Source organism: Paenibacillus sp. TAB_01 (assembly GCF_043945595.1).
GTDB lineage: Bacteria > Bacillota > Bacilli > Paenibacillales > NBRC-103111 > Paenibacillus_S.
On record NZ_JBIFNP010000001.1, the window covers coordinates 1,475,001 to 1,532,671 of the forward strand.

General features: G+C 52.6%; 45 protein-coding genes, 2 rRNA genes and 6 pseudogenes (2 of these 53 cut by a window edge). 43 read left to right on the forward strand and 10 right to left on the reverse strand.

What is annotated here, in order from left to right; genetic code table 11:
• Window positions 1–2,075, forward strand: a 23S ribosomal RNA gene (locus tag ACHHV8_RS07090); it begins 877 nt to the left of the window's first position.
• Between the two features lie 177 nt (window positions 2,076–2,252).
• Window positions 2,253–2,369, forward strand: a 5S ribosomal RNA gene (gene rrf / locus ACHHV8_RS07095).
• A gap of 146 nt (window positions 2,370–2,515) precedes the next feature.
• On the opposite strand, the gene ACHHV8_RS07100 is transcribed toward rrf, so the two are convergent.
• Window positions 2,516–3,928 carry an MATE family efflux transporter gene (locus tag ACHHV8_RS07100; protein WP_395157653.1) on the reverse strand — a complete coding sequence of 471 codons (1,413 nt, stop codon included), beginning with the start codon at window positions 3,926–3,928 and terminating at the stop codon, window positions 2,516–2,518.
• Window positions 3,929–4,622: 694 nt separating this feature from the next.
• Between ACHHV8_RS07100 and ACHHV8_RS07105 the strand changes: the two genes are divergently transcribed.
• The 14 genes from ACHHV8_RS07105 to ACHHV8_RS07170 all read left to right on the forward strand — a co-directional run bounded on the left by ACHHV8_RS07105 (window position 4,623) and on the right by ACHHV8_RS07170 (window position 20,448).
• Window positions 4,623–5,669: a LacI family DNA-binding transcriptional regulator gene (locus ACHHV8_RS07105; RefSeq protein ID WP_395157654.1), complete on the forward strand. Its 1,047-nt coding sequence runs from the start codon at window positions 4,623–4,625 to the stop codon at window positions 5,667–5,669.
• Between the two features lie 88 nt (window positions 5,670–5,757).
• Window positions 5,758–6,516, forward strand: a complete 759-nt coding sequence (locus tag ACHHV8_RS07110) for a glucosamine-6-phosphate deaminase (protein WP_395157655.1) — start codon at window positions 5,758–5,760, stop codon at window positions 6,514–6,516.
• A 91-nt stretch (window positions 6,517–6,607) separates the two neighbouring features.
• Entirely contained in the window at window positions 6,608–7,306 is a 699-nt protein-coding gene (locus ACHHV8_RS07115; protein WP_395157656.1) for an N-acetylglucosamine-6-phosphate deacetylase, read from the forward strand.
• A gap of 43 nt (window positions 7,307–7,349) precedes the next feature.
• Window positions 7,350–7,769, forward strand: coding sequence for an amidohydrolase family protein (locus tag ACHHV8_RS07120; RefSeq protein ID WP_395157657.1), 420 nt, complete (start codon window positions 7,350–7,352; stop codon window positions 7,767–7,769).
• Window positions 7,770–7,839: 70 nt separating this feature from the next.
• Entirely contained in the window at window positions 7,840–9,087 is a 1,248-nt protein-coding gene (locus ACHHV8_RS07125; protein WP_395157658.1) for a Gfo/Idh/MocA family protein, read from the forward strand.
• A gap of 33 nt (window positions 9,088–9,120) precedes the next feature.
• Complete coding sequence (locus ACHHV8_RS07130) at window positions 9,121–10,458, forward strand: ABC transporter substrate-binding protein (protein ID WP_395157659.1); 1,338 nt, start codon at window positions 9,121–9,123, stop codon at window positions 10,456–10,458.
• Between the two features lie 97 nt (window positions 10,459–10,555).
• Entirely contained in the window at window positions 10,556–11,455 is a 900-nt protein-coding gene (locus ACHHV8_RS07135) for a carbohydrate ABC transporter permease (RefSeq protein ID WP_395157660.1), read from the forward strand.
• 1 nt (window position 11,456) lies between these two features.
• Window positions 11,457–12,296, forward strand: coding sequence for a carbohydrate ABC transporter permease (locus tag ACHHV8_RS07140; protein WP_395157661.1), 840 nt, complete (start codon window positions 11,457–11,459; stop codon window positions 12,294–12,296).
• An 11-nt stretch (window positions 12,297–12,307) separates the two neighbouring features.
• Window positions 12,308–13,309: a Gfo/Idh/MocA family protein gene (locus ACHHV8_RS07145; protein WP_395157662.1), complete on the forward strand. Its 1,002-nt coding sequence runs from the start codon at window positions 12,308–12,310 to the stop codon at window positions 13,307–13,309.
• A gap of 42 nt (window positions 13,310–13,351) precedes the next feature.
• Window positions 13,352–14,365, forward strand: a complete 1,014-nt coding sequence (locus ACHHV8_RS07150; RefSeq protein WP_395157663.1) for an alpha/beta hydrolase family protein — start codon at window positions 13,352–13,354, stop codon at window positions 14,363–14,365.
• Between the two features lie 25 nt (window positions 14,366–14,390).
• Window positions 14,391–16,004: a gamma-glutamyltransferase family protein gene (locus ACHHV8_RS07155; RefSeq protein WP_395157664.1), complete on the forward strand. Its 1,614-nt coding sequence runs from the start codon at window positions 14,391–14,393 to the stop codon at window positions 16,002–16,004.
• Window positions 16,005–16,275: 271 nt separating this feature from the next.
• Window positions 16,276–17,319, forward strand: coding sequence for a FecCD family ABC transporter permease (locus tag ACHHV8_RS07160; RefSeq protein WP_395157665.1), 1,044 nt, complete (start codon window positions 16,276–16,278; stop codon window positions 17,317–17,319).
• A gap of 4 nt (window positions 17,320–17,323) precedes the next feature.
• Complete coding sequence (locus tag ACHHV8_RS07165) at window positions 17,324–18,355, forward strand: FecCD family ABC transporter permease (protein WP_395157666.1); 1,032 nt, start codon at window positions 17,324–17,326, stop codon at window positions 18,353–18,355.
• Window positions 18,356–18,999: 644 nt separating this feature from the next.
• A complete protein-coding gene (locus ACHHV8_RS07170; RefSeq protein ID WP_395157667.1) occupies window positions 19,000–20,448 on the forward strand; it encodes an MDR family MFS transporter in 1,449 nt (482 codons plus the stop codon).
• Between the two features lie 67 nt (window positions 20,449–20,515).
• Here ACHHV8_RS07170 and ACHHV8_RS07175 read toward each other — a convergent pair.
• From ACHHV8_RS07175 to ACHHV8_RS07185, 3 genes and pseudogenes are all read right to left on the reverse strand, one after another.
• Window positions 20,516–21,260: pseudogene (locus ACHHV8_RS07175) on the reverse strand (hypothetical protein); the annotation flags it as partial.
• A gap of 197 nt (window positions 21,261–21,457) precedes the next feature.
• On the reverse strand, window positions 21,458–22,414 hold the full coding sequence (locus ACHHV8_RS07180) for a hypothetical protein (protein ID WP_395157668.1): 957 nt from the start codon (window positions 22,412–22,414) through the stop codon (window positions 21,458–21,460).
• Between the two features lie 153 nt (window positions 22,415–22,567).
• Window positions 22,568–22,816 (reverse strand): annotated as a pseudogene (locus ACHHV8_RS07185) (hypothetical protein); the annotation flags it as partial.
• Window positions 22,817–23,366: 550 nt separating this feature from the next.
• Here ACHHV8_RS07185 and ACHHV8_RS07190 point away from each other — a divergent pair.
• The 10 genes from ACHHV8_RS07190 (at window position 23,367) to ACHHV8_RS07235 (ending at window position 33,691) form a co-directional block, all read left to right on the forward strand.
• Window positions 23,367–24,401 carry a LacI family DNA-binding transcriptional regulator gene (locus ACHHV8_RS07190; RefSeq protein ID WP_395157669.1) on the forward strand — a complete coding sequence of 345 codons (1,035 nt, stop codon included), beginning with the start codon at window positions 23,367–23,369 and terminating at the stop codon, window positions 24,399–24,401.
• Between the two features lie 104 nt (window positions 24,402–24,505).
• The gene (locus ACHHV8_RS07195) at window positions 24,506–25,828 is read left to right on the forward strand and encodes an ABC transporter substrate-binding protein (protein WP_395157670.1); all 1,323 of its coding nucleotides are present in this window, start codon (window positions 24,506–24,508) and stop codon (window positions 25,826–25,828) included.
• A 3-nt stretch (window positions 25,829–25,831) separates the two neighbouring features.
• Window positions 25,832–26,707 (forward strand): carbohydrate ABC transporter permease, encoded by an 876-nt coding sequence (locus tag ACHHV8_RS07200; protein WP_395157671.1) that lies wholly within the window; start codon window positions 25,832–25,834, stop codon window positions 26,705–26,707.
• A 15-nt stretch (window positions 26,708–26,722) separates the two neighbouring features.
• Complete coding sequence (locus ACHHV8_RS07205) at window positions 26,723–27,550, forward strand: carbohydrate ABC transporter permease (RefSeq protein WP_395157672.1); 828 nt, start codon at window positions 26,723–26,725, stop codon at window positions 27,548–27,550.
• Between the two features lie 49 nt (window positions 27,551–27,599).
• Window positions 27,600–28,667: a Gfo/Idh/MocA family protein gene (locus tag ACHHV8_RS07210; RefSeq protein ID WP_395157673.1), complete on the forward strand. Its 1,068-nt coding sequence runs from the start codon at window positions 27,600–27,602 to the stop codon at window positions 28,665–28,667.
• 20 nt (window positions 28,668–28,687) lie between these two features.
• Entirely contained in the window at window positions 28,688–30,028 is a 1,341-nt protein-coding gene (locus tag ACHHV8_RS07215) for an ABC transporter substrate-binding protein (protein WP_395157674.1), read from the forward strand.
• A gap of 37 nt (window positions 30,029–30,065) precedes the next feature.
• Window positions 30,066–30,926, forward strand: coding sequence for a carbohydrate ABC transporter permease (locus ACHHV8_RS07220; protein ID WP_395157675.1), 861 nt, complete (start codon window positions 30,066–30,068; stop codon window positions 30,924–30,926).
• Window positions 30,927–30,942: 16 nt separating this feature from the next.
• Complete coding sequence (locus ACHHV8_RS07225) at window positions 30,943–31,785, forward strand: carbohydrate ABC transporter permease (RefSeq protein ID WP_395157676.1); 843 nt, start codon at window positions 30,943–30,945, stop codon at window positions 31,783–31,785.
• Window positions 31,786–31,806: 21 nt separating this feature from the next.
• Complete coding sequence (locus ACHHV8_RS07230; protein ID WP_395157677.1) at window positions 31,807–32,721, forward strand: nucleoside hydrolase; 915 nt, start codon at window positions 31,807–31,809, stop codon at window positions 32,719–32,721.
• A 13-nt stretch (window positions 32,722–32,734) separates the two neighbouring features.
• A complete protein-coding gene (locus tag ACHHV8_RS07235) occupies window positions 32,735–33,691 on the forward strand; it encodes an alcohol dehydrogenase catalytic domain-containing protein (protein ID WP_395157678.1) in 957 nt (318 codons plus the stop codon).
• Between the two features lie 490 nt (window positions 33,692–34,181).
• On the opposite strand, the gene ACHHV8_RS07240 is transcribed toward ACHHV8_RS07235, so the two are convergent.
• Both ACHHV8_RS07240 and ACHHV8_RS07245 read right to left on the reverse strand, forming a co-directional pair.
• Window positions 34,182–34,496, reverse strand: a complete 315-nt coding sequence (locus ACHHV8_RS07240; RefSeq protein ID WP_395157679.1) for a helix-turn-helix domain-containing protein — start codon at window positions 34,494–34,496, stop codon at window positions 34,182–34,184.
• Between the two features lie 148 nt (window positions 34,497–34,644).
• Window positions 34,645–35,043: a cupin domain-containing protein gene (locus ACHHV8_RS07245; protein WP_395157680.1), complete on the reverse strand. Its 399-nt coding sequence runs from the start codon at window positions 35,041–35,043 to the stop codon at window positions 34,645–34,647.
• A 169-nt stretch (window positions 35,044–35,212) separates the two neighbouring features.
• On the opposite strand from ACHHV8_RS07245, the gene ACHHV8_RS07250 reads away from it, so the two are divergent.
• The 7 genes and pseudogenes from ACHHV8_RS07250 to ACHHV8_RS07280 all read left to right on the forward strand — a co-directional run bounded on the left by ACHHV8_RS07250 (window position 35,213) and on the right by ACHHV8_RS07280 (window position 44,789).
• On the forward strand, window positions 35,213–36,127 hold the full coding sequence (locus ACHHV8_RS07250; protein WP_395157681.1) for a phytanoyl-CoA dioxygenase family protein: 915 nt from the start codon (window positions 35,213–35,215) through the stop codon (window positions 36,125–36,127).
• Between the two features lie 412 nt (window positions 36,128–36,539).
• Window positions 36,540–38,216, forward strand: coding sequence for a cache domain-containing sensor histidine kinase (locus tag ACHHV8_RS07255; protein ID WP_395157682.1), 1,677 nt, complete (start codon window positions 36,540–36,542; stop codon window positions 38,214–38,216).
• Window positions 38,194–39,780: a response regulator gene (locus tag ACHHV8_RS07260; RefSeq protein ID WP_395157683.1), complete on the forward strand. Its 1,587-nt coding sequence runs from the start codon at window positions 38,194–38,196 to the stop codon at window positions 39,778–39,780. The genes ACHHV8_RS07255 and ACHHV8_RS07260 overlap by 23 nt, the downstream gene beginning before the upstream one ends.
• A gap of 112 nt (window positions 39,781–39,892) precedes the next feature.
• Window positions 39,893–41,230: an ABC transporter substrate-binding protein gene (locus ACHHV8_RS07265; RefSeq protein WP_395157684.1), complete on the forward strand. Its 1,338-nt coding sequence runs from the start codon at window positions 39,893–39,895 to the stop codon at window positions 41,228–41,230.
• Between the two features lie 791 nt (window positions 41,231–42,021).
• Window positions 42,022–42,510, forward strand: a complete 489-nt coding sequence (locus tag ACHHV8_RS07270; RefSeq protein ID WP_395157685.1) for a carbohydrate ABC transporter permease — start codon at window positions 42,022–42,024, stop codon at window positions 42,508–42,510.
• Between the two features lie 18 nt (window positions 42,511–42,528).
• Complete coding sequence (locus ACHHV8_RS07275) at window positions 42,529–43,374, forward strand: carbohydrate ABC transporter permease (protein ID WP_395157686.1); 846 nt, start codon at window positions 42,529–42,531, stop codon at window positions 43,372–43,374.
• Between the two features lie 72 nt (window positions 43,375–43,446).
• A pseudogene (locus ACHHV8_RS07280) lies at window positions 43,447–44,789 on the forward strand (FAD-dependent oxidoreductase).
• 219 nt (window positions 44,790–45,008) lie between these two features.
• Here ACHHV8_RS07280 and ACHHV8_RS07285 read toward each other — a convergent pair.
• The 4 genes from ACHHV8_RS07285 to ACHHV8_RS07300 all read right to left on the reverse strand — a co-directional run bounded on the left by ACHHV8_RS07285 (window position 45,009) and on the right by ACHHV8_RS07300 (window position 48,148).
• Complete coding sequence (locus ACHHV8_RS07285; RefSeq protein WP_395163445.1) at window positions 45,009–45,833, reverse strand: hypothetical protein; 825 nt, start codon at window positions 45,831–45,833, stop codon at window positions 45,009–45,011.
• Between the two features lie 117 nt (window positions 45,834–45,950).
• Complete coding sequence (locus ACHHV8_RS07290) at window positions 45,951–46,526, reverse strand: helix-turn-helix domain-containing protein (RefSeq protein ID WP_395157687.1); 576 nt, start codon at window positions 46,524–46,526, stop codon at window positions 45,951–45,953.
• Window positions 46,527–46,988: 462 nt separating this feature from the next.
• Window positions 46,989–47,753, reverse strand: coding sequence for an SDR family oxidoreductase (locus ACHHV8_RS07295; protein ID WP_395157688.1), 765 nt, complete (start codon window positions 47,751–47,753; stop codon window positions 46,989–46,991).
• Between the two features lie 140 nt (window positions 47,754–47,893).
• Complete coding sequence (locus ACHHV8_RS07300; protein ID WP_395157689.1) at window positions 47,894–48,148, reverse strand: hypothetical protein; 255 nt, start codon at window positions 48,146–48,148, stop codon at window positions 47,894–47,896.
• Window positions 48,149–48,211: 63 nt separating this feature from the next.
• Here ACHHV8_RS07300 and ACHHV8_RS07305 point away from each other — a divergent pair.
• The 10 genes and pseudogenes from ACHHV8_RS07305 to ACHHV8_RS07350 all read left to right on the forward strand — a co-directional run.
• Window positions 48,212–48,796, forward strand: a pseudogene (locus tag ACHHV8_RS07305) (gamma-glutamyltransferase); the annotation flags it as partial.
• A gap of 111 nt (window positions 48,797–48,907) precedes the next feature.
• Window positions 48,908–50,360, forward strand: a pseudogene (locus tag ACHHV8_RS07310) (IS1182 family transposase).
• A 120-nt stretch (window positions 50,361–50,480) separates the two neighbouring features.
• Window positions 50,481–51,518 (forward strand): annotated as a pseudogene (locus ACHHV8_RS07315) (gamma-glutamyltransferase family protein); the annotation flags it as partial.
• Between the two features lie 359 nt (window positions 51,519–51,877).
• Window positions 51,878–53,197 carry an extracellular solute-binding protein gene (locus tag ACHHV8_RS07320; protein ID WP_395157690.1) on the forward strand — a complete coding sequence of 440 codons (1,320 nt, stop codon included), beginning with the start codon at window positions 51,878–51,880 and terminating at the stop codon, window positions 53,195–53,197.
• Between the two features lie 302 nt (window positions 53,198–53,499).
• A complete protein-coding gene (locus ACHHV8_RS07325) occupies window positions 53,500–54,072 on the forward strand; it encodes a sugar phosphate isomerase/epimerase family protein (protein ID WP_395157691.1) in 573 nt (190 codons plus the stop codon).
• A 1-nt stretch (window position 54,073) separates the two neighbouring features.
• The gene (locus ACHHV8_RS07330; protein WP_395157692.1) at window positions 54,074–55,201 is read left to right on the forward strand and encodes a Gfo/Idh/MocA family protein; all 1,128 of its coding nucleotides are present in this window, start codon (window positions 54,074–54,076) and stop codon (window positions 55,199–55,201) included.
• A 24-nt stretch (window positions 55,202–55,225) separates the two neighbouring features.
• Window positions 55,226–56,098, forward strand: coding sequence for a carbohydrate ABC transporter permease (locus tag ACHHV8_RS07335; protein WP_395157693.1), 873 nt, complete (start codon window positions 55,226–55,228; stop codon window positions 56,096–56,098).
• 18 nt (window positions 56,099–56,116) lie between these two features.
• Window positions 56,117–56,944, forward strand: coding sequence for a carbohydrate ABC transporter permease (locus ACHHV8_RS07340; protein ID WP_395157694.1), 828 nt, complete (start codon window positions 56,117–56,119; stop codon window positions 56,942–56,944).
• A gap of 110 nt (window positions 56,945–57,054) precedes the next feature.
• Entirely contained in the window at window positions 57,055–57,498 is a 444-nt protein-coding gene (locus ACHHV8_RS07345; RefSeq protein ID WP_395157695.1) for a hypothetical protein, read from the forward strand.
• Window positions 57,476–57,671, forward strand: partial view of a hypothetical protein gene (locus ACHHV8_RS07350; RefSeq protein WP_395157696.1) — the 5' portion only. It continues 182 nt past the right edge of the window; 196 of the gene's 378 nt are visible here — the first part of the coding sequence; the start codon lies at window positions 57,476–57,478; its stop codon lies off the right edge, out of view. The genes ACHHV8_RS07345 and ACHHV8_RS07350 overlap by 23 nt, the downstream gene beginning before the upstream one ends.

A 57,671-nucleotide genomic window follows, 5' to 3' on the forward strand; every position in this document is an offset into this window, starting at 1 on the left:
CCCCGAAATAGCTTTAGGGCTAGCCTCGGGAGATGAGTAGTGGAGGTAAAGCACTGATTGGGTGCGGGGCCCGCCAAGGGTTACCAAGTCCAGTCAAACTCTGAATGCCACATACTTTATCCCGGGAGTCAGACAGTGAGTGCTAAGATCCATTGTCAAGAGGGAAACAGCCCAGATCATCAGCTAAGGTCCCCAAGTGTGTGTTAAGTGGGAAAGGATGTGGAGTTGCAAAGACAACCAGGATGTTGGCTTAGAAGCAGCCACCATTGAAAGAGTGCGTAATAGCTCACTGGTCGAGTGACTCTGCGCCGAAAATGTAACGGGGCTAAACACACCACCGAAGCTATGGCTCGTGCAAACAAGATTTGCACTTGGGTAGGGGAGCGTTGTGTATAGGTTGAAGGTGTACCGTAAGGAGCGCTGGACAATACACAAGTGAGAATGCCGGTATGAGTAACGAAAAGATCAGTGAGAATCTGATCCGCCGAAAGCCTAAGGGTTCCTGAGGAAGGCTCGTCCGCTCAGGGTAAGTCGGGACCTAAGGCGAGGCCGAAAGGCGTAGTCGAAGGACAACAGGTTGAAATTCCTGTACCACCGTGAACCGTTATGAGCAATGGGGTGACGCAGAAGGATAGTGACGCGGACTGATGGATGTCCGTCCAAGCAGAGAGGCTGGTGTGTAGGCAAATCCGCACATCGTTAAGGCTGGTCTGTGATGGGGAGCGAAAATGATAGTAGCGAAGGTCATGAGTTCAGGCTGCCAAGAAAAGCCTCTAGCCAGGGAGAAGGTGCCCGTACCGCAAACCGACACAGGTAGGCGAGCAGAGCATGCTAAGGCGCGCGGAAGAACTCTCGTTAAGGAACTCGGCAAAATGACCCCGTAACTTCGGGAGAAGGGGTGCCTCGGTAGGGTGAATAGCCCGAGGGGGCCGCAGTGAAAAGGCCCAAGCGACTGTTTAGCAAAAACACAGGTCTGTGCGAAGCCGCAAGGCGAAGTATACGGGCTGACGCCTGCCCGGTGCTGGAAGGTTAAGGGGAGTGGTTAGGGGTTTACCCCGAAGCTATGAACCGAAGCCCCAGTAAACGGCGGCCGTAACTATAACGGTCCTAAGGTAGCGAAATTCCTTGTCAGGTAAATTCTGACCCGCACGAATGGCGTAACGACTTGGGCGCTGTCTCAACGAGAGATCCGGTGAAATTTTAATACCTGTGAAGATGCAGGTTACCCGCGACAAGACGGAAAGACCCCATGGAGCTTTACTGCAGCTTGATATTGGACTTTGGTACGATCTGTACAGGATAGGTGGGAGCCTGAGAAGCCTGAGCGCCAGCTTGGGTGGAGGCGACGTTGGGATACCACCCTGATCGTATCGGAGTTCTAACCTGGTACCGTAAGCCGGTATGGGGACAGTGTCAGGTGGGCAGTTTGACTGGGGCGGTCGCCTCCTAAAAAGTAACGGAGGCGCCCCAAGGTTCCCTCAGAATGGTTGGAAATCATTCGAAGAGTGCAAAGGCATAAGGGAGCTTGACTGCGAGACAAACAGGTCGAGCAGGGACGAAAGTCGGGCTTAGTGATCCGGTGGTACCGCATGGAAGGGCCATCGCTCAACGGATAAAAGCTACCCTGGGGATAACAGGCTTATCTCCCCCAAGAGTCCACATCGACGGGGAGGTTTGGCACCTCGATGTCGGCTCATCGCATCCTGGGGCTGAAGTAGGTCCCAAGGGTTGGGCTGTTCGCCCATTAAAGCGGTACGCGAGCTGGGTTCAGAACGTCGTGAGACAGTTCGGTCCCTATCTGTCGTGGGCGCAGGAAATTTGAGAGGAGCTGTCCTTAGTACGAGAGCGACCGGGATGGACGTACCGCTGGTGTACCAGTTGTTCCGCCAGGAGCACGGCTGGATAGCTACGTACGGACGGGATAAGCGCTGAAAGCATCTAAGCGTGAAGCCCCCCTCAAGATGAGATTTCCCAGTATGTAAGACCCCTTGAAGACGACGAGGTAGATAGGTTCGGGGTGGAAGTGCCGTAAGGTATGGAGCTGACGAATACTAATCGGTCGAGGGCTTATCCAAGAGAAAGCAAAGAAGAAGGATGTATGCTTGTTTCGTATCTAGTTTTCAAGGTGCAACCTTGAACAAATAGCTGCATGTCCCTTATAGGGATGGATATTTTCTTGCAGCGTTTTCGAAGAAGCAACGCTTCGAAAAATCCCAGGCTTACGTAGCCAGCTTTCTAACGAAAGCACATCGTTTGGTGATGATGGCGGAGGGGAGCCACGCGTTCCCATCTCGAACACGACCGTTAAGCCCTCCAGCGCCGATGGTACTTGAACCGAAGGGTTCCGGGAGAGTAGGACGTCGCCAAGCACAAGAAGATCCTGAGACCATACGGTTTCAGGATCTTTCTATTTTACCGATCGCCATACGGGAAACGAAGGCGCGAGTATTCATCTTATGACATAGAGAAAGCCAAAAAACACGGACCGTCGGGGTCCGTGCTTTTACTATCGCTTCTAATCCGCCGAAGCCGGTTCAATCAACCGGTGTTTATACCATTGCTCGCCCCTAAACCGCCATAAAAACACGAGGCTCCTGACGCCCCACTCGCAATTCATCGCTATCCACACCCCGATAATGCCAAAGTGAAAAACAATGCCGAGGATGTATCCGAGAACGACGCGGAACAGCCACATGGACAGCATGGAGGTGATCGACGTAAACTTGGAATCGCCCGCCGCCCGAAGCGCCGAAGGCAATAAGAAGCTGATCGGCCAGAGCAGGACTTGGGCTACCGCATTGATCACCATGATGATGAAGATATCGTCCACAATATCGGCCGGAGGGTGGAATAATCCGACCAGTGGCTGAAACATAGGCAGAATCAGCATAGCCATCAAAAAGAAGGACAACGACGACAGCCAAAGAAACGATTTGGTCAGCTTTCGGGCATCCGCGATGTTTCGCCGGCCCATGCATTGACCCACTACGGTTATTGCGGTCAGGGATAAAGCGCTGGAAGGAATCTGCAGCACGACAGCAATGGATGAGCAGATGGCATTGGTCGCCAAAGCGTAAGTACCCAGACTCACAACGAAGATCTGAGTTAAAATTTTCCCGCCATTAAAGAACATCTGTTCCGCCGCGAAAGGGATTCCGATAAAAAGAATCCTTTTGAGCATCGTCACTTCGACTTTGACCAGCTCCCTGAGTCGGAAATAGGAGTTGGTGTTTGTTACGATTTTTGCTAGGAAGAACAGGGAGCAGACGGCCGCCAAATATCTCGATATGTTGACGGATATGGCCATACCAAGCACACCCATATGCAAACCGTTAATAAGAATAATGTTTAGAATGACGTAGGACAGATTCATAATCAAAGATAAAATGAGCGAGGCTCTCGTTTTTCCGATGCCCCTCAGCGCGCCGCAAACGGCTTCCTGAACGGCTATTCCTACATAAGAGATGCTGCTTCCGACCAGATAGATCTGGGCGTTGCCAAGCACATCCGGCGAAGCGTTTCCGAACAGAACGTTCAGCAAGGGCATATGAAACACGCCCACAAGTGCGCTGATGCACAGCGCGAACAAGAACACGGCGGAAACGGTACTGGCCGTAGCTTTGGAAACCATCGGTTCGTTACCGCTTCCTTTATATTGGGCAACCACAACCGTTCCGCCTGTAGCCACGGCGATAAACGTACTGATCAGGAACATATTGATCGAATCGACCATATTGACCGCGCTGACCGCTTCAACACCGGACGAGCTGATCATGGCGGTATTCACCAGGCTTAGACCTACCAGAAAAGCTTGATCGATCAGAATGGGCGTAAACAGCGAGATGATTTGACGGTAATCGATAGACTCTCCGGAAAAATATTTCTCCAGGAAAGCTTGCTTCCGGCTTACAAAACTGGGCTGGCCCACGTTATCACATTCTTTTCTGTCAAATTCAAGGATCTGTACGAGATTGAATTGAAGCGTTTCATCCGGATCGACCCAAGTATGCAGACTCCTGATTTCCCGTGGAAGACTGGAGTTTGCATGTGCGTTTTCATTACTGCGGTCCGCCGGCCGCCTTATAATGTCTTTGAAGATACTATCACCGCGGGCAGTACCTGTCAATGCCTAATATCGTTGGAAGGGTCCGCCGCAGCTTGCCGATGTACGGGGATTCTTGTATCGTAAGAGGTTAAAAATGAACGATTTGGGGTAAATTATGCCTATGCATCTTAACGTCCGGAAGCTGTTCTTTAAGGAGGGAAATCCATAATGAGCTTATTTCACTTGAGCTATATCATTCTATTTAGTGTACTGCTGGCGATTGGCATTATTGGCTCGGCCTGGTTCGTCTATCATCGCAGGAGCAAAAATCGCGCGAAATGATATGGATAACCAATCAGAGCTTCGATCGTCACGCTGTTGAGCAACCATTGTTAAGTGATCAATGAGCACAAACCTTCCTATCTCAGCATAGGAAGGTTTTTTCTTTATTTAATCGGACATAGTGCGGCTTGTCAGCTCATACATAGAGATAGTAGGAAAGAGAAAGCTCCAGCAAGTCAGCAGCTATCACAGCCCTTATCGTCAATGCGAAGGGAATACATGATGAGGTGAGACGATGTCCGAAAAGCCCGTTACCATTTACGATATCGCACAGCTGGTCAACGCTTCCGCCGCAACCGTGTCCCGAGTGCTCAGCAACAGCGATTATCCGGTTAGCAGCGAAATGAGAGATAAAATAAAAAATGCCGCGAAGCAGCTCAACTATACGCCCAATATGCTGGGCAGGCAATTGAAGAAAAATGACAGTATGTCTATCGGAGTTATTATTCCGTCGATTAGCAATCCGTTTTATGCCGACGTGGTTCTGGGGATTGAAGAGATTGCGAGAAATGGCGGCTATCAAGTGCTCTTGTGCAATTCTCACCAAAACCCGAAGCTCGAGGCGGAATACTTGCAGACGCTTCAGGAGAAGCAGGTGAAAGGAATTATTTTATCGTCGATTTCACCCAAAAAAGGCTGGCTCAATGCTTATTTGGATAAAGGGGTGAAAATGATTTCCATCGACCAACGGATCAATAACCGCCAAGTCTATCAACTGGGGTTCGATTACCAGTATGGCGCGTATCTTGCATGCGAGTATTTGATCCAAAGCGGGCACCGCCGGATAGCTTTTCTATCTGCGGCGTTAAATCGTCCAAGCCGGCTCCAGCTGCATCAAGGCTACCAGGACGCGATGCGCAAAGCCGGAATCGTTCCGCTTCAGGAATGGGTCCAGATATCGGAGGACTGCGAGAATACGGCGTACAGCAGTACGTTTGAATTCAATAACGGCAAAGAGCTGACACGCAAGCTGCTAATGGCTGACGAACGGCCGACGGCTGTTTTATGCTGCAACGATCTGACCGCCGCCGGCGTGATTAACGAGCTGAAGGAGCAAAAGGTGGATGTGCCGGGTCAGCTGTCGGTGATCGGATTTGACAATATCGATCTGTCCCAAATGCTGACGCCTTCCTTATCTACCGTCAATTTGCCTAAATACCAGATGGGCGTACTGGCCTGCCGGATGCTGATGGACCTGATGAACGGCTCCGCTGCAGCGGAAAAAGAGATCATGCTGCAGCCTGAATTTATCCCGCGGGACTCGGTTGCCAAGTTGGAATAAATCGCGGATTGCCGCATAAAGATACAACATCTTCATTAATAGAAATCGATTTCTATTGATGCGGAGCATCGGATAAGGAGGAGTTAAGATGAACGTAACTATTCTGGAGAATGCAAGAGAGCTTGGACGTGAAGCGGCGAAGCTTTGCTCCCGGGAGCTGCAGCGCTGCATTGAGGAACAGGGAGGGGCGCGCTTGCTGCTGTCGACGGGAGCCTCGCAGTTTGAAACGCTGGCCTCGCTGATCACGAAGGATATCGATTGGAGCAAGGTGGAGATGTTTCACCTGGATGAATATGTGCATCTTTCGCAAGAGCACCCGGCAAGCTTCCGTAAATATTTAAAGGAACGGTTTGTGGATCTGCTGCCGGTTCCGCTCCATCGTGCCCACTTCGTAAATGGCGAGGGAGATCTTGGGCAGCAAATCGCCGCCTTAACCTCGGAAATCCGCAAGGCGCCTATCGATTTGGCGTTAATCGGCATTGGCGAGAACGCACACATCGCCTTCAACGACCCGCCGGCCGATTTTAATACCAGAGAGGCCTATATGATTGTAAATTTGGACGATCGTTGCAAACAACAGCAGGTAGGGGAAGGGTGGTTTGCTTCGCTCGAAGAGGTTCCAAGCCAGGCCATCACGATGACCGTGCACCAAATCCTGCAAAGCAAGATGATCGTATCCTGTGTTCCCCATAAGGTAAAAGCACGGGCGATAAAAGATATGTTCACCCATGGCGTCACGAACCAGGTTCCGGCCACGATTCTGAAAACCCACCCCAACTATACGTTATTCATCGATGAGCAGTCGGCTTCCGAGGCGGATCGCGCGCTCTTGGCAGCCACGGAATAGAAGCCGGTTTGTGAAGCCAGGAACAATCAAGGGCCTATTCATCGCGGTAAGTTAAGGCCTATTCGTTGTGTAATCAAAAGGAGCGAGCCGTATGAGAAAGTCATGGACAGGTAAACACTGGCTGACCGGACTTCCGGTTACCGTCAATGTGGAAGACGGCAGGGTCACAGCCGTAGAGCAGACGAATCAGCTTACGGCGGATCGCTGGATCGCGCCAGGGCTCATTGATGTGCAGCTGAACGGGATCGGCGGATTCGATTTGAACGGCACGGACGTCACTGTCGATACGGTGAGGCAAATCGTTAAAGTACTTCACCAGGGCGGCGTAACCCGCTTTTGCCCGACGATTGTCACGGGACCGAGGGAGCGTATGCTTCACTGCATCCGGACCTTGGCCGCAGCCTGCGAGACGGATCCCCAGGTCGCTCATGCCGTTATCGGCATTCATGTAGAAGGTCCGTTTATTTCTCCGGAAGACGGTCCGCGCGGAGCGCATAACCTGAAGTGGGTGAGAGATCCGGATTGGGATGAGTTTCTGGAATGGAACGAGGCAGCAGCTGGGCGTATAAGCAAGGTCACCTTGGCGCCGGAGCGGCCGGGTGCCATTGAGTTCATTAAGCGGCTGCGCCAGCTCGGCATTGTCGCATCTATCGGTCATACCGCCGCATCAGAGGCAGACATTCAGGCCGCCGTCGAGGCGGGCGTCACGATGAGCACGCACCTCGGCAACGGTGCGCATCCGTACATAAAGCGGCATCCCAATTACATTTGGGCGCAGCTTGCGGAGTGACCGGGCATGGGCAGGACTCATTGGAGACGGTTTTCACCTGCCGATGTCTACGCTGAAGGTGATGATTCGCACCAAAGGGAGGAAGGCGATTCTGACCAGCGATGCGGTAAACCTGGCCGGTATGCCGCCGGGCAGATACCACACGCATATCAATGATGACGTGATATTGGAAGAGAACGGCTTCCTGCACCTGGCAAGCACGCCGGATATATTAGCCGGATCGGCCACACCGCTGCACAAGGGAGTCCACAATGTGGCAGCTGCGGGAATCGCCTCGCTCGGCGAGGCCATCACGATGGCTTCCCTGCATCCGGCGGAGCTGTTCGGTCTGGATGGAGAAGGGATCGGCACGATTCAGCCCGGTTCTCCGGCGGATATGATTCTGTACGAAGTGAGACCGGAGGGCGGCTGGACGATTGTAGAGACGGTAGCCGCAGGCGAAACGGTCTATGAGCGCAGCTAAAGGGATTTTTCTGGAAATTATTGACAGAATATTCCGAATATTCAATCATAATCGAACAAGGGGTGAGCGTATGAAAACCTACGCGATTGTCGGAGCGGGAAGCCGATGTACATCGATGTTTGCACTTCCCATGGTGAAGCAATTCTCGGATGTCGCCAAAATCGTTGGCGTATACGACACCAACATCAAGCGCGCCGAGCTTCTTCAGCAAAAGTGCGGCGGAGGGTTTCCGGTATATGAAAGCTTCGAACAAATGGTTCATGATGCGAAGCCTGACATTGTTCTCGTCACCACCATCGATAAATACCATCATGAATACATTATTAAAGCGATGGAGATGGGCTGTGATGCGATTTCAGAAAAACCGTTGACGATAGATGAGGACAAGTGCAATGCCATTCTGGAGGCGGAGCAGAGGACAGGCCGCAAAGTAACGGTGACGTTTAACATGCGATACAGACCTTTTGCCGCACGGATCAAAGAGCTTCTGCAGCAGCGGACGATCGGCTCCATCCTGAGCGTCCACTTCGAATGGTTCCTCGATACCCGTCATGGCGCGGACTACTTCAGAAGGTGGCACCGCCGCAAGGAAAATTCAGGCGGGCTGCTTATTCATAAATCTACCCATCATTTTGATTTCATTAATTGGCTGCTGGAAGAAGAGCCCGTACAGGTTTCCTCATACGGCACGCTTCGGTTTTACGGGCCGACCCGGGAGCAGCGGGGGACGCGATGTCTTACCTGTAGTCATAAGCAGACCTGCGAGTTTTATTTTGATATCGAAGCCTTCTCTAACCGGGACCTCTATCTGGATTGCGAAGATGTGGATGCTTATTACCGCGATCAGTGCGTTTTTTCGGAAGAAATCGATATCGAAGATTCCGTCAGTCTGCACGTCAAATATGCCGGCGGCGCATTGATGAGCTATTCGTTGACGGCGCACTCCCCTTTGGAAGGGTTCCGATTGGCGATCAACGGGAGCGAAGGCCGGATGGAGGCCGAAACCTATCACGGCGAGGTAGGGCCCTATGCGGGAGAGGACATCAACCGATTGCGGGTATACAACCGCATGCAGGAGGAGATCACCTACAAAATCCCTGTTGCAACGGGGGCGCATGGAGGCGGTGACGAACGGCTGTTAAACATGCTGTTCCGCGGGAATCTGAATGATCCGCTGCATCAGCAGGCCAGCTCTTGGGACGGAGCGATGTCCAATGCGATCGGTTTTGCAGCCAACAAGTCGATGCGGGAAGGCAGCTCGATTCTCATCGGGGATTTGATCAGGAAGCCGAATGGAACAAGTGAAGGAACGAATTAAGGGAGCGAAATCAAATTCAAGGGAGGCTAATTTATGAGAAAGACGTTTGCGCTAACGTTATCGTTGTCCATGCTCCTGACAGGTACGATCGGCTGCAGCTCAAGCAATACCGCCCCTGCTGCAGGAAACGGCGAATCGCAGCCCTCGCAGGCTCAGACCGATACCGGCAAAGGCAAGGAACCGATCAAGCTGCGCGTCGCCTGGTGGGGAGGACAGTCACGGCACGATTATACGCTGAAAATGATTGAGATGTACGAGAAAAATAATCCGAATGTCAAGATTGAGGCGGAGTACGCTTCATTCGACGATTATTGGAAAAAGCTTGTTCCGCAGGCGGCAGCTAACGATCTGCCCGATGTCATTCAAATGAGCGTGGCTTACGTCAGCCAGTTTGGGGACAGAGGCCAATTGGAAGACCTTGCCCCCTATATGGCGAACGGCAAAATCGACAAAAGCTCGATTTCCGACAGTTATTTGAAAATTGGCCAGTATAACGGCAAGCAGTACCAGCTTACGCTTGGCGTCAACGCGCTGGCGGTTGTTTATGACCCGCAGATGATTAAAGACGCCGGCGCCAATCTGCCATCCAAAGACTGGACATGGGACGATCTTGAAGCGATCGGAGCCAAGCTGAAAGCAAAAGGAAAGCTGGCCGCCGCCAATATCGATGACCGGAACTTCCTGGCTTATTATCTCCGCTCCTATGGAGAAAACCTGTTTAAGGCGGACGGCACTGCGCTCGGCTACACGGACAATAAGCTGTTCACGGATTACTATACCCGACTTCAGCGGATGTACAATAACGGGTATTTGCTTCCCCTGGATAAACAATCGCAGAAGAAAGGCGTGCCGGAGGACGACGAGCTCGTGCTTGGCAATGCGGGAACTACGTTCACGTGGTCTAATCTGTTCGCAGCGGATGCGGCTATTGCCAAACGTCCTTTAGAGATTGCGCCGCCTCCGGGGCCGAATATTGACAAAGGCTTATACCTGCAGTCCAGCCAAGGTCTCTCCGTCGCCAAAAATTCGAAAAATAAAGAGGAAGCCATCAAGTTCGTTAACTTTATGATTAACGATATTGAAGCCAACAAAATTATGAAAGGGGAAAGAGGGGTTCCGATTTCCACGAAGGTGCAGGATGCGATCAAACCGCTGCTGAAGCCGGAGGAACAAAAAGTCGTGGAGTACGTGGCATGGGCCGGTCAAACAGCGGTCTCCGATAACCCGATCGATCCCGTTGGCGCCGTAGAGGTAACCAAATTACTGACGGATACGAGCCAGCAAATTTTGTATAACAAAATTGCGCCTGCCGACGCGGCCGCCAAGTTCAGTAAAGAGGCGAACGCCATTCTGGCGAAAAATAAAAAATAAAAAATAACCCGCACACCAATGTCAGAACAGCGCCGCACGCGCTGTTCTGGTTCCTTTTACCGCATTGTACCCTGTCTGCTGCCAAGGGAGGTAATCTATGAAGCTGCGTGAGAATGACCATGTGGTCGGCTATGTATTCATTGCGCCGTTTGTACTCGGATTTCTGATTTTTACGCTGTACCCGATCCTGTCTTCCTTCTATTATTCATTCACGGATTATAATTTGTTTGAATCGCCTCGGTGGATCGGCATCGACAACTACCGGAAAATGGTGCTCGACGATGAGAAATTCGTCAAATCGCTTCACGTGACGTTCACCTATGTGTTTGCGAGCGTACCGCTTCGCCTGATTTTCGCATTAATTGTTGCCATGCTGTTGAACAGCACCGCCCGGGGGATCGGGATTTATCGGTCCGCTTACTACTTGCCTTCGCTGATCGGGGGCAGTGTGGCCGTATCCATCATGTGGGTGCAGATTTTCGGGACCGAAGGCTTGTTCAACTCGGTGCTGGGGCTGATCGGGATTCATACGACGACTTCCTGGATCGGCAGTCCTTCGACGGCTTTATGGACATTAATCGCGCTTTCCGTATGGCAGTTCGGCTCCTCGATGCTTATCTTTCTGGCGGGTCTGAAAAATATTCCGGCAACCTATTATGAAGCCGCAAGCGTAGACGGAGCAAGCGGCTGGCGCCGGTTTTACAAAATCACGCTGCCTTTGCTGAGCCCGATTATCTTATTTAATCTGATCATGCAGATCATCTCGGCTTTCATGACGTTTACCCCCGCCTATGTCATATCCCGGGGAGAAGGAGGCCCGCTCGATAATACTTTGCTGTACTCGCTGTACTTGTACCGCCGAGCCTTCGCTTTCTTCGAAATGGGCTACGCTTCGGCCATGGCCTGGGTCATGTTAATTATTATTGCTGCGATTACCTTCGCCATCTTCAAAACGTCCTCGTATTGGGTGCATTATGAGTCGAAGGGAGAGAGGTAGCATGCGGACACGGAATAGGAAAGCCATTCTGTATCATGTGGTGATAAGCCTCCTGGCTCTGGTGATGATCTACCCGATCCTCTGGATGGCTGCCAGCTCCTTGAAGCCAAGCAGCGAAATATTTTCCACCGCCTACAGCCTGATTCCGAGCCGGCTGGAGTTCGGCAACTATGCGAGCGGCTGGAAGGGCTTCGGCTCGAACAGCTTCACCGTCTTTTTCAAAAACTCCTTCATTATTGTGATCTTCGCAACGATCGGAGCGGTTTTCTCTTCTGCATTAGTCGCTTACGGACTGGCCCGGATTCCGTTCTGGGGCAAGTCGTTCTGGTTCAGCTGCGTCATGATGACGATGATGCTGCCGCATGACGTGACCATCATTCCCCAATACGTGATGTTTTCGAAGCTGGGGTGGCTGTCCTCGTTTAAACCGGTGATCGCTCCGCATTTTTTCGGTACGCCTTTCTTTATCTTCTTGATTATGCAGTTCATTCGGACGATTCCTCCGGAAATGGATGAAGCGGCGAAGATGGACGGCTGCAGCAAATATTCGATATTTTTTCGGATCATTGTGCCTCTCATCGTGCCTGCGCTGGTGACGTCGACGATCTTTTCGTTTTACTGGCGATGGGACGATTTCATCACACCGCTGCTGTATTTGAACAAGCCGCAGCTTTACCCGGTCTCGCTCGCGCTGAAGCTGTTTCTCGATGCGGATTCGCTCAGCAATTGGGGCGGCATGTTCGCCATGTCGACTTTGTCGCTCTTACCTGTCGTAATCGTGTTCTTCTGCTTCCAGAAATATATCGTCGAGGGCATCAGTACCAGCGGATTGAAGGGTTAAGGAGGAAAAGTATGGAAAATCGCGAATTTAGTATCATAGGCTGCCGCCATGGCCATATCGAGATGTTCATTCGGGAGATGATAGGCTTCGGGTACGCGTGTGCGGGAATTTATGAGGCGGACGATCCGTCACTGGCGATAGCCCTGGCGAAAAAGTACGACATCCCGCTGTGCGATAGTCTGGAGCGTGTGCTTGCTCCCGAGGTGGCGATTGTAGGCAGCTCAGCCATCAATAATGAGAAGATAGGCCTTATTGAACTATGTGAAAAGCACGGAAAGCACATCATGCTGGATAAACCGGCCGTTACTTCAAGAGACGGACTGAACCGTCTTGAAGCCGTGTTGCAGCGGGATCAGATTCAGGTAGGCATGCTGCTGACATCCCGAGAGAGAAGCTGCCTTGTTACATTGAAGCAGCTGACGGAGGAGGGATATTTGGGCGACCTCATCAGTATCACGATGCGCAAGCCCCATAAGCTGACCCCGGCGTCACGGCCTGCGTGGCATTTCTCCAAGGAGCAAAACGGCGGCATCATCGTGAACCTGCTCATCCATGATTTCGATTTGCTCCGGTGGCTGACAGGCAGGGAGATCCGCCACGTTAGCAGCGTCATGATCAAAAATATTTTGCCGGAATATCCGGATTTTTACGATTGCGCTGCCGTTCAGGTTCGGATGGAGGGGAATGTAATGGCCCAGCTGTATACCGACTGGCATACTCCCGAGCAGTGCTGGGCATTCGGCGACTGCCGGGTTTTCGTAACGGGAACAAAGGGCAGCGTGGAGCTGCGGTTATTCGGCGATCCGTCGGTCGGTGGTGACGAACTGATGTTTGCCATGACGCATCAAGAGAAATTTCATCAGGTGAATCTGGTCCAGGCACCCGTATCGGTGACCGGGGATCTGCTGCAGCGGATAGCGGGGAAGCCGTACCGCATTTCGCATCAGGACCTGCTGCTCGCCAGCAAAGCCGCTATTGAAGCGGATGAACAAGCGGTATTATTGAGAGAATGAATGGTTATGGTTATGGAGGACGATTTATCGGAGGTGTCGATCATGTGGAATCCGGATGACTATTTAACGTTTTTGTACAACAGCACTTCATTAACGGATCGTTTCCAAGGCGGCTCGCAGACGGAGTGGCATGCCTGGAAGCAGAGTTTCAGGGAACGCTTCATTCAGCTGTTAGGCGGCTTCCCGCAGCAAGCGCCGCCGCTGTCGGTCACGCTTCTGGAATCGGTCGACTGCGGCACTTATCGAAGGGAAAGGATACAGATTCAAACCTTCGAGCAGCTGTACATGCCGATATATGTCCTGATTCCGAAGGATGCTGCCGAGGAGAAGCGGCGGGCTGTCATTGCTTGTCACGGGCATGGCTACGGGAGCAGGGACATTGTAGGGCTGAATCCCGACGGATCGGATAAAACGGGAGAAGCGGGCTACCAGAAAAATTTCGCCGTCGAGCTCGTGAACCGGGGATTTCTTGTCGTGGCGCCGGAGCTGCTCGGGTTCGGAGACCGGAAGCTCGTCGAGAATGCCAAGGACGGAAATTCCTGCAACCGGATTTCCAGCTTTTTGCTTGCGATGGGCAAAACGATGGCCGGATACAGAGTGTATGAAACGATGCGCTGCGTCGACTATTTGCTTGAAAGAAACGATGTCGATGCGAAGCGGATCGGCTGTATGGGCATCTCGGGCGGCGGATTGGTATGTTCATATACGACCGCTGTCGACGAACGGATTTCGGCGGCGGTTGTCAGCGGCTTCGCCAATACGTTTCAGGCGAGTCTTCTCTCCATCCATCATTGCATCGACAATTATGTTCCCGGTCTCTCGCTCGCTGCGGAGATGCCGGATGTGCTCAGCTTGATTGCCCCGCGTCCGCTGCTTCTCGAAGCCGGGACAAGGGATCGTATTTTCCCGGAGCAGGGCACGCTGGAAGCTTATGAGAAACTTGGGTCTGTATATTCCTTATTGGATGTCAAGGACAGGCTGGCGCTCGATCTGTTCGACGGGGAGCATGAAATCTCCGGCCGGGTGGCCTACGACTGGCTGGACGCTCAATTATAATCGGATAAAAAGGAGAGGGCAGAGCATGGCGACCTTTGATCCGCATCATTATCCTAACCCGTCCCGCCGCACATGCACTTACGCTTCCCGCGGCATGGTAGCCACCTCCCAGCCGCTGGCAGCGCAGGCGGGGCTGGACATGCTGAAGCGGGGCGGTAACGCAATCGATGCCGCGCTCGCGGCGGCGATCAGTCTGACGGTGCTGGAGCCGACGTCCAACGGGATCGGGGGCGACTTGTACGCGCTCGTATGGACGGAAGGCAAGCTGCATGGACTGAATGGCAGCGGGCCGGCGCCGCAGAGTCTGTCTATTGAAGCGTTGCGTTCGCGCGGGTACCAGACGATGCCGCAGTACGGCATCGTTCCTCTGACGGTACCGGGAGCGCCTGCTTCCTGGGCGGAGCTGTCGCGGCGGTTCGGCAAGCTTCCTTTTGCCGAGCTGTTCGAGCCGGCGATTCAATACGCCGAGCGGGGCTTCCCCGTGTCGGCTACGCTTGGCGCATTATTCGAATACGAATTCGCGAAGTTCAACCGGATGGAGAAAGGCCCGGAATTCGAGCCTTTGTACACAACTTTCGCCCCCGGCGGCAGGTATCCGGCGACGGGGGACTACGTCACGTATCCGCACCATGGGGAGACCTTGCGGTCTATCACGGAATCGAATGCGGAGTCGTTCTACCGCGGGGGGCTGGCGCAGAAGATCGACGCCTTCATCCAGACGCACGGCGGATATTTAACCGCGGACGATCTGGCAGCATACAAGCCGGAGTGGGTAGAGCCGATAAAGGTTCATTACCGCGGCTACGACGTATGGGAAATTCCGCCCAACGGCCAAGGCATCGTAGCGCTGATGGCGCTGAATGTGCTGAAGCGTCTTGCCGTCACGAGCAGGGATGACGTAGAGATGGTTCACAAGCAGATCGAAGCGGTCAAGCTGGCCTTCGCCGACGGCTTCGAGCATGTGACGGATTGTGCGAAGATGAAGGTAACGCCTGCGGAGCTGCTGTCGGATGCATACGCGGAGGAGCGTGCGGCCCTCATCGGAGATAAGGCACGCGAGCCGCTGGCAGGACAGCCTCCCCGCGGAGGCACCGTTTACATCGCCGCGGCGGATGAGCAGGGCCATATGGTTTCGCTCATTCAGAGCAATTACATGGGCTTCGGCTCCGGAGTGGTGATCCCGGATACCGGCATTGCAATACAAAACCGCGCCGCGGACTTTGCTCTTGACGCATCGAAGGCGAATGCGCTCGCGCCGGGGAAAAAATCGTTCCACACGATCATCCCCGGCTTTCTGACGAAGGATGGGGAGGCGGTAGGGCCTTTCGGCATTATGGGCGGATTCATGCAGCCGCAGGGGCATGTACAGCTGATGATGAACCTGCTCGACTTTCATATGAATCCGCAGGCTGCGCTGGATGCTCCGCGCTGGCAGTGGAAGCAGGGGATGACGGTCGAGCTGGAGCCGGGCTTCCCGGCGCATATCGCGCAGGCGCTTCAGCGCAAAGGGCATCACATCCTGTGCAGCCCGTCCTCTCTCAGCTTTGGCCGCGGGCAGATCATCCTCCGCAATCCGGCGGGAAGAGGGTTCGTCGGAGGCACGGAGCCGAGAACGGACGGACATATCGCCGTATGGTAAGCGGCAGAGGCGGATTGGCTGGATCGCTGGATCGCCCAGCCAATACACGCTTAATTTTCCAAAAGCAGCCCCGGTACCTTTTTTAAGGTGCCGGGGCTGTTCCTTTTGGGCCACCGAATGTCGAATTTTCAGGTATCCATTGCAATTTGGGACAAAACAATCTATCATTTACGATAATGAGAATCATTATCGAAGATGAGCTTGGGATACTCATGGCGCACGGCGGTTTCCCGTTGTTCCGCCTGGGGTATTATGAAAGGGGATTTATCACATGAGTTCAGTATCCGAAGCGCCTGCCGCTTCACGACCGAAGCTGCGTTCACGGCCTTTGGTCGCCACTTTGATTTTGGTTGGAGGTCTCGCGGCCTTATTGCTCGGCTTGATGGTTTCCGTATCCGTAGGAGCGGCCGATATTCGATTGGCCACCGTATGGGAAGCTGTTGTTCACTTTAACCCGGATTTGACGCAGCATCAGATTATTCAGGAGCTCCGGCTCCCGAGGGCTTTTGCGGGAGCGCTCGTCGGGATTGGCTTTGCGGTATCCGGCGCAATTATGCAGGGGATGACGCGCAATCCGCTCGCCGATCCCGGTTTGCTTGGAATCAATGCGGGAGCCGGCTTCGTGCTGGCGCTCTGCTTCGCTTTTTTTCCGGGTCTTCCGTTTCATTATTTGATTCTGTTTTCCTTCGCCGGTGCGGCTGTCGGTACAGGGCTCGTTTACGGCATAGGGTCTATCGCCAAAGGCGGGCTGACGCCCGTGCGGCTCGCCCTGGGGGGCGCCGCGGTAAGCGCGCTGCTGGTCGCTCTTAGCGAAGGCATCGCCCTTTATTTCCACATCTCGCAGGACTTGGCCTTCTGGTATGCGGGAGGGGTGGCGGGCACCAAGTGGCTGCAGATCAACATCGTCTGGCCATGGATTGTCGGCGGCACCGTCGCCGCGCTGCTGCTGGCGCGTTCCATTACCGTGCTGAGCCTCGGCGATGAGATCGCGTCGGGACTGGGGCAGCGGACAGGCTGGATCAAGCTGGCCGGCACGCTGATTTCGCTGGTGCTTGCCGGTGCAGCGGTATCCGCTGTCGGCTCGATCGGCTTCGTAGGGCTCGTGATTCCCCACATCGCCCGCGCGCTCGTCGGAGTCGATTACCGGTGGATCATTCCGTGCTCGGCCGTGCTGGGCGGGCTGCTGATGGTTATTGCCGATATTGGCGCAAGGATGGTAAACCCGCCTTTTGAGACGCCTATCGGTGCGCTCATCGCGTTGATTGGCGTTCCGTTCTTCCTCTATCTGGCACGCAAGGAAAGGAGGGAGCTCTAATCTGATGGAATCCGTTACCGAGAATGTTATTCGTAAGCGGGCCGTAAGAGCCTATACGATGATGGCGCTGCTGTTAGGCGCTATTGTCATTACATTCATCATTAGTATGAATACGGGGTTTATCCGGCTATCGCCGGGAGACGTCATTGGCACGCTGTTGGGGAACGGCACAGCCAAGCAGGAGCTTATCCTGTTTGAGTTTCGTCTGCCGCGCATCGTCATCTCCGTACTTGTGGGAGGAGGACTGGCTCTGTCCGGGGCCATTCTTCAAGGGCTTTCGCGCAATGCGCTGGCTGATCCCGGTATTCTGGGCATCAATGGCGGAGCCGGCTTGGCGGTCGTCCTATTCATCTCGTTCTATCCGGTAGAGAAGATGGGGTCCGTTTATTTGCTGCCGTTCTGTGCCTTGTTGGGTGCGGGAGCGGCTGCGACTCTGATCTATCTTCTGTCCTATAAAAAGGAAGTCGGTATATCCCCGACACGGCTTATTCTGGTCGGAATCGGGGTAGCGGCAGGCATCACCGCGCTGATGATCGTGCTGACCATCAGGCTGGACCCGCAAAATTATCAATTCGTCGCCGTCTGGCTGGCCGGCAGCATTTGGGGGACGAACTGGAAATTCGTGCTGTCCCTGCTGCCGTGGCTTGTCGTCTTCGTCCCTTACGTGATACTTAGAGCCAATGCGTTGAATGTGTTGAATTTAGGGGACCAGATGGCCACAGGCCTCGGGGCGCATGTCGAGCGGCAGCGGCTGGGTCTGCTTGTGGCCGCGGTTGCGCTCGCAGGCTCCTGCGTTGCCATCGGCGGCGCAATTGGCTTTATAGGGCTGATCGGGCCGCACCTGGCCAAGCAGCTGGTAGGACCGAAGCAGCAATATTTGCTGCCTGCGTCCATGCTGACCGGTGGTTTATTGTTGATCGTGGCGGATACGCTCGCCCGCTGGCTTTTGCAGCCGACGGAAATTCCGGCAGGCATTGTTGTGGCCATCATCGGCGCGCCCTATTTCCTGTATTTGCTGGCGAAGGCCAAGGCTTGATAACGCATGGAGCGGAAGAGGTTCAAGCCACGGCTTGGGCCCAAGCTGCGTCTGCGCAGACTGGGCTATATCCTTGCTGCAAACGAAAGATAACACAATAAAGGTAAAGTAAGCTATAATATCTTCGTACACATGAACCGATATAGTTTTAAGGAGGTTATGTACGTGGATATCCTTTTTAAAATGAAATCCTTTTGGCATAAAACGAGAAGGAACTATTACCAGCTGCTCTATGTGAGCTGTATAGATGAAGCTATGAAAGTCAAACTATGGAATAAAGCGATGTACCATCAAAGCAGAGTGTGATAATTTTCCAAGTCTAGCGAGCGATGCCACTCGTCTAGTATTCCATTAGCGTCAACTCAGCGCTTACAAGCTCGGGGCCAATAAAGAGAACTCTTAATTTTTGCGGTGTCACCTAAATTGATAAGCTTAATCGCGTGAAAAACCTGATTGTTGTCTTTTGGAAGGTTCATCTCCATCGGACAATGCTCAGGTTTCTTTTATTTTTCCTGCCCTTTTTGTTCATTTTTGAATTGACATTCTGTCATCTAGTTGTATAATACAAGTGCATAATTAAATGTATTATACAACTACATACAAATGAACATTTTTCTATTAAACGGAAGCGGGTGGAAGCACGATTGGAAACCAAGACGGCAAAAAGCACTTCATTCTGGCTTATTATTTTATCTATTTTTTTCGGGAACTTCATGTCCATCCTCAGCTCAACGACGATTAATGTGGCCTTTCCTATATTTATGAAGGACTTTCAGGCGGAGCTGGGCGTAGTTCAGTGGATGATTACGGGATTTTTGCTGGCGACAGGCGTCGTCGCTCCGGTGGTCGGTTACTTCGGAGACCGGTGGAGCTACAAAAGGCTGTACATTTTTTCGTTGTCCGGTTTTACGCTGTTCTCCGCTTTATGCACGGTGGCTTGGAACATCGAGGTGCTGGTGTTTTTTCGCATTATGCAAGGGGTTTGCAGCGGCCTGATCATACCGACGACGATGACGATGGTATACCAATTTATCGAGAAAGACAGACAGGCGTTCGCGCTGAGCTTGTGGAGCCTGTCCTCGATGCTGGCGCCGGCTTTCGGGCCGACATTGGGCGGCTGGCTGGCAGGGTATTTTGGCTGGAGATCCTTATTCCTTATTAATTTACCGATCGGATTGATCGCGATTGCGGTTGCCCTCAAGTGTCTGCCGTATTACCGTGCCAGCCAATCGAAAACATTCGATTTGCCCGGCTTTGTGACGGTTATTATTAGCAGCTCGTGTATCATTCTTGCATTCAGCGAGGGGAACGGCTGGGGCTGGACCTCCGGGAAGACGATTACCTTCCTGCTCATTGGCATCCTTACTCTGATCTATTTTATCCGCCGGGAGCTGGCTTTGAAGGAGCCGCTGTTGAATCTAAGCGTCTTCCGGACGAAACGGTTCACCTGCAGCGTGATTATCAACTGCGTCATAACCGCATCGTTATACTCGGGCACCTTTCTCATTCCTATTTTTCTCCAGGATATTCAACAGTCGACGGCGTTTAATACGGCCTTAGTGCTGCTGCCGGGCTCCTTGGTGATGGCGGTGTCGTCTCCGATCGTCGGTAAGCTGTATTCGAGAACGGGTCCTTTCTGGCTCATTCTCGGCGGCATCATCCTGCTGATTGTATCGACCTGGGAATTAAGCCATATTACCCTGGAAGCGACGCATATGTATGTGGCGTTCTGGATGACGATCCGTTATATCGGGATCGCGCTGGCGTTTATGCCGGTTATGAACGCGGGAATGTCGGCCATTGCCAAGGAGAAATCCGGCCACGCCTCATCGGTGACGAATTGGATGCGCCAAGCGACGGGGGCTTTATCCATTGGGATTTTCAGCTCCTTACTCACCGCCCGCTCGGTCTCTCATCAGAAAGAATTGACTGCGGGAGCAGGGGCAAGCGCCCAGTTTATTAAAGAGCAGGGGATGACCTTGGGGGTTCAGGACGTTTTCCTGACGGCCATGATCATTTGCATCGTTGCGGTGCCGCTGACTTTTCTTCTGAAGGAACGGCGTAAAGAAGCGGTCCGGCAAAGCGTAAGCTAGAATCTGGTCTATAAAAAAATCTCGTCTCTCAGGAGACGAGATTTTTTGCGTACAAGCCATGGGAAGCTTAAAATTTGCTGTCAGGCACGTAATAAATTTTCTGCGTATTCTTCTTATTTACGGGGTCTGTCACGATAGTAAAATAAACGTTGCTGTTTTTCGTCTGAACTCCTTCGATTTCATGGGTTCCTACGATAGTAATATTTACAAGGGTCTTGTATGTCCCTGTATTGGACATCATAGCAATCTGCGGAGTATCGCCTTCCGCCCCGCCTGATGTATAGATTTCCGTATTGCTGAGCATATCGGTTCCTTGGAAAGAACCGTTCGGTCTGACGATGTCGCTGCCCGACTGCGTGAAGCTGCCAACGCAGGCGCTTTTTGCCGCTGCGCTGTCCATGCGTACCTGTTCATTGCCGTCAAGAAGCTGGTTCAAGGCGACCGTGTCATAAATCGGACCAGGTTACCGTTCCTTCGGCCGTTTGCACGCGGAACACGGTGTGGGTACTGTTGCCGCCGGCATCCACTCGGTAGGTTTCGCCTAACCGGCTGCCGGTTTCGTTGGCGTAATTCATATAGGTGAAGCGATGAAGATCCGTATAATCATAGGTTGCGCCAGGCGAGTATTGAAGTCTTGCTACTTGAAGCGACCAGTTATACGTTGTTGAGGAGTCGCCCTTCGAGCTGAAATAAAAGTAATTTATATCATTATAGGTGTACATGTCCAGTGTTTGGCAGTGATCGGCATTGGTGACGGTCATTTCATCTACATACGTCGCATCGCTCCCGTTAATCAGCAATCTGGAGAGATAGCTGTCATAAGAAAATAAAGTACTAGACTGGATATCCTTATTCCACGCGACAATTCGAATCGTCAAACCGTCGGGCTCTGGAAAATAAGTGTTAGACTGACCATAGAAATTGAAAGAGCGACAGCCAAGGACGAGAAAATATAGTCCTAGACTGTCGCTCTTTCATTCAACTAACGTATCCGATAGTTAAATAATGTCTATTCCAAATAGCCAAACACCCTGAGTTGCTTGTAGCGATTAACGGCCAGAATGCCCTTCCAATTTTTCTTTGCAACTCGAAATTGTTCCGGAAAATCTGACCACCCCCACGAGATGTCCCAGATTCCTTCTTCAGACATTTGTTCAATAAAAAGATTGAGATTTTGTTCTACCAATGAACCGAATCTTTCACATAGAGGATGGTCGGGTCCGTCAATAAAATCAAGTGGAAGAGGTTTATAGCCTTCTGTCCATGTGGATGCATCCTTATCAACACATTGTTCCGCTAACCCCAAAATTTTTTCGGAAACGTCATTCAATGAATATTGAATTCTGACACTAAACATGGCTTCATGGGGCTTTATTATTTTAAGCAATTGCTGAAAATTGTTAATTTCATGCCTGTCCATTTCAGTTCTGCTCATTAGATGTGATACTGCCTTTTGGATGGAATTCCAACCTAATTCCGCAGCTTCACTTTTTTCGGGAGACCAATGAATAAGAAAAGCAGCAAGTTCTGCACTGGGATTAAACATCCATTTTTTCTGAACACCCAGATGCCAATGCCACCAAGGAGCATGTGGGTAATCGTTATTCTCAGGCAACACGGAGTCCCACATTCCTGTTTCAATGTCATTTGTGTTTGTCAAGTAACCAATCATCGGCCCAACTATTGGTTCATTAATGTCCGCGTCTATTTCCATAAGGATTTGTCCTGCAGCCCATGTGGCCATTGGCGATGAATGTGGTAACCAAAAATCAGGCTCTATGCCATGCCCAAATCCACCGTCCACGTTTTGAAATGTTCGAAGCTGAGCAATAACACTTTCCCTGCTCCCATTTTCAAATTCGAATTCGAACCGAGCGCGTTCTAATTCTCGCCCTTTTGACATTATGTATGTTTTTGCTTTTTCAAAGCGACTTTTAGAAATTCTGCTTGGAGTATTCAATTCCATTCGCCTCCTGCATTGACTGTCATAAAAATACTACTTGCATAATACCATATTTTGTATTTGAAATACTATTCAACTAAACTGCCCGTTAGCTTAATCAAGGGGCGCTAGTCTAATACTTTATTTTTCAGTTCATAACTTTATTTTCTTTAGACAATAGCACGTGCCTCCCGACCGCTGGGTGACGTAAACATACGTTGAAGCGATGTAAGCTTTCTGAACAGCCACGTTGTGGTTAAGTCCTTTGAGATTGTAAGCGAGTGTTGCCGAAGCGTTGACAGTATTCTGTGGAGTCGCCGCAAATGCGGGGAAAACAGACAACCCCGAAATAAGAAGGGAGAGAACAACCGATGCGAGTAGTTTGAACCGCCTTTTCATCAGGCTCCATGCTTGAACTTGAAGCATACCGCTACCTCCTTCGTTATGTGATTCTTTCCGTCTTGATTCAATACTTCATCCTGCTTGGCCGTAAACTGAGGGACCCACCTCCTTTATCCGGGAGGAGTCCGGTCAACAAAACAAAAACCCGAACGATCGGATAAGCTCGCAGGCGAGCGTATCCGATCGTTCGGGTTTTCTCTAATGGACTCCAACCGTCACAGTTATATTCATAAAACTGACAGTAAGCGCTCTCTAGGCGGTTACATGCTTATGCTAACAGTTTGCTACCGGAGAGTCAAGCAATATTTAGCTGCCATACAGCGGCCGCTTTGTCAGGCTGCGGATTAAAGCAACGGCTGCCTTTAAGCTCGTGTCCGCACTACATAGATTAATAGAGTTACACAGCGTTGGGAATCTCATTCCCCACTTCTTCCAATGGCTCAAACGCATAGGTTTAATTGCTCGCGTTTCCAGCCTAACGGTCATAAATTCCCCGCATGCCCAATATAAGTAGTATCAAGTAAACCGTAAAAACGTTTACAAACAAATACCAGCACAAAACGAGGTCCGATCCATGAAGATAACGATTAAAGAGGTTGCACAGCTGGCCGGCGTCTCCATCGCTACGGTCTCCCGCGTATTGAACGAAAAAAACAAAGTCAAGCCATCGACGCGCGACAGCGTACAGCAGGCGATTGAGCAGCTAAACTTTCAGCCGGATCAAAATGCGCGAACGATGATCAAAAAGTCGACCAAAACGATTGGCATGCTCGTCCCGGAACTGACCAATGAATTCTGGGTCTTCCTGCTGGATATTGTGCAGAAGGAGCTGTGGGAGCTGGGCTATACGCTGCTCATCGGTTCGACCGATCACCAGAGGGAGAAGGAAATTGCGTTCGCCAAGTCGTTTATCGAGAAGCGGGTGGACGGCATCATCTATGGCTCCTCCGTCATCGAGACGGCGAAAGAGATGTCGGATCTGATCGCGCTGACGAAGCGGTACGACATTCCCATTGTGACGCTGGATCCAAGAATCCCTCAAGCGAACTGCATCTTCGGCGACCATATTCAAGGGGCGACGGATGCGACGGATCATTTAATCCGGCAGGGGCACCGTCATATCGGGTATATTGGCGGTCCTTCCGTTTCCGCCAAGCGCGAGCTCGGATACCGGAATGCTTTTATGACGAACGATCTCATTGTTAACGAAGCTTTGATCCAGCGCATCGAAGGCCTGCCTACATTTGAGAACGGATACGAGGCGGCGCGCCGGCTGCTGGAATCCGGGGAGCGTTTCACAGCCCTCTTTTGCGGCAACGATGTGCTGGCTTTCGGCACGATCAAGGCGTTGGAGGAGCACGGATGGTCGGTTCCCCAGGATATTGCCGTCGTCGGCTACGACGATGTGCATTCGGCCCGGCTGTGGAAGCCGGCGCTGACGACTGTGCGGCAGCCCTTGCAGGATATCGGCAGGACGCTGGTCGAGATGATTATGGATTCCTTAGGCAAAGACATACATGAGCTGGTACCCAAAAAAATTATTTTTCAAATGCAGCTCGTCGTTCGGGACAGCTGCGGGGCGAGCCTCAGGAATGAAGAGCAGCAATAGAAGGGAGGGGTGTTTAAAGGGGAAGCTTCCAGGAAAATGAAAACGTTTTTACCCGGCTTATCCGCAGGGCAGGGGTTTACCACACTAAAGAGGAGTTGAGTGGGATGAAAAAAACGATGCTTGTGCTGCTTACAACGGTATTGGCCGCTTCCGCAGCGGGTTGCTCGGGGGATGCCGGACAGCAATCCCAGCCATCCGGTTCCGTTCAAGACGCCGCCAAATCGAATCCATCCGCCGGCAATGGCGCCAAGGTCGAGCTGCAGTTCTGGGACATGGTCTGGGGGCCGCCGGAATATATCGATACGGCCAAGGCGCTCGTCGACCAGTTCAACAGTGAGAACCCGAATATCAAGGTCAGCTACCAGTCTACACCGTGGAACAATTGGTACCAAACCTTCACTTCGGCGATCGCTGCGGGCACGGCTCCGGATATCAGTACCGGCGCAGGCTATCAGGCGTTTCAGTTCTCGCAGATGGGCGCCATTCTGCCGATTGACGACGTTGTCGACGATCTCAAGAAAAACGGGGATGATTTTCTGCCCAATACCGTGGATTTAATGAAGTACGATAACCATTATGTGGCTCTGCCGTGGGCCATAGATATCCGCGTTCCTTATTACCGCAAAGACCTGTTCCAGCAGGCCGGCGTTACACCGCCGAAAACGTGGGAGGAGCTTAGAGCGGCTGCCAAAAAATTAAGCGGGAACGGGAAGTACGGCATGGTCATGCCGGGCGATACCGGGGGGACGCACTACGTATTTTCGCTTATGCTGAACAACAATGGCGGACTGTTTAACAAAGACAAGAAAGTCGATTTCTTGAATTCACGCAATGTGGAAGCGGTTCAGCTGCTGGCCGATATGGTGAAGGACGGCTCGATTAACCCAGCCGGAGCAGGCTTTACCGGCGATGACGCTACCAAGTCGTTCGGGCAGGGCGACGCCGCCATTATTATCAAAAATCCCGGGTTTCCTGCCCAGCTGCCGGAGCTGAAGGATAAAATCGGGCTGATGGACCCGCTGACCGGGCCGCATGGCGAGAAAGGGACGATTTATTGGATCAATAACATCATGCTTTACAAGCAATCCAAGCACCCGCAGGAAGCGAAGCAGTTCATGAAATGGTGGTCGCAAAACAATAAGGCGCTGTGGACGAAGGGGCATGTCACCCAGCTGCCGGTTAAGAAATCGTTTACAGAGGATCCGTATTTCAAGGACGATCCGGAGCGGAAAGAAATTCTTGAGAAATGGATTCCGATCGGCAAGACGACCGCTTATCCGTACCCGGCCGTATTCCCTGAGCTGAATGAAATTGAAGGCGAAGGCGTCATGCAGACGCTGACCCAGGAAATTATGCTCGGCAAAGATCCGAAGGCGATCATGGATAAAGCGAATCAAACGATGAAATCGATTATGAAGGAAAAATAAACGATGGGGCCAACGACAAAACGAAGGTTCGAGCTGCTGCCGGTTTATTATCTGCTTCCGTCCCTGTTTCTCGTCCTGCTGATTAATTTCTACCCCTTTGTTTCCGGGCTGCTGTACAGCTTAAGCGACGGCTCGCTCATTCAGCAGGGGACGTTTGTGGGCATTGTCAATTACTTGCGCTTGTTTACGATGCCGGACTTTATCCATTCCTTATATTTCAGCGCTATCTTCGCTTTTTTTTCCGTCATTGGCAGCTATGTTATCGGCCTCGGGCTCGCCGTCCTGCTGAACAAGGATATCCCGGGGAGGGGCTTCTTCCGGGTTGCGCTGCTGGTGCCCTGGATTGTTCCCTCCATCGTATCGATTATCAGCTGGCGGTGGATGCTCGGGGCGCAGGAGGGCTTGGTGAACACCTTCCTCGTGTGGCTGGGATTCAAGCCGATCCTGTTTCTTGCCAATGAGCAATGGGCTATTTTTACCGTCTGCCTGATCAAAATATGGCGCAGCTTTCCCTTCATGATGATCTCCTGCCTTGCAGGCCTGCAGAGCATAGACCAGTCGCTGTATGAATCCGCCTCTATGGACGGCGCCGGCAGATGGCAGTCCTTCGTGCATATTACGCTGCCGCAGCTCAAGTCGATTACAGTGGTGTGCTGGATTCTGATGACCATCTGGTCGTTTAACGACTTCGATACGATCTGGCTGCTGACGCAGGGCGGGCCTGCCAACGCAACGGAAAACTTAATTATTCTCGCCTATAAGTATACGTTTACGAAAAACGATGTCGGCACCGGCTCGGCGATGGCCATCGTCGCTCTCATTATTCTGATGACGCTCGCCACCCTGTTCTTGCGAAATCAAAATAAAAGCCAAGACTAAAAGGAAGGGGATCGAATGAAACACAAGAAGCTGCGCAAATGGATGCTGTTTACTACCCTTCTGATCATTGTGATTCTGGTCAATTTGCCTATCATTATGGTGATTTTGAACTCCCTGAAGCCGACGTCCGAAATCTTGTCATCCAAAAGTTTGCTGCCCAAGCAGCCTTCGCTGGACAATTTCATTTATTTGAATTCCCGGGCGAAGTTCTGGATGTATTTCAAGAACAGTATAATCGTTGCGCTGATCGGAACGAGTGCAAGCATTATTCTCGCCGCTTTCGCAGGCTATGCGCTTTCGAGATACCGTTCGGTCTTTATCAAGCTGTACTCGAATTCCCTGCTCATGCTGCAAATGTTCCCGGTCATCCTGGTGCTCATTCCGCTTTTTATCATGTTCCGTAAATTGGATCTCATTAATACGTATTTTGCGGTTTGTATTCTGTACATTACAGCCAATCTGCCGTTTGCGATCTGGATGTACAAAGGTTTTTTCGATGCGATCCCGAAGGACCTGGAGGAAGCCGCCTGGATTGACGGCTGCACCAAGTCGCAAAGCTTTGTCCGGATCATCCTGCCGATCTCAGGCCCCGGGATTGCCGCCGTCGCCATCTTTTCGTTTCTGTTCTCCTGGAACGAATACTTAATTGCCAATGTATTCCTGCGTAAGAACGAGCTGATGACAATCCCCGTCGGGATTCAAATGTTTATGCAGCAGTACGCAACGGATTGGGGAAGCTTGAGCGCAGCCGCCACATTGGCTCTGCTGCCGACGTTCGTGATTTTCCTGTTCGTGCAAAAGTATATGATCCATGGGGCCGTGGCCGGTTCCGTGAAAGGCTAAGGCAGTATGCAACGAATCCAGCAAGCAGCGAAATTACGGGAGGGATACGATGAAAAGATTAAAGGTAGGCGTTGTTGGCTTGGGGGAAGTGGCGCAAATTATTCATTTGCCCATCCTGGAGACGCTCTCGGACCGGTATGAGATAGCCGCCTTATGCGATATTTCGCCGCAATTGCTGCAGGCTATGGGGGAACGGTACCGGGTCAGGAAGCTGTATGCGGATGCGCATACTATGGCGGCTCAGCCGGACCTTGATGCGGTATTCGTGCTGAACAGCGACGAATACCATGCCGAATGCGCGATAGCGGCCTTGCAGCAGAAGAAGCACGTGTTGATCGAGAAGCCGATGGCCCTAAACCAGGCGGATGCGGACGCCATCATTGCGGCAAGGGACGAAGCGGGTGTGCAGGTCATGGTAGGCTACATGCGCCGCTTCGCCCCGGCCTTCGTGCAGGCGGCGGAAAAAGTGAGGAGCATGGACCAAATACAATATGCGCGTGTGCGCGATATTATCGGGCAGAACCGTCTGATCATCGAGCAGTCCAGCAATGTGCTCCGGTTTCAGGATATATCCGAGGAAATGATGCGCGACAAGTCGGAGCGGGCGCAGCGGATGGTGCTGGACGCGATTGGCGAGGCGCCGCCGGAGCTGGTGTCCGCCTACCGGCTGCTATGCGGGCTCAGCAGCCACGATTTGTCGGCCATGCGCGAAATTATCGGGGTGCCGAAGCGGGTAAAAGCGGCTGCGCAGTGGAATGGCGGGAGATATATCAGCGCTCTTCTCGAATACGACGGGTTCTATACGACGTTTGAAACGGGGGTGGATAACCAAAGACGGTTCGATGCCCATATCGAGGTCTACTCTTCGGCCAAATCGTTGAAGGTACAGTACGACACGCCTTATATCCGTCACCTGCCTACACGGCTGATCGTATCGGAAACGATCGGCGACGCTTACTATGAATCCGTCGTCCGGCCCACGTTCAAGGATCCTTATACGCATGAGCTGGAATATTTTTACGATGTGGTCACGCAAGAACTTCAGCCTAAGACGACGCCGGAGGATTTTAAACAGGATTTGAGCCTCTTTCAAGGCATTATCGAGAGCTTGAGATGAAGAGAAGGGGAGGATTCCGCTTGAAGAAATCGTTATCCGCGCTCGTTGCTTCCATATTGGCATTGATGCTGGCCGCCGGGTGTACGTCTTCCAACAATGCGACTCCGGCTTCCACCGATACCGCTGCTCCGGGCACGGAGGCGCCAGGGAAGAAACCCGACGGCGGAACTGCGGAAATTACGATGATTACGCTCTCGGATTGGGATAAACACGGCTTGAACGATGTTATCGCCGGCTTCGAGAAGCAAAACCCGGGTATCAAAGTCAAGCTGGAAATGTACCCGTTCCGGCAGCTGTTCGAGACGATTGAAGTGAAGCTCGGCTCCAGATCGAAGGAATACGACGTCGTTACGATCGATGGGCCGCTGGTGTCGAATTATTCCGCCAAAGGCTATGTCGACCCGCTCGAGCCGCTGCTGTCGAGCCGGGATTGGCAGAGCAAATGGATCGAGTCTTCTATTCAAGCCGGTACGTATAACGGTAAGCTGATGGCTGCGCCGATGAATACTTCCTCGCAGGTGCTCTATTACAATAAGGATATTTTTGCGAAGAAGGGGATCGCTCCGCCTTCGTTCGAAATCGACAAACGATGGACGTGGGAGCAGGTCATCGACGCCGCCAAGCAGCTGACCTACGATACGAACGGCGACGGCCAGAACGATATTTTCGGGTTCAGCTTCGAACAGATCGGCCGTGCTTATCAGATGCTTGCGCTGTCCGAAAGCTTGGGGGCGAAGCCGCTTAGCGGCAACGGCTTGACGGCGACCGGCTTCGTCAACTCGGAGAAATCGCTGCAGGCCGCGAAGTTTTATTCCGACTTGTACAACACATGGAAGGTCAGTCCCAAGATTACTGCGGAGGAATCGGGGGATTTCTTTGCCACCGGCAAGGTCGCCATGTTCGTCGGGGGAACCTGGAATACCGGCAAATTTAACGAGGCGAAGGTAAATTACGGAATTGCGCCGCACCCGTTTTTTGCGGGGCAGAAGATCGCGACGCCGACCGGAAGCTGGCATGTGGGCGTCAGCAAATATTCAACCAAGAAAGAGGCGGCCGCCAAATTTATTGACTATTTAACTGTCGGGGAAGGATCGAAAATCTGGTTTAACGGCAACCACGACCTGCCGTCCAACAACGATATTTTGAAGATGATTAACGACGACAAGAAATACGACCAGTTCCCGGATAACATTTACCGGATCGCGACTTACGAGGCGCAGCATACGGCGGTGCCGAGACCGGTCACGCCGGGCTTCCTGGAGTTCGAATCGCTGTTCAATAAAGCGTATGACGACATCAAGAACGGGACGGACCGAAGAAGGCGCTGGACGACATTGCCGTACAGATGGACCGTCAGCTGAAAAAATACGAGTCATTGGCTAAATAAAGGAGCGGGCCATGATGAAAGCGAGATACGTGCCTTATCTGTTTTTGGCTCCCGCCGTAGTGCTGCTGCTGATTTTCAAGGTATACCCGATTGCTCTCGGTTTGAAGAACAGCTTGTACGCTCCAGGATTTATTGCCGGCCTTGATGCCTTCGTAGGCTTGGACAATTATACGGGCTTGTTCGCGGATCACGTTTTTTGGCACTCGGTATATGTGACCTTGTTCTTCAACGTGTTCGTCAATCCGATCCAGATTGGCCTGGCCTTCGGACTCGCGCTGCTGCTAAACTCAAGGCTGAAGGGCATCCAAGCTTTTCGCAGCGTCAGCTTTATCCCTATCGCCGTTTCTCTGCCAATCGCATGTATTCTGTGGAACATTATGCTCAACCCGGAACAAGGCGTAATGAATTCCATACTTATCGGGCTCGGCTTTTCACCGCAGCCCTTCCTTACCAGCAAGGATCAGGCGATCTGGATCATCATTCTCATTGCCACCTGGAAGGGCGTCGGCTATTGGGCCGTGTTCTTGCTGGCCGGCCTGCAGGAGGTGCCGCAGGTTCTCTATGAGGCAGCCAGCATAGACGGGGCCGGAAAGTGGGACCGGTTCCGGGATGTGACGTTCCCGCTGATGAAGCGTCCGCTGACCTTCGTCACGGTTGCAGACACCGTCGCCAATTTCCTGTTGTTCGCGCCGATGTACATCTTGACGAAGGGCGGGCCGGAGAACAGCACGAACGTGCTGATGGAGGAGAGCTTTAACAGCGCCTTCGTCTATTCGGACCCGGGCCGTGCCTCTGCCATCGTAATTTTGCTGCTTATCCTTATTTTGCTAATTATCGGATTGCAGTTTCGACTGCTGCGGTCTAAAGTATAGTTAGGGGATGATCAAGATGAAAGGAGCGGCGAGCTTAACGAAATCCGCCATTTATTTGGTACAGATCGTAACGGCCTTTTGCATCCTGTTTCCTCTGCTGTTTGCGGTCGTTTCCTCGGTTCGGCCCTTGAACGACATTTATAAATACGTCTCTCCGGTGACGTGGCGTACGTTTTTCCCGACGAATGTGACCTTCGAGGCCTATATCAATCTGTTCGCGGAACGGAACTTCGGCTCGGTGCTGTTTAACACCTTCTATGTTGCTCTGATGACCGTGCTGTTCGGCGTTCTGCTGGGGTCGATGGCGGCATTTGCGTTCGCCAAATTCCAATTCAGAGGAAAGCATGCATTGTTCGGCCTTGTGCTGCTGACCTTTATGATTCCGTTCGAGGTCATTGCGATTCCGCTGTACGGCTTGGTCAACCAGCTGGGCTGGATCGACACCTACTACGGCATTGTCGTTCCCGCGGTCGCGAACGGACTCGTGATTTTCTTGTTTCGCCAGTTTTTTCTCGATCTGCCGGACTCGCTGCTGGAATCGGCTCGGATGGACGGCGCCACTTGGGGGCGAATCTACGCTTGGATCGTGATGCCGTTAAGCAAGCCTGTGACGGTAAGCGCGGCCCTCATGCTGTTCATCTCGCAATGGGAATCCTTCATGTGGCCGTTGATCGTGACCCGGTCGAAGCAGTATAAGGTCATTCAAGTGGCGATGAGCGACTTTACGACGGAGCACGCAACGATCTGGAATGAGATGTTTGCCGCCTCGGTCATTGCCTTTATTATCCCCATTCTGCTCTTGCTGCCGCTGCAGCGCTATTTTATTCAGGGCGTTACCCATTCCGGAATTAAAGAATAATCGTTGAAGGAGTGCTGTACCATGTCATTTCCGAAGCTGTCTCAGGAGCTGCTCATTCGCCGCCTGAATCCTCCGCAAGGAAAAGTAAGCATCGTGCTGGATACGGATACATACAACGAGATTGACGACCAGTTTGCGGTCATCTATGCGCTGCAGTCGAAGGATAGCATACAGCTGGAGGCTTTGTACGCCACGCCGTTCTACAATTCGCTCTCTACGGGACCGAAGGACGGCATGGAGAAAAGCTACGACGAGCTGGAGAAAATATTGTCCGTGATGGGCAAAACGGGCGAGATCCCGATATACAAAGGCTCGGAAGCGTACCTGCCGGCCGCCGATGTGCCGGTGGAGAGCGCTGCGGCGCGCAATCTGGTGGAGCGGGCTATGGCGCGCAGCGAAGACGACCCGCTGTATGTCGTAGCTATCGGCGCGATCACGAACGTGGCTTCGGCGCTCCTGATGGAGCCTAGCATCGTTGAGAGGATCGTCGTGGTGTGGCTCGGCGGGCATGCCCTGCATTGGCCGGACACGAAGGAGTTCAATCTGGCCCAGGATTTGCACGCATCCCGAATCGTCCTGGACAGCGGCGTCCCGCTCGTCCTTGTCCCATGCATGGGCGTAACCTCGCACCTGCTGACGACCTTGTCGGAGGTGGAGGATTATGTAAAGGACAAGGGAGCGGTCGGAAGCTACCTGTACGAAACGTATAAAAACTGCCACGACGACCATACGGGCTATTCGCGGGTCATTTGGGATATTTCGACGATTGCTTTCTTGAATAACGACGCCTGGCTGCCCAGCGCCCTCGTGCACAGCCCGATCCTGTCCGAGGATTTCAGATGGAGCTTCGACCCCTCGCGCCATTTCATCCGTTACGTCCGTCATGTAAACAGGGACAAAGTATTTCAGGATTTGTTCGCGAAATTGGAAGGCTGAGGTGCACGGCGATATGAGAATGAAAGCCAGCGTGATTACCGGTAAGCGGCATAGTGAGCTTGTGGAGCTGGACATTCCTTCGATCGGGGACGAGGAGGTTCTCATTCGGGTGAAGGCGTGCGGCGTATGCGCGTCCGAGCTGCATCCTTGGCTGGAGGCCTCGGGCCGCCGCCTGTTCGGGCACGAGCCGGTAGGCATCGTGGAGGCGGTCGGCCCGCGCGTCACGGGCTTTCAAGAAGGCGACCGCGTCACCGGCTTGATACATCAGGCGTTCGCTCAATTTACGAAAGCGGATTACCGCAGCATCGTCCGGGTCCCGGACGGCCTGGACGATCTGGAGGCGCTGGGCGAGCCGCTGTCCTGCCTGATGAGCGGAGCGAACCGGACGCCGGTATCGCTTGGCGATGACGTGGCCCTTGTGGGAACCGGCTTCATGGGTCTCGGCTTTCTTCAGCTGATGAAGCTCAAAGGAGCAGGACGGATCGTTGCCGTCGATCCGCGCGAGGAAAGCCTCGGGCATGCGATGCGCTTCGGAGCGGAGGAGGTCTGCACGCCGGATAACGTTAAGCCGGAATACAAGGTCACCGAGTGGAAACATATGGAGCAGGGCATCCCGGGGGTCCGGGTCGCCGTCGAGGCGAGCGGCACGGAGAGCGGGCTGCAGCTGGCGGGAAATATGGCCGCCGTCCATGGGACGCTGTCCGTCGTCGGCTATCATCAAGGCGGCATGCGCAGCGTTAACATGGAGCTGTGGAACTGGAAAGCCCTTTCGGTCATCAACGCGCATGAGCGGCGCAGCGCCGTGCATTTGAGGCAAATGGAGGCCGGCTTGAAGCTGATTGCCGCAGGGCATTTTAACATGAGGGACTTGATTACGCATGAGTTCCGTCTGGATGAGGTAGATCAAGCCTATGAGGCCATTCGAAGCAAGCCGCCCGGTTTTATCAAATCGGTCATTCGGCTGGATTGAGTCAGGTTGAGTCTGGATAGCAAAATGAAAAAAGATAGCCGGTCACCCGATAAAGGTGATGCGGCTATCTTTTTTTCGCCAAGCGCTTATGGGCAGGCTATACGCCCTTCGGTAGAAGCCATAAATTTCAATACCATACCGCTATGGTGGATGGCGCAGGTATTCTATTTATTCACGGACAAATACATGTAGTTACAGGAACGGAATAGTACTTGCCGTCCGATATGGAGATGGGCTTCAGAACCGAGTCGGAGTAATTTTGCTTGACCGGCTCCATGACCTCGTTGATCGGCTCGAGAAAGCATGCGTTTTTAAACGTAGCCGTTAATAATTCATCGAGATGAACGATGTCGTAGTTGCTGTTCTGGGAGAAGAGGGAGCCGGTGATTTTGGAAACCGGATCCGAGTAATTTTGGGGAGCCTTTCAATTAAATGATTTATCGAAAACGCTTCAAAATTTACTCAAAACCGGCCGGCGGCAGGCACAGCCTTAGTCGGTGACGAGAGAGGAGCAAAACTGGCTTAAGCTCGTGCCGGTCTTGTTCTTAAACATGCGTCCAAACGTATGGACATCCGAATAGCCGACAATTTGCGAAATTTCACCGATGGATAAATTCGTTTGAATGACGAGCTCCTTCGCTCTTTCGATCCGGACCAGACTTAAATACTCAAACGGGGTCATGCCGAACGCGTGGCGGAACTTCACTATGATGTAATTCCGGGTCAGTCCCGAGACGTTCTCCAACTCCTTATGCTGCAAGTTTTTGTTGTAATGCTTGGCGATATAATTGCGGATCAGGACCATCTTGGCATTCGTCTTTTCCTGGACCTTCGTCTGGCTTTGCTCTTGGCTCCAGCTTTGAAGGTCATGCAGCAGCTGGAGCAGCAGGCTTTGGCAGACGATCTGATGCTGCGGCCCGGGCTGGTGATAAAGCGTAATCAGCTGCGACAGCTTATGCTCGACAGAGTGGTCGGCGAAATTGCCGATGAGACGGCTCGGTGCCCATCATGTCCTGGATCGGAAACCGGGAAGCGCCGAAATGAAATACGATTGAAATGCAGACGTAAGGCTCATCCTCCACCGTTCGGACGTAATGCTGAACGTGCGGTGTGTGGTAAACGAGATCTCCTTTCTTCGTCAGAATGGTACTGGCGCCGATGCTGTACTCGGCCATGCCTTCGAGAACGTACTGGAATTGGTACTGGTTCAAGGTTCGGCTTTTGATCTCCCAGCCCTTGGGAGCGTTGAACAAATGTGCGAGGGTGATATAGGGAGGGAAATAATATTCCTGCAGCTGATCGATCGTTTCAGCGGGTTCGAGCAGATGAAGTGAGTTGGATGGATTCGGCATGGATTCACACGCTCCTTTCCATCTTTAACATAAATCAGCGTCTCCAGAGACGTCAAGAAAAGAGTGATTTGAGCAACTGAATTGTTACTATGTGCTAAATACAATCGGCAGGGGATTGAGTAATATGTACGTTGAGCTATGGAAAATACAGATGGAAGGAAGAATGTACATGTCATCGAGTCAGGTGGAAATGCCCTTTGTGGATGCACGGAGGCAGGAGAAGATTACGGACGAACAGGCGCAATTTTTTCTGGATAATGGGTTCATGGTGATACGCAATGTGCTGGCAGGCGAAGAACTGGCTATTGTGCAGGCCGAAATGAACAAGCTGTATGAGAAAGGGACGGCCGAGGTGGTGCAGGACCCGGATTACATGTATGGGAAAGGAGCCAAAACGGGCAGGGACACGCTGCGGAGGATCGAATATGTGATAGACAAGAGCGAGCCGATGAAGGCTTTGCTGGGCCATCCGTTTATTCTGAAATCGGTTGAACGGCTGCAGGGCGTGAATTTCATTCCTACGTGGGACTCTATGGTGCTCAAGGCGCCTGATGAGGGAATAATTGTGGATTGGCACCGGGACGCCGCCGTACCGGAGGGGTGCACGGATACGAGGCCGATTTTCAATGTTGATTTTTATTTGGATGAAGCCGACCTGAAAACATGCCTGTGGGTTATTCCGGGCAGCAACCGGTGGAGCAAGGAAGACGCTGATGCGCGCTGCAGCCGCCCGGACTTCGATACCTCCGATGCAATTCCGGTTCCTATGCAGCCGGGAGATGTCATTCTGCACGACATTCTGGTCCGTGCACGGGCCCCGAGCGGTGACGGGAATCCGCTTCGCCGCACCGTCTATTACGAATTCCGCCCCGGCGAGATTGAAGCGCAGTTCGGTCCGCATACGCTGCAGTACTTATCCTTGAAGCAGCAGGTGCTGCTGGATTGCATACGCCGCCGTCAGTCGACTCCTTATGGGGCAAAGGAGCAGACGTTTGAGTATCGGCCGGAAGGCGCCTTTGCGATCGGCGAGATCAGGGAGCCGCTGACCTACAGGTACCCGCATAAACAGTATTGGAGAGGCTAAAGCGCCATACGGTAAGGCAGCTGGAAGGTCCTGCCGTATCGTGGCGCTGAACAAATTATAGGATATACGGGAAAGAAATCTTTTGCTCCGGAGCCTCGGGTTCCGGGGCTTTTTTGCATTGGAGAGGATTCGTTCCTCCGCAAAGATCTTATTTTAGTCCAGAAACTACCCAGTTTTAGACAGGTTTTTTTGCTGTTCACCTGTGTTATATTAATTTAGTTAAGCAAATATTTCGTTGGGGGTTTCGTTATGCGGCATGGCTTGCATGCGCTGTTTGCTTCGATAAGGGGCAAAATTTTGCTGTCCTTTTTTGTCTGCATTATTGTTCCGGTCGCCTTTATTATTTATAACTCCTACAGTTCGTCGCAGGCAGTGTTGAAAGAGCAGTGGGGACCGGAACCAGCAGGAATCCATGCGCAGTGTCGCTATGAATATGGACGGTCTGTCGGAGCGGATGATGAATGCTTCCAATTTGATCGTCAACGATACGGAGCTGCAAAATTTCCTGCAGGCCCCGCCCGAATGGACGGATAATTACGCCTCGTTCCAGCAGTACCAGAATGTTCAGAAAAAGCTGTCCAACATAAAAGGAATTATTATGGACAGCAACGCCATGGTGGCTGTTATCGACTTTCGCGGTTATGTGCATACTTCTTCCCTTGAGTCTGGCGGGAAGCCGGTGTTCAATGGACTCACCGGAGAGCCTTGGTACCGGTTGACGGTGCAGCAGCAGGGCTGGCCTTATTGGCAGCTGCCCTATCAAGGCGCGCTGGCGCAGGGTGCCGATGCGAAGCCATGGTTCATGCTGACCCGGCTGATCAAATCTCCGCATGGTGATGAAGGGATCGGTATCGCGCTTATCGCCATTCCGTCCGAGTCCTTCTTTCCCGGTACCGCAGCGGCAGGGGACAGCGAGCAAGCTCATACCTTGATGCTGGTCACCGGAGATAACAGCAAGGTCCTGGATGTGAAGGGAAGCCCGATCGCCGGAGACCCGGAGCAGCTTGTGACGGAGATCGCGGCAGATAAGGGTCCGGATGCCGTCCTGTCCAGATTGCCCGTCGGCGGGCGTGACTATTTATACAGTACGGTGCCGGTTCCACGCATTGGCTGGAAGGTAATCGAATTCGTGCCTCAGACCGACTTGACGGGGCAGCTGAACCGGATTAAAAATCAATCCTTTCTATGGTTATTCGCATGGTTTGCCGTATTTACGATCGTCTTCGTCATTCTAATGCTGCGGTTTACCGGGCCGCTCCGGGAGCTGTTATTATCGATGGGCAAGCTCGGGCAGGGGGATTTCCATGCCCAGGTCGCGGTGCGCGGAGCCGATGAGGTGGCCAAGCTGGGCGTGCACTTCAACTTGATGACGGAGAGCTTGAGGGGGCTGGTCGCCAAGCTTTCCGATGAGCAGAAACGGAAGGAAGCCGCCAAATTTCAAGCGCTGCAGGCCCAAATCAACCCGCATTTTCTTTTTAATACGCTCAATTCGATTAAATGGATGGCCGTCTTGTCGGGCTCGCAGCATGTGAGCCAAATGATTACCCGGCTCGGCAAGCTGCTCGAGTTTTCAATGAAAAACGACCGCGAGATCATCTCGCTGGAGGAAGAGTTTGCTTATCTGGAGGATTACCTGGAATTGCAAAAAATCCGCTTCCATGACAATGTGCAGATCGAAACGCAGCTGCCGGAGGCAGTCAAGGACTGCGGCATTCTTAAATTTACGCTGCAGCCCATTGTGGAGAACAGCATTATCCACGGTAATCGGACGCCGCTCTCGATCCGGATCTCCGCTGCCGAATACGACGGCGGCCTTGAGCTGACCGTCAAGGATAACGGCAAAGGGATGAGCGCGGAAAAGCTTGAGCAGGTGAAGCTGGCGCTGCATCCGGAGCATGCGCGTTATAACGGCATCGGCATCGGCAATGTGCATGAACGGCTCCGCATGCACTATGGCGTCGAATACGGAGTAGAGCTGCAAAGTATGGAGTCCGAAGGAACAACGGTGACGATCCGGGTACCGCTCATCATGCCGGAAACGGGTCAGCGAAAGGGAGAACAGCGACATGATACGAGTATTAATAGCTGATGACGAGATCCTGGTGCGGGTCGGATTGAAGACGATTATTCCGTGGGAGCAGCACGGTTTTGAGCTGATTGGCGAGGCGGCCAACGGTCTTGAGGCATTGGAGCTGATTCGCGAGCGCGGCTGCGACATCGTGCTGACCGATATCCGGATGCCCGAATGCGACGGCTTGACGCTGATCGAGAAGCTCAAGGCGGAGTTCCCCGGCATCAAATGCCTGATTCTATCGAGCCATAACGACTTTGAATATGTGCAGAAGGCGCTGCAGCTGGGCGCAGTCGATTACGTGCTGAAGCTTACGATGGAGCCTGGGGAGCTATTGGACAAGCTGATCGCGCTTAAAGAACGGATTACGATAGAGAACGAGCAGCAGCTGCAGGCTTCGGAACGCGAGTTTAAGATGAGCGTGTACAGCAGAGAAGCCAAGGAGAAGCGTCTGAAGGAGCTGCTCGTCAAAGCGTGCTCTCCCTGGGATGTGGAGGAATTCGTCCGCGAGTTCGGCTTCCGCGAGCCGGTCGAACCGTTCTATGTCGTTACGATAAAGCTGGACCGTTATCAGGAGGAACTGGAGGAAAACCGGTTCCGCAGCGAGCGGCTGTTAAATTTCACCGTGACGAATATTATGGTGGAAATCGGCAAAAAGTACGATGCCTGCGAATTTGTTGAAATCGATAACGGTCAATTCGCGATCCTCACTTCGATTGATCCTTGCGAGATGCTGACGGAAATCGGCTCGGCGGTGCAAACCTTCCTGCAGCTATCCGTATCGTCCGGTTTATCGCTGCCGCTGGCAAGCTTGAACGATATGCACGCAGGCTTCCTTCAAGCGGAAGAAGCGCTGCTTCACCGGTTTTATCAGGGGTACGGAGGGATCATAGCTTACAAGCCGGACCGGTATCCCGGACATATTGGGCCTCAAGCGGATGAAGAATGGCTGAAGCTGCTTGAGCTGAGGGATGAAGCTGGTGTGCTTGAACGGCTGAACCGCTGGTACGCGGTTTCCAGTACAGGCCAGGAGCATCCGGACGAGCTGCGGGAGCAGTGGATACGGCTCGTGCATATTTTTGCAAATTATGCGGCCAAGCTGGGCGGAGATTTATACTCCATCCCTCTGCATGCCGACCGCTATCCGTTCCATGCGGTACGAAGCCTGGAGACGCTCCAGGAAATTTATGATTGGTTTACAGGCTGGACCCGGGTTTATTTCCGCTACATTCAGCAGCTGACGGTCAAAGTATGGAGGCCGGAAATCCAGGCGGTCATCGAGACGATCCGGAGCCGGTATAACGAGAATTTAAAAGTATTCGAAATTGCCAAGGAGATCGGCTTTACGGAAAATTATCTCAGTGTACTTTTTAAGAAGGAAACCGGCGAAACTATAATGGATTATTTGACGCGCATTCGCATGGATCAAGCAAGGGAGCTGCTGAAGGACCAATCTTACAAAATATATGAAATATCCGAAATGGTCGGCTACAGCGATTCCAATTATTTCAGCAAGCTGTTTAAAAAAATGGAAGGGATGTACCCGCTGGAATTTCGCAAGCATGTGCTTGGCCGAGGTTGAACATCTAAGAATTCGACAGATTTCGGCAGGAATTGTCCATTCTCTATGCCGCTGCTGTTTTGTTAATCTGAAAACGCAAACACCAGCATATAGAAATCGGAGGGGAAATGATTTGAAGACATGGGTAAAGGGCACCGTCGCTCTGGCGCTTGCTTCGACTATGATCATCAGCGGCTGCGGGAGCAATGCGAAAAGCACGGCTGACGAAGCTCAAAATAACGGAGGCTCGGCCGCCAAAGGCGTCAAATTGAAATTATGGGGAGGCGTTCCGGAGGAGAACGGCCCGAAAGCCGTTGTAGATAATTGGAACAAAAGCCATCCCGATATTCAAGTGGAATATGTACGTTACGTCAATGACGACACAGGGAACACGAAGCTGGATACGGCATTGATGACGCAAAGCGATGCGCCGGATTTGTTTTTCAGCTACGGGGAGAACAACCTGTTCCGCCGAGAAAATGCCGGGATGACCGCATCGCTCGATGAATTGGTGAAGAAGGCGGCCTTTAATGTCGATGAAGTGATCGGCAACGATAACGTGATCAAGTTTAAAGATCAAATTCATTACCTGCCCGGCTACAAAAACATCGATTTCGTCGTGTTGAATAAGAAGGCTCTGGAAGCGGCAGGCGAGAAGGTGCCGACGGATTGGACTTGGGAAGAGTTCGCTGCACTCGCTGCAAAGCTGAACAATGGCGCGATGAAAGGCGCATTCGTGACGCCGGGGGCGGATTTGCTGATCGGCAAATTTACACTCGTCGGCTCCAAGCCGAACGATTCGCTGTATACCGAGGACGGACTGACGAATTTCAACAATCCGGCTATGCAAAAAGGGCTTGAAATTCAGAAGAGCCTGTACGATAAAGGGATCATGGTGCCTTGGGCGGAAGCGATCGCCAACAAGCTGGACCCTGCCAATGAGCTGCTGACCGGCAAAGCGGCTATGGTGTACGGCGGCGCCTGGATGATGAGAAGCTTGAAGGATACGGCGAAATATCCGCGTGATTTTGCGGTGGCGTTCGCTCCGGCTCCGCAGCTGGAGAAGGGCAAGAACGTGAACAACGGCGGCATGAACGACTTCATGTCGATCAATGCGAACAGCGCCAACAAGGAAGCGGCGTTCCAGTTTATGTCCTGGTATTTGACGGAGGGCAACATGGGTATGGTGGAAGGCGGACGCATTCCGACCAGCAAAAAAGCCGATTTCGATAAAATCACGAAGCTGGTTGTCGGCGATTCGAGCAGCATCCTGGACGAAGCGTCGCTCAGCCAAGTGCTGAAGGCGAATTATACGTTCGCGACGCGCGTCAAGTCCGACGCGTTCTCTCAAATTACCAATGTGATGAAGGAAGAAGCCGAGAAGTACTTCATGAATGTCCAGCCTGTCGACAAGACGCTGGAAGCTATGAAGAAACGCGGCGACCAAGCGATTCAGAGCGCGAAGAAATAATCATAAAGCCAGGCCCGTAAGCCGAATATCGGCTGCGGGCTTTTTTTAATATCTGAGGAAGTCCGGTTTGTGAAGAGGTGGAACAGAGCAGACCGCAGCACCGAGAGGGAATTGGATATGGGGTGGAAGAGCGATAGCGGCCGCCTTTAAAGCCGTGTGGCTACCGCTAAATGTATTCCATGCCACACGGCTTTAACAGCGGCTGTAATCCCATATCCAATTCTCTCCCCGCTCAGACGTATGGGTTTACACAATGAACTAACCGGAGGCTGACTTTTTGTCGAATTTCGTAGAATTGCACCCAAAACGGAAGGTTTCATCCATGTCGCTCGCGGCGCTGCTTTTTTACAATGAAGGTAATAACAGAAGAGGTGTGAAAGCGATGAAGATGAATCGACAGAAGCTGGCGGAGACGCTGGCGGGCTACTTGTTCATTTTGCCTAACTTTGTGGGCGTGCTGGTTTTTGTGCTGTTTCCGCTTGCGGTCAGCTTAGTCATGGTCTTTACGGACTGGGATTATTTGAAGGGCTTTGCCGGGATGACGTGGGTCGGGCTGGATAATTTCAAGCAGCTGGCGACAGACGAGTATTTTTTGAAATCACTGCAAAATAACGTCATCTTCACGGCGGTTACGGTGCCTGTCTCGATGGCGGTCGGCCTGATTATTGCCGTTGTGCTGAATAAGTTCGTTTACTTGAAAAACGTGCTGCGGGTCTTGTTTTTTCTCCCCTATGTCAGCAGTGTCGTAGCCATCTCGGTCGTATGGAGCGTGCTGTATAACCCGACGAACGGTGCCTATCAACTCGGCGCTCCGTTCCTTCGGCATCGACTCGCCGCCGGGCTGGCTGGCGGACCCGAAATGGGCGCTGATCGCCATCATGATTATGGTCATTTGGACCTATACAGGGTATACGATGGTGCTGTATATGGCCGGTCTCCAGGGCATCTCGAAGGAGCTTTACGAGGCTTCGGACATCGACGGAGCGTCCAAGCTGCACGGCTTTTTCCAGATTACGGTGCCGATGCTGAAGCCGACCAGCTTTCTGATCGCCGTAACGCTCATTATTTCTACGTTTCAGGTATTCGCCGCGATTGCTGTGATGACCAAGGGCGGACCTGTCAATTCGACGATGGTGCTTGCGTATCACATCTATATCGAAGCGTTCCAGCATTACCGGATGGGCTATGCGGCTGCCGTCTCGTGGGTATTGTTCATCGTTATTTTCATCATCACTATGATTCAATGGCAGGGCCAGAAACGCTGGCAGAGCCATTTCTAAACGAAGGAGGCGTAGCTTGTGAATTTGTATACGATGAAAGGGCGCCAGACGGTGGTGAAGCTGATCACCACGGTTGTTTTCGCTTTACTTGCGGTGCTGGCGGTCGTACCTTTTATTTGGATGTTTTCGGCGTCATTTAAGCTGCCGGCCGATTTGTTCAAATACCCGATCGAGTGGATTCCTAAGAAGTGGTATTTGGGCAATTATCAGGAGGTTTGGTTCGGGAAATATCCGTTCTTCCTGTATTACTGGAACTCGATCAAAATCACGTCGATCACGGTGATCGGCGTGCTGGTCACCAGCTCGCTGGCGGGCTTCGCTTTCGCCAAGCTGCGTTTTAAAGGCAGGGAAGCGATGTTCCTGCTGTACCTCGCGACCATGATCATTCCGGCGCAAATTTTGCTCGTGCCCCGCTTTGTCTTGTTCGACAAGCTTGGGATCATCAACACGCACTGGGCCGTGATCCTGCCCGGCATGTTCTCGGTGCTCGGCACCTTTATGATGCGCCAGTTTTTCAGCACGCTGCCGAACGAAATTCTGGAGGCGGCACGGGTGGATGGAGCCGGGTTCTGGCGCCAGTTCTGGCAGATTACGCTGCCTCTGACGAAGCCTGCGCTCGTGACCTTGCTCATTCTGACATTTACGTGGCATTGGAACGAATATGAGAATCCGCTGATTTTTCTGCGGGATAACAAGCTGTATACGATTCCGCTCGGCCTGACCAATTACGTCGATGAGAACAGCACCAATTATACGCTCATTATGGCCGCATCGGTTTCCGCGCTGCTGCCGCTCATCGCGATTGTGGCTGTATTCCAAAAATGGTTTATCGAAGGCATTGCCAGCTCCGCAGTCAAAGGGTAAAGGCCGGGGCGCCCGATTCAGCATGAATGATTAGCAGACCCTTATAAACAAATCAATGGAGGTAATAAGCTTATGAGTCAAGTGATACAAACCGATGTCGTTGTCGTGGGAGGCGGGCCGGCGGGCATTAACGCCGCCATTGCCGCAGGCAGAACAGGCGCACCGGACCGTGCTGGTCGAACGGTACGGATTTCTCGGGGGCATGTCCACCGCCGCACTGGTTTATCCATGGATGACCTTCCACACGATGGACGGCAAGCAGGTCATTGCCGGGATTGCGCAGGAAATCGTCGAGCGCCTGCAAGCGCTGAACGCTTCGCCGGGCCACGTTCGCGATACGTGCGGCTTCGTGCATACGATCACGCCTTTCCATCCCGAGGTGTACAAGGTGCTGGTGATCGATATGCTGAAGGAAGCGGGCGTCAAGCTGCTGCTCCACAGCTTTGTGGATGAAGTCAATATGTCCGGGGATCACATTGAGTCCGTGCGCGTTTCATCGAAGTCCGGCCCGATCTTGATTCAGGCCCAAACCTTCGTCGATACGACCGGCGATGCGGATCTGGCTTATTTGTCGGGCGCGCCGGTGCTGCAGGGACGCGAAGCGGACCGTTTGACGCAGCCGATGACGATGAAATTCCGGATGCGCGGCGTCAATCTGGACGCGGTGAAGCGGTATATGATCGAGCATCCGGACGAGTTCTACCGCAAAACGCCGATAGCCGAGCTGCCTCAGCTTCCTTTATCCGCCGTGCAGGGCTTCTATAAGCACTGGAAGGAAGCGGATCTTCCAATCAACCGGGATCAGGTGCTGTTCTTCACCGGCCCGGAGGAGGATGAAGTGCTCGTGAACATGACCCGCGTCCAGGGGCTGGACGGTACGAATGTCGAGTGAACTGACGCTGGCCGAGGAAATCGGGCGCAAGCAGGTGCTGATGATTGCCGGCTTCATGAAGACGCTGCCCGGCTTCGAGCGCGCTTCGATCTCGCAGGTCGGAGCCCAGATCGGGATCCGGGAGACGCGCCGTCTGGACGGCCAGTATACGCTGCAGATCGAAGATGTGACGGAAGGCGGCCGGGCTGAGGACGTGATTGCGCGCAGCGGCTACCCGATCGATATTCACGATCCGAAGAATAAAAGCGTCACCGCAGCGTGGATTGCAGGCGACGGCGCATACGATATTCCTTACCGGACGCTGCTTCCGAAGCGAATCGATAATTTGCTGGCCGGCGGCCGCTGCATTTCGACCAGCCACGAAGCGCTGGCAACAACCAGGCTGTCCCCGAGCTGCATGGCAACAGGACAGGCGGCGGGTACGGCGGCAGCCATGGCGGCCCTTGCGGGCATCTCGCCGCAAGAGCTGAAGGCAGCTGAGCTGCAGGAGAAGCTGGCAAGCGAAAAAGCCATTTTGATATAGAGAAATAAGGCGGGAGATAGCCAAGCAGCTGAATGGAGCGGGGGCGCGGTTCATCGAGGTATTCGAGATGGAAATGAAGACTATCTCCGGTCTACTAAAAGAAAAAGGAAAAGACGGCCTCTGAATGTATCAAGGCCGCCGCGCAGCACTGCAGCGAGCGAGCGGGATTCGCGCGCGTTGGAAATTGTATGTACTGCCATGCGAGGGGAGGGGCCGTGTTTACTGGCCCTCCTTTTGTATTTTGGCCGGGTTGTTGATCTTATAAGGGACGGGATGCTTAGTGAGCTTCTTTGCTACAATTTTGCCCTCGAAGGTAATCGTATCCCCGACGTTTAACTCCAATTTTTTGAGCGTGGCGCTGTGACTGGACCAGGCCAGGCCGACTTCGGCCGCAGGCTCAGCAATGGATACCGCTTCATAGATGATAACCTCATCGTCAGAATCGGAAAAATGGTTTGGGACAGTTGTGAACTCCTGCACCGTAGCGGTCATTGTGACCTTTCCTTCCGGCAGGACCAGCTTGGCTGCTTTTTCTTTTTTCGCTTTGCCTTTCGCAGGCGCTTCAGCCGCGGGTTCTGCGTCCGCAGGCTCTACGATTGCCGCCGCTTCGAGCTGAGATGCTTCCCCCAAAGACGCGTCCGACGCAGGTTCTTCGTCCTTGGCTGCTGCAGCGGCAGGCGCTTGCGTCTCCGAATTAGCGGCCGCCTCAGACTCAGCCGGCTCAGCTGCCGCTGAAGCGGACACCGTCGCTTCCTCTGCCGCGGAGGCAAGCTTTTGGCCGTAATTTGCCGCCTGCATCTCTTTCAGATAAGACGGGTGAATGCAGTGCCTCTGCTTATTCTCAAATTCAATGACTGCGGTCATCTGATCGACAAAGCCGACGATGCTGCAGGCTAGACTCATCCCTTTTCTTTTATAAAAGAATGCTTTGGCTTTAGAGGCTTTCTCCGTCAACAGCCCCCATTCCTTGCATTTCTCAATTAATGCCGTCTCGTCCGCAAAAGCATGGTACGTATCGGGCTCAATGGCGAACGCGTATCCCATCATCTGTTCCACCTTTCTCGAATAGCTAGACTTATTTTATCATGTTCGCCGGTTTATGGGAAAAAGCCCCTTTGGATTAAAAGGCTGCGCAAGCCAAAGGGAGCCGGTCCGCTAGCGTCAATCCTCCGCTTTGTCCGAATCCGCATTAGGCTGAGTTTCCGTGAAAATCGCCAAATATTTCACCTGCTCGGTCAACGGCGTCACCGAATGCTCCTCAAGCGAGTTGAAGTAAACGCTGTCCCCTGCGGAAAGCTCGTACTCGGCTCCCCCGACCTTATACTTCATTTTTCCTGAAATGACGTAGATAAATTCCTCGCCCGCATGGGAGAATTGCCGCTTCTTGACCTCCCCTTTCTCCGCCAGAAAGAGATACGGCTGCATCACTTTGTCTCTGCGTTCGGAAGCAAAAGCGAAGAAGGAATAGCCGTTGCTGGTCTTGATCCATTTGCTCGTATCCTTATATTGCTCGGCCCGGTTGAGGATCGTATCGTTGTGCGAATCCTCATCCAGCAGATCGGCGACCTTGACGCCAAGCGCATTGGCGATCTTCATCAGCGTGGCGACGGCGGGCATTGTTTTGCCGCTTTCGATTTTGGAGAGGAGGCTCTTCGTAAATCCGCAGGCCAGCGCGATTTCGTCCTGCGTCCGTTTTTGTTCTTTGCGAATCAATCGTATTCTTCTGCCTAAATCCATATGGTTTCCCCTTATTCTAAAATCATAGATATGTTTAATATACTTCAACTTTGTTAAATGGCGCAAGCGCTTATACATTGATGTAAAATTTTAAAATGTGTAAAAGTGCCTATTCGAGTAACCCTATACTTCATATGTATTAAAAATATTTCAACAAAGTTGAATCTTCCGAGTTTGAATGGATCCGGAGCGAGATGGATAGGGGAGCATCGCACCTTAGTTGTCGATGCGGGGGGATCGGTGAGCTGTTGATGAACTCCGATGTGATTATGAGGAAAAAATTTCGTGTTGAAGCCAATAAACAGAGCGCGCTGAATTCGTCTTCGCAGGCCTGTGCGGCTATGAAACTGTAGCATGCTAACCGCCGTGAGTCGGACAAAGTAAAAGTGCGGATGGCAAAGAAGGATGGCGGTTCCGTCATCCTTCAGGCCGCCTCGAAATCCGCACTAAGTGTTTCCGGATTTACAAATGAGAGCCTCCACTCGCATCGATCCATTGTCCGGTTACCCAACGGCTGTCGGAAGAAGCTAGAAAAGCAGCTATGTCCGCGACATCCTCCGGCTGTCCCCATCGTCCGAAGATAGAAAAATCGGCGCCATATTTTTGTGAGGCAGGATCTTGCAGCATGGCGGCATTCATATCCGTGGCAATAAATCCGGGCTGGATGGCATTGATCGTAATTCCACGGGAGCCGAGCTGGTTGGATAAAGCAAGGGTTAGTGAGTTGATTGCCCCCTTGCTCATACTGTAAGCAGGAATAGCAGGCAGGGAAATTCTTGTGATAGAGGACGACAAGTTAATAATTCGGCCTTCGTCTCGTAAACGCGGTAAAGCTTGTTGAGTCAGGAAAAATGGCATTTTTACATTTATTTTCATCATTTCTTCGTATGCCTCTTCCGTCGTATCTTCGATTGGGGCCACTAGGGCGATTCCTGCGTTGTTCACTAGGATATCGAAGTGAGTATCGCCTGTACGCTCTTTCAATAGTTCATCCAATGTCTTATAAAGGGTGTGTATGCTTTCTAAAGATCCGAGCTTCGTACCAATCGTGAATGCAGTGCCTCCATTGTGCTCAATATTTTGGACTACCTCTTCTGCAGCATCCCGGTTCGTGCCATAATGAACGGCCACTAAGGCTCCTTCTTGTGCTAAACGCATCGCAATGGCACGTCCGATCCCCCGGCTTGCTCCTGTAACCAAAGCAACTTTACCCTCTAATCTGATCATGGTTTTCGTCTCCTCTTGTGTTCAAATAAGTACACGATAGTTATAACACAAGGTAAATTGTGAAATGTTGCTCTCCTATTCGTGGAACCCCCCATTCGGATCAATTAGTTTAAATAAAGACAAAACGTCATCTAATTTTGTTAATTTTGAATTTTTTGTGAATCTTTATAAAGCGGTTTCAATTCAGGGGATAAGCCTGTAAGCATATCTAGAAAACGTGAGTTTGTATGATCCTCCGGTGGGGTATCCTTCTCCAGCTGCTGTGAACCGGAGCGGCTCCCGATTGCTGCGCAGCCGGAGCGGATTTCAACATCTGCTGAGCGGAGAGACACGGATGGCTGCTTTCCCGTTGATGGTTGACACGGGGAACGGATAGCGTCCATAATGTGTTTCAAATCGGTCGGCCCCTTTACCGGATGACCGGTTCACGATATGAAAAGAGGGAGAAGATGCAGGTCATGATGCACTACGACGCATTGTATTATCCTTACTCCTCGAGGCGCATGGTCGCTTATGCCGCCAAAGGAATGGTATCTACGACGCAGCCGCTTGCGGCCGAAGCCGGGCTGGAAATGCTCAAGCGGGGAGGGAACGCGATCGATGCCGCCATCGCAACGGCGGCCTGCTTGACGGTTGTCGAGCCGAATTCCAACTCCATCGGCGGAGATACGTTTGCCCTGGTATGGACGCAGGGGGAGCTTCACGGCTTGAATGCGAGCGGTCCATCGCCCGCCTCGATTTCGCTCGACAAAGTATTGGCGGAGGGCCATACGAAGATGCCGACCTACGGCCTGCTCCCGGTTACGGTGCCGGGAACGCCCGCTTCCTGGGCGGCGCTGTCGGAGCGGTTCGGGCGTCTGCCTTTGAGCGAGGTGCTGGCTCCTGCGATTCACTACGCGGAGCACGGCTTTCCCGTATCGCCGACGATCAGCGCCTACTGGAAGCTGGGCCAGGACAATATCGGGCAGCAGAATCCGCCGGAGCTGTTCGCGCCCTGGGCGGAGCTGTTTGCTCCGGGCGGGAAGACTCCCCGCAGCGGCGAGGAGGCCACTGAAAAAGTCCATTAATGAAAAGGTACAGACTCTCAATATTTTGAGGGCGCTGTGCCTTTTTTCTTGTATACTTTAAAGTAATACGTCGGAAGGGTGAAGACCATGTTCCAGCCTCAACTTTCTTTTGCATTAAGCCCATACACAGCGCTATATGACCTCATCGTGCCGAAAGACAACATGCTACGCCAGATAAATGAGCTGGTTGACTTCTCCTTCGTCTACGACGAATTGAAAGCTAACTACTGTTTGGACAACGGCCGTAACGCCATCGATCCGTTGCGGATGTTTAAATATCTGCTTCTGAAAGCTATTTTCGAGGTGTCGGACGTGGATCTGGTCGAGCGCTCCCGGTACGATATGTCTTTTAAATACTTCCTTCAGATGGCTCCGGAAGAAGCCGTCATCGACCCGAGCTCCCTTACGAAGTTCCGCAAGTTGCGGTTAAAAAACATGGATCTGCTGGATCTGCTCATCGGCAAGACAGTTGAACTAGCTACTGCGCAAGGGATTTTAACGAGCACCTCCATCATCGTGGACGCGACGCATACAAAAGCTCGTTATAACCAGAAATCACCGAGGGAGATTTTACAGCGACCGTTCCCGCAAATTGCGAAAAGCCATCTACTCTATCGACGAATCGCTGAAGGGGAAGCTACCTGCCAAGAACGCCGTGGATACGCTCGAGGCCGAGATCGACTATTGCCAGAAGCTCATCAAGGTTACCGAAACCGGGCTTGGTATCGCCCAACTGCCTAAGATTACAGAACCGTTGAATCTGCTAAAAGAGACCGTCGAGGATGACATAGAACAACTGCGCATCTCGCAAGATCAGGATGCGCGCGTCGGCCACAAGAGTGCAGATTCCTCGTTTTTTGGCTATAAGACGCATATTGCCATGAGTGAGGAACGAATCATTACGGCGGCAATTGTAACGACCGGAGAGAAGAACGATGGCAAGCAGTTGCAATCGCTCATCGAGAAAAGCAAGGCTGCGGGCATGGATGTAAAGACGGTAATTGGCGATATGGCCTATTCGGAAAAAGAAAACATCGCATACAGCAAGGAAAATCAGATTGAACTCGTCTCCCGGCTTAACCCACAAATCACCCAGGGTATGCGCAAAAAGGAAGATGAATTCGAATTCAATAAAGATGCAGGCATGTATGTATGCAAGGCAGGCCATATGGCGATTCGGAAAGCGCGGACAGGAAAAAAGGGAATCAGCAAAAACCAAAAGGACACTTACTATTTCGATGTGGAGCTATGCAAACGATGCCCCTTCAAAGAAGGATGCTACAAGGAGGGCTCTAAAAGTAAAACGTACTCGGTGAGCATTAAATCCGGGGAGCACGCCGAGCAGATGGCATTCCAGGAAACGGAGTATTTCAAAGAGAAGGCGAAAGAACGGTACAAGATCGAGGCCAAAAACAGCGAACTTAAGCACCGGCACGGGTACGACGTAGCCACGTCCTCGGGTCTGTTAGGCATGCAGATACAAGGAGCTATGGCCATATTCGCAGTAAACTTAAAGCGGATATTGAAACTGGCTGACTAAAAAATAGCGTAAAGCCCTATGAAAAATGCGGTACCCTCCGAGAAAATCGGAACAGGTGCCGCATTTTTTTTCGCCTAACGCCTGGACTCACCGAAAAAACGTAAGTTCTTCAGTGGCCTCAGCGGCGAGCTGTGGCGTTCTCCCGGACATGCGCAGACGCTTCGGTCCATTGCCGAGACGAATGCGGAATCCTTCTACCGGGGGGAGCTGGCGGAACGGATCGGCGCTTACTTCAAAGAGCAAGGCGGCTATTTGACCCAGGAGGATCTGGCCGCCTACCGTCCGGAATGGATGAAGCCGATCGGCGTCAATTACCGGGGATACGACATTTGGGAAATGCCGCCGAACGGCCAAGGACTCATCGCGCTGATGGCGCTTAACATGCTGAAGGGCATGGCATTCGATGCCAAGGATACGCCGGAAACGCTGCATAAGCAGATCGAGGCGGTCAAGCTGGCTTACGCGGACGGCCTGCGGTATATTACCGATCCGGACTACATGGAGGTATCGGTGGAGGCCCTGCTGTCCGACGCTTATGCTGCGCAGCGCCGTGAGCTGATCGGCGACGAGGCGCTGCTGCCGGCGCCCGGAGAGCCGCCTAAGGGCGGAACGGTCTATCTTGCGGCAGCGGATGGGGAAGGCAACATGGTGTCCTTCATCCAGAGCCATTCCGGCGATTTCGGCTCCGGCATCGTCATTCCCGGAACAGGCATTTGCATGCAGAACCGGGGATTGGGCTTCTCACTGGACCCGGCCCACCCTAACGTGCTGGCCCCGCGCAAGAAGACGTATCATACGATCATTCCGGGCTTTATTACAAAGGACGGCCAGCCGGTCGGCTGCTTCGGCGTCATGTGCGGTTCGATCCAGCCGCAGGCGCATGTGCAGGTGGTGATGAACGCCATCGATTTCGGGCTGAATCCGCAGGCGGCGCTCGATGCGCCGAGATGGCGCTGGCTTAGGGAGAAGATGATCGAGGTCGAGCCCCAGTTCCCCGATCATCTGGCGCAGGCGCTCGCACGTAAAGGCCATATCGTGCAGCGAGCGCTCGACTCCGGCATGTTCGGTCGCGGTCAAATTATTTGGCGGGACCCGGTAACAGGCGTATTGGCCGGAGGCACGGAGCCACGGGCCGACGGACATATTGCGGTCTGGTAACGCAGACGGCAGGGCTGGATTTGCTGCAGTTCCGCATTCCAACCTTGTATGGCGGCATCTTTTCTGTCATAAAAACAGGCTTAAACCCTGCGATCGGACGGATCGCAGGGTTTTTCTTTTGAGCTGCTGCGCTTATAGCTGACATGAAGCAGAGAATCATAGGTTTTTATTGAATGCGCTTACTTGTATGTTATATAAAGTGACATAAAAATCGAAAAATGTCCAAAAAAGTGATCTGAGATTAAAAATTTAAACATTATAGTATTTCTATGGGATGGTTAAGCGGATACAATCAGAGGTATAATTACCTTGTCAGTTTTAATGTCAATAATATTCACATTGAAAAGGGGAATGGTCTAGTGAAAAGAACGATTCGTCACACGATGTTGATCACTGCTTCTGCTGCGATGGCTGCTGCTTTAACCGGATGCGGAGGGACGACGGCCGATCAGGGCGCCAGCCCGGCGAGCGGTGCCAAAGAGCCTGTTACGCTGACTATGGAGTATAACTGGTCCAGCCCTAACGCGGACAACCTGCTGTACAAAGAACGGATTCAGAAATTCCAAGAGCAGAATCCGGACATCAAGATTGAAGCCCAGGACATTCCTTCGGCCCAATACCGGACCAAGCTTCGTACGGAAGCGGCGGGCAACAGCATGCCGGATATGTTCATCCTGTTTCCGGGAGTGGAAATGGAGCCGTATATCGCTGCGGATGTGCTGATGCCGATCGATGAGATTATGGACAACTGGAAAAATATTTTGCCCCCGCAAGCGCTGGCCGGGTTTAATGTGAACGGCAAGCAGTATGCGATCCCAACCAAAATGACCTTTGTCGATATCATATATTATCACAAGGACATGCTGGCTAAAGTCGGATACAACGAATTCCCGAAAACGTACACCGATTTTCTGGATCTCGTGAAGAAGCTGAAGGATTCCGGCGTCACTCCGCTGGCGATCGGCAACAAAAATAAATGGCCGATGCAGTCGACCTTCATGTCCGCCGTCGAAGACCGGTTTACCGGCAGTGATTTCCTGACGAAGGTGACCAAAGGAGAAGCCAAGTTTACCGATCCGGACTATATCAAATCGCTGAATGTGGTGAACGATCTCGTCAAGCTGGATGCTTTTAATGCAGATATCAATACGATGGACGAAGTGCAGCAGCAGGATTACTTCCTGCAGAAGAAAGCGGCCATTACTATGACCAGCTCGACCATCGATACGAAATTCAGAGCGGGCAACACGGACAAGGCGGCAGCTGAAAATATCGGAATCGCACTCTTCCCGTCGGTGGATGGCGGCAAAGGCGACCCAACCAAGAGCGCCGGCGTCATTCAGTACGGTATCGGGCTCAGCAAAGGGCTGACCGGTGCGAAGAAGGAAGCGGCCTTGAAGTTTTTGAAATATTTCTACGCGCCTGAGCTGTATCAAAGCTTGATGAGCAAAGGCATCGTGGTTCCGGCCAAGGTCGACATGCCTGCGGACACCAGCCCGTACCTGAAGGAAATGCTGAAGCTTACGCAAAACGGCTCCGCGCTCGTATTTGACAGCGTGATGCAGCCTGCCGTGAAAGATGCGATGGAGAACGGGCTTCAGGCGATCATTACGAAGCAGAAGACGCCGGAGCAGATTGCCAAAGAATTGCAGGACGCTGTGGATAAGAGCAAGAAATAGGCTGCCTGGATAAAGCAGGCCTGGAACCGATCTTAGCGGGGGGTTAGGAAAGTGAACGTTTCTATCGGAGGGTTTTCGTTTTATCAGCTGCTTCAGGCGGGGGAAATGGATATTTTCGGATATCTGGAGACAGCCAGATACCGGTATGGACTTCGAGCTGTGGATTTATGGAACGGGTTTTTCACAGACCGGAGTCATCCGTTCTACCCTATCGCCGAGGAGCGTCTTCTTCGGAAGATCAGGCAGTCGCTGGATGAGAAGGAGCTGACTGTCGCGAATTTTGCGGTAGACCGGGCCCAGGTTTGGGCCCCGACCCGGATATCCGAGAGAAGCTGCACCGGAATGCGCTCGATCATTTGCGCGCTGCCGAGCTGTTCGGAGCGCGGACGGTTCGGATCGATACGAGCCGGGGGCCGGTGGAGCCGTCCGAGGAGCAGTTCGAGTATACGGTCATGCGTTACCGGGAATATGCGCAGCGTGCGGCCGATTACGGGTATACGGTTGGGCCGGAGAACCACACCGGCATCTCGCTGAACCCGCAGTGGATGAAGAAGCTTGCCGAAGCGATCGATCATCCGGGCTATGGCGTGCTGCTGCATATCGGCCGGTGGCAGGACGGGGCCTCGGAGGGTGATCGGCTGCTGGCGCCTTGGGTGAACCATGTGCATCTCGATGCCAAAACATTGAATTCCGAGCAGGATACGGTTCATAAGATACAGATGCTGATGGAACACGGATACCGGGGGCACTGGGCGGTGGAGTATAACTCTCCCTCCCATCCCTACATCGAACTGGAGTGGGCTTTAGCCTCTGCCAAGCGGCTTCTGGCCAAAGCCGGATCGCCCGATCCGGCGCAAGGAAACGGAGGACAATGAAATGCAGCCAATACGAATCGGCGTCATTGGAGTCGGAATTATCGGAAAAGCGCATTTGCAGCAGTATGCGGGTATTCCCGGGGCCAAGGTTGTAGCCGTGTGCGATATTAACGAGCAGGAAGCCCGGCAGGCAGCGGATCTATACGGAATTCCGCATGTATATACGGATTATAAGGACATGCTGGCCAGAGACGATATCGACGCGGTCGATGTATGCCTGCACAACAATTTTCACGCTCCGCTGACGATTGCAGCTCTTAGAGCCGGGAAGCATGTGTACTGCGAGAAGCCGCTTGCCGGCAGCTACGCGGACGGAATATCGATGCTGGAGGCGGCCCGCGAAACCGGAAGAAAGCTGCACATCCAGCTGAATACCTTGTACAAGAAAGAGACGAAGGCAGCCAAGGCGCTGATCGACGACGGTCAATTGGGCCGCATCTTCCACGGGCGCTCGAACGGCTTTCGCCGCCGGGGACGGCCGTATGTGGACGGCTTCGGCACGGTTCATTTCACAAGAAAAAGCAGCGCCGGAGGCGGCGCTTTGCTAGATATGGGCGTATATCATATCGCCCAAATGCTGTACCTTCTCGGCGTCACCGAGGTCGAGCGGATGACGGGACGGATGATCCAGGAAATGGATATGGACCTGCAGCGCCGGGACGAGAGCGGATTCGACGTCGAAGAGCTTGCGTTGGGTTTCGTCACCTTCAAGGGCGGCGTGACGCTCGATATTTTCGAGGCTTGGGCCGTTCATCTGGATGGGATTGAGGGCAGCAGCATTGTCGGCTCCCAAGGAGGCATCCGGCTGCCGTCTTATCATTCGGGCGAGCAGACCGGTTCCTTCAGCTTTCATACGACGGTGGCGGACCTCGATCTGAACAGCACCGTCGATCTGAACCGGATGGATATCCGCTGGCACCGGATGCGGGCGAACGAGGACGCTTACGATTCATCCCAGCATCATTGGGTCGCCGCACTGCAGGAGAGGGTGGAGCTGCTGCCGACGGCGGAGATAGCTCTGGCAACGCTCTTGATCAGTGAAGGTATGTACTTGTCCCATACGCTGGGGCGCGAGGTCGCAATGGATGAAATTGCAGCCAACTCCCGATCGCTTGCCGTGCAAATTTAACTGAACTGAGGAAGGAGGCTGCACATGCATGCACTAAAAAAGACAGGATCAACCGTGTTCTTCGGAATGCTGCCCGCCCTTATCATTTATATCGGAATCGCGCTTGTGCCGATCGGCATGTCCTTCTACTATTCCTTCTTCAATTGGGACGGACTTTCCCCGATGAAGTTTACGGGACTGGACAATTATTTATCAACCTTGAAGGATGCGGTTTTCTGGAAAGGCGTGCAAAACAATCTGTTCATGATGGCGACCGGTATTTTCGGCCAACTGCCTATAGGCTTGTTCTTCGCGCTGCTGTTAAACCGTTCATTAAAAGGAATTAAGGGTTACCGGTCGATGTTGTTTCTGCCTGTCGTCATCTCGGCGGTTATCGTGTCCATCATTTGGGGTATGGTGTTCAAAATCGAATCCGGTCTGCTGAACGGCCTGCTGGATCTGGTCGGATTGGGCGCCTGGAAGCAGGACTGGCTTGGAAGTCCGAAGCTCGGCATGTTCTCGGTAAGCCTGACGTATATATGGCAAAACTACGGCTTCTATATGGTGATTTTCCTGGCGGCCCTGCAAAATATTCCGGAGGAAATTAAAGAAGCCGCCGTCATGGACGGGGCGACCGGCTTGAAGCGGTTCTGGTTCGTGACGCTCCCCATGCTGAAGGAAACGATCTGGGTCACGCTGATTTTTGCAATCAGCAACTCGTTTCGCGTCTTCGATCTTATCTATGTTATGACGGCCGGAGGCCCGGCGCACAATACCGAAGTCATGACGATTTACATGTACAACAATGCCTTCCAGAACATGAATTTCGGGTACGGAAGCGCGGTTTCCATGCTGATTCTTTTGTTCAGCCTGATAGCCATTTATGCGGCCAATCTGATTACACGGCGCAGCCGATAAGAAGCCGGAGGAGGAACTATGCAAACATCGCGCATCAAATTATCGGTACTCCACATTTTTCTTGCCATTCTCTGTCTGGCTAACATCCTTCCTATCCTGTGGATGATCGGCAGCTCCTTCAAATCGGAAGAAGAGTTTTCCATCAATCCGATGGGCCTGCCCAAGCAGTGGGACTTCAGCAACTACTCCAAGGCATGGAAGGTAGCCCATCTCGGCACCTATTTCTGGAACAGCATCTTCGTGACGGTCGCCGCCATCCTGTTAACCGTATTCCTTGGGGCGTTGGCTTCCTATTTTATATCCCGGTTCGATTTCAAAGGGTCCAAATGGGTGTACGGCCTATTCTTGATCGGCATGACGATTCCGATTCACGCCACCCTGGTACCGATCTTTATATTAATGAAGAAACTGGGTTTATTGAACACGCATTTATCGCTTGTGCTGCCTTATACCGCATTCCATCTCTCGATTACCATCTTCATTCTGGTCGGCTTCATGAAGTCGTTTCCGAAGGATATCGAAGAGTCGGCGATTATTGACGGGGGCGGCGCGTACCGTATCTTCTGGTCGATTATTTTGCCCATGACGCGTCCTGCGCTGGCTACCGTGGTTATCATCAACTTTATTTACAACTGGAATGAATTTCTGTTTGCCCTGGTGCTCATCAGCAAGACCGGCCTGAAGACGCTGCCGCTCGGCTTGGCGAACTTCGCCGGGACGGAGACGAAGTTTCAGACGATGCAAATGGCTGCGCTCACGATGGCGCTGCTGCCGCTGCTGGCTTTCTACCTTTTGCTGGAGAAGCAGCTGGTGCAGGGGATGACAGCGGGTGCGGTAAAAGGCTAATAAATTTCCTGTAGCCTCTCCGCGGAACCTTCCTATATGATAGAAGGAAGAAAACGGGATCCACCGGGGCGGCTCAGTCCCGGAGAGGCCGTTGGAGGAGGGCTGCGGTTATGAGATGGAATCTGTTTCGACCTATCCACATCAGCTTGCGAAAAAAATCGGTTGCGATCTTCGTCCTATTGGTCACGCTTCCCTCCGTGCTTGTCGGGTATGCGTTTCTGAACAGGTACGAAATTATTTTGCGGCAGCAGTTCATCGATTCGACGGAAAAGAACCTGAACACGATTGAGATGAACCTGTACGAAAAGATCAAGACCGTGGACGATATAACGGATTATATGATCTATCAAAAAGATTTTCGCGATTTCATGCAAATACCGGAGACGCCGGAAACGCTTGATCAGCTGAAAAGCGACCGGGAGTCGATCGAAGGCTTCGTCGCCTTCCAGCTGATGTCGAAGAACTATATTAAATCGATTACGCTAAAGGGCAATAACGGAAACACGATGCAGCTCGGCGAGCCGGTCGAAGGTGCCCGAGCAGCAGTGGATTGATCAGGCGAACGCGAAGCGGGGAGGTATCGTCTGGTCAAACTCGTATCAGCTGGACAGCTCCTGGACAGGTCCCAAACGCGTCATCTCCTTATTTCGCATCATCAATTCCTTTTATGATCTGACGAAAACGGTGGGCCTGGTCATTGTCCGCCTGAACGAATCGGAAATATCGA

Excerpts from the sequence above, each read along its gene's own strand:
- ACHHV8_RS07230 (WP_395157677.1), top strand. The coding sequence starts at position 31,807 with ATGTCATTTCCGAAGCTGTCTCAGGAGCTGCTCATTCGCCGCCTGAAT.
- ACHHV8_RS07190 (WP_395157669.1), top strand. The coding sequence starts at position 23,367 with ATGAAGATAACGATTAAAGAGGTTGCACAGCTGGCCGGCGTCTCCATC.
- ACHHV8_RS07260 (WP_395157683.1), top strand. The coding sequence starts at position 38,194 with ATGATACGAGTATTAATAGCTGATGACGAGATCCTGGTGCGGGTCGGA.
- ACHHV8_RS07250 (WP_395157681.1), top strand. The coding sequence starts at position 35,213 with ATGTCATCGAGTCAGGTGGAAATGCCCTTTGTGGATGCACGGAGGCAG.
- ACHHV8_RS07180 (WP_395157668.1), bottom strand. The coding sequence starts at position 22,414 with ATGGAATTGAATACTCCAAGCAGAATTTCTAAAAGTCGCTTTGAAAAA.
- ACHHV8_RS07225 (WP_395157676.1), top strand. The coding sequence starts at position 30,943 with ATGAAAGGAGCGGCGAGCTTAACGAAATCCGCCATTTATTTGGTACAG.
- ACHHV8_RS07145 (WP_395157662.1), top strand. The coding sequence starts at position 12,308 with ATGGAAAATCGCGAATTTAGTATCATAGGCTGCCGCCATGGCCATATC.
- ACHHV8_RS07345 (WP_395157695.1), top strand. The coding sequence starts at position 57,055 with ATGAGATGGAATCTGTTTCGACCTATCCACATCAGCTTGCGAAAAAAA.
- ACHHV8_RS07165 (WP_395157666.1), top strand. The coding sequence starts at position 17,324 with ATGGAATCCGTTACCGAGAATGTTATTCGTAAGCGGGCCGTAAGAGCC.
- ACHHV8_RS07335 (WP_395157693.1), top strand. The coding sequence starts at position 55,226 with ATGCATGCACTAAAAAAGACAGGATCAACCGTGTTCTTCGGAATGCTG.
- ACHHV8_RS07330 (WP_395157692.1), top strand. The coding sequence starts at position 54,074 with ATGCAGCCAATACGAATCGGCGTCATTGGAGTCGGAATTATCGGAAAA.
- ACHHV8_RS07200 (WP_395157671.1), top strand. The coding sequence starts at position 25,832 with ATGGGGCCAACGACAAAACGAAGGTTCGAGCTGCTGCCGGTTTATTAT.
- ACHHV8_RS07120 (WP_395157657.1), top strand. The coding sequence starts at position 7,350 with ATGTCTACGCTGAAGGTGATGATTCGCACCAAAGGGAGGAAGGCGATT.
- ACHHV8_RS07210 (WP_395157673.1), top strand. The coding sequence starts at position 27,600 with ATGAAAAGATTAAAGGTAGGCGTTGTTGGCTTGGGGGAAGTGGCGCAA.
- ACHHV8_RS07150 (WP_395157663.1), top strand. The coding sequence starts at position 13,352 with ATGTGGAATCCGGATGACTATTTAACGTTTTTGTACAACAGCACTTCA.
- ACHHV8_RS07160 (WP_395157665.1), top strand. The coding sequence starts at position 16,276 with ATGAGTTCAGTATCCGAAGCGCCTGCCGCTTCACGACCGAAGCTGCGT.
- ACHHV8_RS07110 (WP_395157655.1), top strand. The coding sequence starts at position 5,758 with ATGAACGTAACTATTCTGGAGAATGCAAGAGAGCTTGGACGTGAAGCG.
- ACHHV8_RS07195 (WP_395157670.1), top strand. The coding sequence starts at position 24,506 with ATGAAAAAAACGATGCTTGTGCTGCTTACAACGGTATTGGCCGCTTCC.
- ACHHV8_RS07285 (WP_395163445.1), bottom strand. The coding sequence starts at position 45,833 with ATGGGATACGCGTTCGCCATTGAGCCCGATACGTACCATGCTTTTGCG.
- ACHHV8_RS07295 (WP_395157688.1), bottom strand. The coding sequence starts at position 47,753 with ATGATCAGATTAGAGGGTAAAGTTGCTTTGGTTACAGGAGCAAGCCGG.
- ACHHV8_RS07105 (WP_395157654.1), top strand. The coding sequence starts at position 4,623 with ATGTCCGAAAAGCCCGTTACCATTTACGATATCGCACAGCTGGTCAAC.
- ACHHV8_RS07255 (WP_395157682.1), top strand. The coding sequence starts at position 36,540 with ATGCGCAGTGTCGCTATGAATATGGACGGTCTGTCGGAGCGGATGATG.
- ACHHV8_RS07235 (WP_395157678.1), top strand. The coding sequence starts at position 32,735 with ATGAGAATGAAAGCCAGCGTGATTACCGGTAAGCGGCATAGTGAGCTT.
- ACHHV8_RS07135 (WP_395157660.1), top strand. The coding sequence starts at position 10,556 with ATGAAGCTGCGTGAGAATGACCATGTGGTCGGCTATGTATTCATTGCG.
- ACHHV8_RS07125 (WP_395157658.1), top strand. The coding sequence starts at position 7,840 with ATGAAAACCTACGCGATTGTCGGAGCGGGAAGCCGATGTACATCGATG.
- ACHHV8_RS07340 (WP_395157694.1), top strand. The coding sequence starts at position 56,117 with ATGCAAACATCGCGCATCAAATTATCGGTACTCCACATTTTTCTTGCC.
- ACHHV8_RS07205 (WP_395157672.1), top strand. The coding sequence starts at position 26,723 with ATGAAACACAAGAAGCTGCGCAAATGGATGCTGTTTACTACCCTTCTG.
- ACHHV8_RS07220 (WP_395157675.1), top strand. The coding sequence starts at position 30,066 with ATGATGAAAGCGAGATACGTGCCTTATCTGTTTTTGGCTCCCGCCGTA.
- ACHHV8_RS07115 (WP_395157656.1), top strand. The coding sequence starts at position 6,608 with ATGAGAAAGTCATGGACAGGTAAACACTGGCTGACCGGACTTCCGGTT.
- ACHHV8_RS07290 (WP_395157687.1), bottom strand. The coding sequence starts at position 46,526 with ATGGATTTAGGCAGAAGAATACGATTGATTCGCAAAGAACAAAAACGG.
- ACHHV8_RS07130 (WP_395157659.1), top strand. The coding sequence starts at position 9,121 with ATGAGAAAGACGTTTGCGCTAACGTTATCGTTGTCCATGCTCCTGACA.
- ACHHV8_RS07155 (WP_395157664.1), top strand. The coding sequence starts at position 14,391 with ATGGCGACCTTTGATCCGCATCATTATCCTAACCCGTCCCGCCGCACA.
- ACHHV8_RS07245 (WP_395157680.1), bottom strand. The coding sequence starts at position 35,043 with ATGCCGAATCCATCCAACTCACTTCATCTGCTCGAACCCGCTGAAACG.
- ACHHV8_RS07140 (WP_395157661.1), top strand. The coding sequence starts at position 11,457 with ATGCGGACACGGAATAGGAAAGCCATTCTGTATCATGTGGTGATAAGC.
- ACHHV8_RS07240 (WP_395157679.1), bottom strand. The coding sequence starts at position 34,496 with ATGGTCCTGATCCGCAATTATATCGCCAAGCATTACAACAAAAACTTG.